This is a genomic window from Nocardia araoensis NBRC 100135 (assembly GCF_000308435.1).
GTDB classification, from domain to species: Bacteria; Actinomycetota; Actinomycetes; order Mycobacteriales; family Mycobacteriaceae; genus Nocardia; species Nocardia araoensis.
This window is the reverse complement of sequence record NZ_BAFR01000033.1, coordinates 1-57,671: the sequence shown is the minus strand read 5'-3', so window position 1 is coordinate 57,671 and position 57,671 is coordinate 1. Positions and strand designations below refer to the sequence as shown.

Below are 57,671 nucleotides of genomic sequence, written 5' to 3'. Positions count from 1 at the left end.
CGGCGAACCGGTCCGCCAGATCGCCCGCCACCCGGTCGATGTCGTCGTGGACGCGCCGCAGCTGCGCGTCGACGTCGCCGAGCGGGTCGATGCCAGGCTGCCGCTGGACCAGCCGCGCGACGACGTCCACCACCTCGCGCGCCCGGGTTTCCCGCTCGGCGCGCCGATGCCGGTCCAGGCCGTCGGCGATCCGGTCGAGATCGGTGTCGTCGGCTAGGAACCGCTCGTATTCCCCGTCGGCCCAGTCCTGGACCCGCTGCCAGGCGGCGATGTCGCGGTCCCACTCGCGCTGCAGGCCCTCCGGGATGTCGACCCGGTCGCCCGGCGGCACATGGTCGGCCGTATTCCACGGCCGGTGCATCGGCTGGATGTTGCGCTGCGGCGGGGCGAACCATTCGTAGTTGCGGAACACCGTGCCGAACGGCGGCACATGCCGCAGCCACGGCCGCGCCTGCACCCATTCGCCGATCTCCGGATGGCGCTGGATCCAGGCCTTCACCGCCGGATGCTTCGGCACCTGCGCCGCCATCAGCAGCAGGCGCACCACGTTGTACGAATCGCCGCCCCAGTGCTGGGTGAACACGTCGTTCTCGTCGACGCCCGAGGTGTCGTACCGCGAAGGCGCCTGCGGCATGTGCACCGGGAGGGTGCTCTCCGGGATCATGCCGGGCGGGACGTCGTCGGTCGGCAGGGTGATGTCGTTGACGACGTCCTCCATCGCCCACCCGCTGACGCCGTCCGGCAGTTCCTTCGGCGAGTACTTCTTCGGCAGTTCGCTACGGTCGCGCCCGAATTCCCAGTCCGGACGGGTCGGATCGACGCGGTGCCAGACGCCCTCGTCGTCGCGCCACGAGGTGATGTCCAGGCGGCGGCCGCCGATCCATCCGGTACTCAACCGTTCGATCTCCGGCGGATCCATGTCCTGGGTCCGCACGTTGTCCTCGCGGTCGGCGAGCACGTGACGGTAGTCCACGGTGGTCTCCGGACGCACGATCGCCTGTGCCACTTCGGAACTGCGGCGCAGGGCGTCGGCCAGAGCGGCGTCGTGTTCGGCGCGCGGCGCGGCCGGATCGGGCCGGGGACCGAGCACGATGATGCGCGGCCGCTCGCCTTCGATGATGCCGACCCGGTCGGTCACCATCCGGCCGCCCATGCGCTCGACGATGTCTCGGTACGCGCCCGCCACCCTGGCCATGTCGTCCTGGATGCGGCCGATCGCGTTGTGCGCGTCGTTCACCTCGCGCGCGACGGCGTCGAGCGCGTCGACGTCCCGGCGGCGAGCGGCGGCCTCCTCGTCGGAGAGCGTGCCGTCCGCGAGCCCGTCCCGGACCGCCGCGCGCAGGACGGCCACGGTCCGGTCCAGCCGCTCCGGTTCACAGGCCGCCTGATCGACTCGTCCGTCCCGGTCCAACAGGCCCAGACGGGCGGCAAGGTCGTCGCGCTCGTGCCGCAGCGGCTGCACCTCGTGCAGCGCGTCGGCCCGCTGCTGGGCCAGCCGCTCCAGCGCGTCGATCACGTCCTGCGGCCGGGACCGTTCCGCGCCAACGCCGGCCGCGCGCAACTGATCGAGCCGCTGGTCCACCTGCTGGATCTGCTCGTCGAGCTGGTTGACCTGCTCGGCGGCCGCGGCGAGCTTTTCGATCGTCCGCCTGCGATGCTCGAGTTCCAGCGGCTCGGGCGCGACCCGATCGGTGTGCGGCGCTTCGTCGGGGCCGCCGATATCGTCGATCGTGCGGACGTTCGCGGCCTCGTACAGCCGCAGCACGGTGGTCTCCAGCTGATCCCCGCGCAACGCCGACTCGTCCAGGACGACGTTCCCGTTCCACGACTCGCAGCGCGCGACCCGGCCGTCACGTTTGGCCCGCCAGAACTCGCGTTCGCGGGTCAGCGCCTGGCGCTGCTGGACGAGCCGGTCGTATTCGCCAACCGGGGTGGTGGACAGTTCGAGGTCCGCGAGTTCCGCTTCGAGGCGAGCGGTTTCCGCATCGGCGTCGGCGAAATCGCGTGCTATCTGTTCCAGCTCATCGATCCGGGCGAGACGTTCGGGCATCTCGCCGACCGGCATGGTCCGCCCACGCAGGCCCTCCAGCGTGCGGTCCAGGCCGTCGGGGCCGGGGCGCAGGGCCGCCCAGTCGTCGGCGTCGTCGATCGGCAGCCGTCCCGCCAGTTCGTCGCGCCGCGAGCGCAGTTCGTCCCGCCGGGCTCGTGCCTGTTCCAGTTCGGCTGTGCGCCGGTCGTATTCCGCCCGGGTCTCGGGTGACATCCGGGCGCGCGGATCGTCATCGGCTCCACCGGTGTGCGATTCATCCGCGCCGGGCGAAGGTGTGCCCGCCTCCGGAGCGGCGGCGGACGGTGTCGCGGGGTCGGGCCGTGCCGAGGACCCTGGGTCCGGTGTACCCGCATCGACGTGTTGCTCGGTCCCGATCGGCGCGTAGAGCCTGCGCAACCACTGCGCCCGGTCCTCGGCCATCCTGGCGTTCCACTCCGCCTGTTGCGCACGGAGTTCCGCCCATGGATCGTCCGGATCGGCGTCGGCCGTGCGCCGCAACCGGTCCGCTTCCAGGCCCGCGGTCCAGGTCTCGTTCTCCGCCTGCGCCAAGCGCAGCCACGCCGCGCGATCGGCGGCCATGCGGGCGTTCCATTCCGCCTGCTCGGCGCGCAAGCGCGCCCACCGGTCGTCCGGGTTCGCGTCGGCCAGCTCGCGCAGCCAAGCGGCGTGGTCGGCGGCCATGTCCGCTTCCCAGTCGGCCTGCTCGATCCGCATCCGGAAGTACCAGTCCGATGGCGGGCCGGGCTCGTCGCCGGGGTCGTCCGCGAACGGCGGCGCGGTGGGCGGCTTTTCGGCACCGCCATCGCCCGCCGAGGGCTGCGAGGTTTCGGCGTCGTCGCCAAGGCCCGGCTCCGCGCTGACGGCGTTGTCGCCGGGACCGGGCTTTCCGGTTTCGGCTTCGGCCTGTTGCGACTCCCCGCCTGCGGTCGCGTCCACACGCGGGGCGATCGGCACGACCCGGATGGCGCCGTCCGGGTCGACCCGCAGTTCGCGCGGCCGCGCGCCTTGCGCGAGCGCGTCGGCCACCTCCGGATACCGTGCGGCGACATCGGCCAGCACACGAGTGGGCTCCGTCCCGCCGAGGTTCACCACCAGCACCATCGGCGGCTCGCCCGCGAGAATGCCGACCCGATCGGTGACCGGCCGGGCATCGGCGCGCAACAACGCGTCACGTTCCAAGGCGGTCGCCATCGCGCGGTCCAGCCGCTCGACGCGTTCCTCGGCCCTGGCGAGCCGCTCGGGATCGTCCGCCGCGCGGGCGGCATCGCGTTCGCGCACCGCGGCGTGGTTCTGCGCGGCCAGCCGGTCCAGCACCGCCTGCCGCCGGTCGGCCTCGGCGCGGCGGCCCTCGTCGGGGTCGGGGGTGCGCGCCCGGTCGAATTGCGGCGGGTTGTGCTCGGTCTCGCCCGCATCGATCGCGCGCGGGGCATCGTCGCGCGGCCCGAAGGACAGCCGATCGGCCATGCGCCGCAACGCACCGCGGGGTTCGCGCCGGACCAGATCGGACCCGCCGTCGTCGAGCAACCGGGTGATCCGCTTGACCAGCTTCTTCACGGTGCTGTCGGACATGCCGCGGAAGAGCCTGCCGAAGGCGTCGTCCAAACCGCCGCCGCCGGTCGGGGCGGGCACGCGCCACCCGCCATTGCCGTCGGCCTCCAGCACTATGCCGAACGAGTAATCGGCGATCCGGATGGTGCCTATCGTGGTCCGCGGCCACGACACACCCGGTCCGCTGCCCGGCTCGGGCAGCGGCACCTGCCTGGTGGCCAGCCGGTGGGCCACCACCGCCGGATGGGGCTCGCCGACCTCCGGTTCCGTACGGAAGTTCGTCAGGGCGTCGCTGCGCAGCGAACCTTGGTTCTGGCGGCCCTCGTAGGCCTCGTGCGCGTCCGCCTGCCGCTGATCCTGCTTCGTGTAGAACATCTCGGGACCGAGCTGGCGCAGCCACGCTTCGAAGCCGAGACCGGTTCGCCCCGCCTCGCGATAGCGCAGGTAGTGCGCCAGGAACTGTTGCATCGTCTCGTAGCGGTCGGGCGCGCGGTATGGTCCCTCCGCCACCCCCGCAGGCAGCCAGCGGGTGCCACCGTCGTCCGGCGAGACCGCGAGGTAGTCGAGGCGATGCGTTCCGCTCCACAGCACGTCGGCGTATGCCGAATTCCGCACGGCCAATTCGCGCAACGCGTCGACGTGCCCGCCCGGCTCGGCCGCGATGACGAGCCGATGCACACCTCGCTCGTCCGTGAACAGCGCGATGCGTTCGGTCAGGCGGACGCCGGCGGGATCTCGGTCGAGCATGGCGTCGACCGCGCGCCGCGCCGCCACCAGGTCGTCGGCCTCGACGGGCGCGCTCCGGGCGAGCGCCGCCGGATCCTCGGCCATCGGCCACGGCTGATAGCGGCCATGGTTGTCCGCGGCGGAGCGGGCGACTTCCATCGCGATCTCGGCCTCGGGCAGACCCACCTTGTCGACGTACTTGCGCAGCGCCGCCAGCCCGGCGTCCATCGCACGACGCTCGGGCGGCACGCCGTCGTCGGCGTGCGAGGCCTTCCGATAGGCCCGGTCGTAGGCCTGGGTGTAGGCGGTCTCGGCCGGGCCGACGGGCACGAAGCGTCCCGATTCCCGCAGTACGCGCAGGGTTTCGATCTCGAACGCGAAGTCAGCGGTGCGCATCCGCCGCAGCTCCGGCGAGTCCGCCTTGTGCGGGTTGGGGGCGTGGTCGAGGTCGGCGGCGGTGAATCCGTTGGCCCGGTCCCATTCCGCGGCGTAGTGGGTGGCGTAGTCGACACCGTCGATCAGCGGCCCGCGCTCGACCAGCGCGGCGCGCACCTCGCGCACCGCCGCACGGTAGGCCGCGGCGTCGAGCATCGAAGGCCGGATCGACGAGTTGCCGCGATACGCGCGCGCGGCGATCTTGCGTGCCTTCTTGCGTGCCTCATCGAAGGTCTCCCGCAGTCGGTCGTCGTGCTCGACGGCGCGCGGCTCGTCGGCGGTGCGATCCCGCTCGCTCTGATACGTCGCGCGTTCCTCGCGCACCCGGGTGAACTCGAAGGCCCTGGCGTGCGCCTCGGCCTGGCGGTCGAGCATCGCGCTGACGTACTCGTCACGCGACAGCGTGAGCCGTTCCAGCGGCCCCTCGCCCGCCCGTATCTGCTCGGCCATGGCGGCGGCGTGGACCCACGCTTCGGCGAGCTCCAGCGCCGACGAATTCAAGTGCAGCACAATGCTATCGGCGGACGGGACGTAGCCGGTGTCGGACCGCAGCTGCTGCCTGCCGTCGCGTGCGGCCGGTGGGTCGTCGAAGGTGAAGCGGATATCGACGCCGAGCCGGTCGACAGTGCTCATCGCCCACCGGCCGACGGAATTGCCGTCGCCGCGCACCCGCTCGCCGAGCATGTTCACGTAGACGCGCAGGTTGTCGCCGTCCAGCTCGCGCATGACGCGGTCGAGCCGGTCGGCCAGGTGGTCGTCCGGTACCGGCTCCTCGGAGGCGGAGCGCTCCGGTCGAGCGACGGCGTCGGACGGACTCGAAGTCCGTTCGCGCATCCAGTGGCCGTCGTCCTCGGACCAGACCGCGGAAGGACCGGTCTGTTCGTGCCGCAACCGCACGGTGCCCGAGTCGTCGACGTCGACCCAGACTCGATCGGCGACAACATCCTCCACCGCCAGGGTGTGGCGCAGTGACGTGTCGGGCGCCTCGTCGCCGGTCACCCGGGTGAAGCGGTCACCGGTCTCCGCGACGAACACCTTCGGCGGCCGTCCGGGCAGCCACGCCACCCGGTCGGTGAGCCAGCTGCCACCGGCCTCGCGGACCTGCCGGTCCATCAGGTCGTGCCCGACCCGCGCCGCGAGCTCGACGGCGACCTCGTCCCGCGCCGCCACCGCGCGCCCGCGATCGGCGGCCAGTTCGCTCAGGATGCGCACCTGAGCGTCGAACGTGGCCAGCTGATCGTCGCCGAGTTCGCGCCGAGTGCGGGCGAGGTCGCGCAGGTGGGCCAGCACATCCGTCCGATCCTGCGCCTGCGCCCTGCGGTCGAGGGCGTTGTGTTCGGGATCGAATCCCTCGAGTTTGCCGACCAGTTCATCCCACACCGCGTCGATGCGGCCGATCTCCCTGGTGTGGGCCGCGTGCCTGCGCACGAGTTCCTGCGTCTCGCGCGCGGCCTCCGCGGTCGCCGGGCGGTATTCGTCCGCGGAGCGCTCGTATTGCTGGGCGGCGTCCCAGTCCCGGCCGTGCGTGCTGCGCGCGCTGGTGCTCTCCTCCTCCGACCACGGCGGGTCGAACAGGTCCCCGGCGAGCAGCGCGTCGACACCCGCCGCCCGTCCCAGCTCGCGCAGCCGCTCGGCGTCGAGAGCCTGGTCGTGCGCCCTGGCCACAGCCGCGTCGTAGGCGTCGAGGTACTGCTCACGCACCGCGCGCTGATAGTTCACCTCCACCGGCGCCAGCGCGGTCGGCCGACCGGGGTATCCCGCGTTCTCCAGCTCACGCAGGAATTCCGCCTGCCTGCCGGTGGCCACGGCATCGGCGCGCAATTGCGCCGCGACGTAGTCCGCGCGCGTCGTGCCCCGGATGCGGGACGGCGTGACCTCGACCTCCCCTGCCCGAATCGCTTCGGTCAGCGCGGCCACGCGCACGAGTTCGCTCGCCAGCTCCACCTGTCCGCGGTCATGGGTGTCGATCAGGATGTCCATGGTGCGGCGGTCGAAGGCGTCGGCCGCGCCGATCTCCTCGCCGATGTCGGCGAACCGCACCCGGGCGCCCTCCGCGCGGAGCAGTTCCGCCGCCTCCCGCCCGACGGCGGATTGTTCGAGCAGCTGCCACACTTCGGAGGTTTCGGTGTCGATCCGGGTCAGCTGCCACAGGTCTTCGCCGCGGGCCTCGGTATCGGCGGGCTCCGGCTCGTCGGCCGCTGGTTCCCGCTCGTTGTCGTCGGTCCGCTCGCGCGATCCGGTGTCGTCCGGCGTCGAGTGGGCGTCCGGCCCGGCGAACTCCGGCTCGGTGAAACGCACCGTCGGTGCGGGATCCCCTGGCTCGACGCGTACTTCGGTGAAGCCGTACTCGGCGGCCAGCTCGCCGAGGAGGGTGTCGCGCATCGCTTCCTCGGGCGTCCGGTAGAGGTCCGGGTCGGCTCCCGGGCCGCCTTCCCGGTGCCACTCGCCTCGGATCTCGGTCACCAAGTGCCCGAGTTCGGACATGGCGCTGCGGAAAAGGCCCGCGCCGTCGCGCGGTCTGGTGGCGGGCTGTATCCGGACGCGCAGCACGCCTTCACCGTCGACAGTGGCGTGGATGCCGCCTTCGCCGTCGGGGTAGAGCCAGGTGTTGCGTCTGTCGTATTCGCGGACCGCGGTGTGGTCGTCGCCGAGCGGAGTGGTGGCGTCGGGCGGCGGACCGGGGACGATGTCGCGCGCGTGCTCGCGTACCCGCGTCAGCCGTTCCATGGCCAGGTCGTGCCAGTCGGTGCGGCCGTAGCGCTCGAACCGGGGCCGCAGCGCGGCGACGCGTTCGATGAGGATGTCGACGGCCTCGCGGGTCAGCCCGTTGTCGCGATAGCGGACGCCGCCGTCGGCGTCGCGGGTGAGGAATCCTTCGGCGAACGGGCTCACCGCCTCGCGCGCCTCGACGCTGTTCTCGAAGGCGCGGCTGTGGTCGATGCCGACCGGCTGACGGTCCGGCCCGGCGAGCCAGCCGAAGCGATCCCGGTCCGGGGGCCGGACCATGGTGTCGAGCAGACCGAGGGCGCGGCCGGGAAGCGAATCGGCGTACCCGAGTCGGTGCGGATCCGCGAAGTCGCGGTGCCGGTTCCCGGCCGGTTCACCCGGCATCACCTGCTGGTAGACGACGGTGGGCTCGTGCAGCACCGACTCGGGCACCGGTGCGTCGACGGCCCGGCCGAGCACGCCGGTGAGCACCTCGGCGACGGCATGCCGCGGATTGACGACGATCTTGCGGATCAGTTCGGTGCCGTTGCCGAACCGGACCAGCTCGACGCGCCGGGCGCCGTGCGCCGAATCGCCCTCGCGCAGTACGGTCGCGCCGATCTCGCCGGAAGCCAGCGCCTCCGCCACGACCTGGTCGAACGAGCGCGCGCCGTGCGCGGCGTCCCAGGCGTCGCCGTAGAAATCGGCGTAGGTCTGATCCGGGCCGACCGGCTCGGCGTCCATCAGTGGGCGCAGCGCCTCGAACGCGGCCTCGCGGGCCTTGTCCTGGAGATCCTCGGGCCAGGCGTTCGGCTCCGCCGCCCTCGCGGCCGCGTGCGCGGCGTCGTACGCCTCGGTGTACACCCGCTCGAGTTCGGTCTCGGGGATGTCGTGCCGCGCCGCGCGCAGTTCGCCGACCGCGGCGAACTCCATGATGCGGGCCGCGGTCTCCAGGTCGAGCATCGCGCCGACGTACGCGCGGCGCGAGGACTGCGTCCGCATCCGGGCGGCGTCGGGCATGTCCGGCGCGTGGGCCAGATCGGCGAGGGTGCCGCCGCGCACCAGGGCGAGCAGCTGCTGGGTGTCGGTCAGGCCGGGATCGAGGACCAGTCGCCGCTGCGCCGGGTAGTAGCGATCCGGCGCACCCGATTCGTACTCCACCCGCACCTTGTGCTCGGTCAACGCCCGATCGATCTGCCTGCCGATCTCGGTCCTGGCCAGCTCCGCGCGCAGGCGGGCGGTCCGCTCGGCCGCCGCGGTCCCGGCCAGATCGCGCGGCGTGACCTCGCCGACGGGGTCGCTCGGCGCGGCCGGACCCGGCTCGTCCACGGAACGGACCCGCACGCGGCCGAAGTCATCGATCTCCACCTCGAGGAACCGGCGGGCGACGTCGTCGCGGCCGAGCAGCGCGGCGGCGAGCGGGTCGCGCTCGGCTTCCCGCATGACCCGCTCGTGGTCACCGGCTTCCGCCGCGATCACCAGCCGGTCCGGCTCGCCGGGCACATGAGCGACGTGATCGGTCAGCACCCGGGCGGCGTGCTCGCCGCGAACAGCCGCGCCGAGCACACCGCGCGCGGCCAGTGCGGCGAGCCTGTGCCGCTGTCCCTCGAGCCGGAAACCGGCCTGGTCGCGCCGATCCGCCGAATCGCTGAGGACACGCAGATCGTGCTGCCTGCGCAACAGATCGGGGTCGTGGTCGGATCGGGTGGCCGCGTCCTGCGCCTCGCGCAGCGCCCGCTCGATCTGCGACCGGGTGACGTCACGGGTGCCGAACACCGCCTCGGCCTGGTGGGCGAACTCGGCGGCGGCATCCTGCGCCCGCAGCCTGGCGTCCTGGCGGGTCAGCGCGCCCTGCCACAGTTCGTCCGCGGTCATCGGGGAGAACGGATGATGCCTGCCCGCCTCCGCCGCGCCGTCACGGCCGACATTGGCCTCGTCCCAGATGTTTCCGTAGTAGTCGGCGTAGTTGCGCCCGTTGTTCCACTCGGTCCGGCCGAGCGGCTCGCGCAGCGCCGCGACGCCGAGATCGTGGGCCTCGGCGCTGTTGTCCCAGCGGCGGCGTGCGAACTCCCGATCGAACGCTTCGCGATAGTGCTGCTCGAGCGGATGCTCCGGGATCTCGTAGCCGAGCGCACGCAGTTCCGCCGCGAGCCGGAAGTGCCTGCCGCTGGCGGCGGCTTCCTCGTCGACCATCGCGTCGACGAATTCCTCCCGCGACATCGCGCGGATGCGCTCCGGCGTGTTCGCCGTCGTGCGCTGGAGATGGCGTTGCGCGTGCAGCGATTCGTGCGCCAGCGCCAGCGCCTGCCGCACGTGCGAATTGCCCTCGGTGAAGGCCAGCGCCGACAATTCGCGACGCCGGAACTCGCCTGCGCGCCCGTCCGGCGCGCTGTCCTCGTAGTCGGTGCGGATCGGGCCGCTGTCCAGGCTCGCCAGGATCTGTTTGCCGTAGTCGGTCTGCCGCAGCAGGTCGCGGACCTGGTCGTCGTGGGTGTCGAGGACCAGGCGGTCGTTCTTCGGGGCATCGCCGGGGTGGCCGATCTCGCCCGGCTGCTGCGCGTAGTGCAGCAACAGATCGTGCAGCGCGCGTACGGGTTTACTCGCCGGACCCAGATCGCCGAAGTGATCGCGCAGGACGACTTCGGCGAACGCTTCGGCCACCGCCTCGTGGTCGTCGAGCAGACCGTCCTCGTCGAGGCTGTAGCCGCTGAGCTCGCGCAGCCACTGGCCGAAATCGCCGTCGGGGTCCGCGGCGGCCAGTTCGAGCAGATGACGCTCGGCCCGCATCCGCGCGGCGAGACCACCGGCGTGGTCGAGCACGTGACCGTACTCGTGCACCGCGACGGCGAAGACCGGCCGCCGCAGCGTTATCGGCTTCAGTTGGTCGTTGCCGACGGCGTTGTGCACCGCGGCACGGAAGGCCCGCGCGCTCGTCGCGTGCTCGTGGCTGAGGACGATCGCCCTGGTGAAGACCTTCCTGGTGACGTCATCGATCTGACCGTCGGCCCACCCGAGCTCGCCCCGCTTCAGCTCGCCGATGCCGACACCGCGCAGGTCGACGTTCGGGAACCGCTGGTGCAGTTCGACCATCGCCCTGGCGTATTCGCGCACCACCTCGGAATTCAGTCCGGGCCGATCGAAGCCGAACACCTCGAACCCCGGATTGCCCGTGGCCTCGCGCAGCCGGTCCTGCAACAGCTCGCCGACCTCGTGCGGATTCAGCTGCGACCACTCGTCCGCGGCCGGGGCGCCGAGCACCTCCGTATCGGGCAGGTCCGCGGCGATGTCCTCGGGCGGATGAGTTCCGCGCGGGGACTCGTCCGCCATCCGGTCCCGATCGACGTGCGGTTCCGTGCCCGCCTCGCGCTGCGGCTGTTCGCCTTCCGGTGTGCTCGTCCTGCCCGGCGTGATCCGATCGATGAACCGGCCGAACCTGCTGCGCGGCTTGCCGCGATCCGCCAGGTCGGTGGTACCGTCGCCGAGCAACTCGATGATCCTGGCGACCAGCTTCTTCCGATCGGGCGCGGCCAGACCCTGCAAATGCGTCGACAGGACGTCGGATTCCGATCGGTTCGACAGCGGAGCGGGCACCCGCCAGCCGCCGTTGCCGTCGGGCTCCAAGTGGATGCTCAACATCGTCGAGCCGACCCGGAAGATCTCCAGCTGGTGATGCGACGGGCGCGGGATGCCCGGGTCGCTCGGCAGCGGGATCCGGCGGGTGTACAACCGGTGCGCGACCTCGGCCGGATGCGGCGGCGTCAACGGCGGGTCGGCGGCTGCCGCGGTGCGGTATCCCGCCTCGTGAAAGCCCTCGGTCAGCCTGCCGGGCACGTGGAAACCTTGGCGGCGGGTACCACGCGCCTGTTCGGCGTCTTCAGCGGTGTAGAACGCCTCGGGGCCGAGTTGTTTCAGCCACTCCTCGAACCCGAGGCGGGTCCGGCCCTCGGCCCGGTAGCGCAGATAGTGCGCCAGCATCTGGGTGAGCGCTTCGCTCCTGGTGGGGTGCCGGTACGGCCCCTCCGCCGCCGTGACCGTGATGTGGTGCATGGTCGGCAGGCCGCCCGCCCCGCGCACCGCCTCGCGGTAGTCGAGATAGTGCGAACGGTCCCAGAGCACGTCGGCGAGTTCCGGATGGCTCGCCGCGAGTTCGCGCAGGGCGTCGAGGTGCTGCCCGGGCTCGGCGACGACCACCAGACGCGGCCGCCTCCCCGGCTCGGAATCGGCCGGGTAGCGCACGACGCGGTCGGTGAGCCGTTCGGGATGCGGCTCGCTGTCGAATTCCTGATCGAGAACGCGCCGGGCGAGGTCGGCGTCGCCGTCGGGCCCGATCTCGCGGGGCGCGGGGTCGTCGAAATGCTGGGTGATCCCGTCCTCGCGCGCCTTCGGATGACCCCAGCGCGACTCGTCCTCGTTACCCGCGGCGCGGACGACATCGAGGGCGATCTCGGCCCGGTCCAAACCGACCCGATCGAGATAGCGCCGTACCGCCTCGCGACCCGCCCGGTAGGCGGCCTCCTCCGGCGGCGGGGCCTCGGGGTTGCGGCGATGCGCCTTCTCCGCCTTGGGATACGCCTTGTCGTAGGCCTCGGTGTACGCGCGTTCGGCCGGGCTGACCGGGACGTAATCGCCCAGATCGCGCAGCATGCGCAGGCTTTCGATCTCCAGCGCGACATGCGTGGCGCGCTCGGCGACCCTGGCGGCGGTGTCGCGCGCCGGCGCGCCGGTATCGGCGACGCGATCGGTCGGTGCGATGCCGTGCGCCCGGTCCCACGCCGCGCCGAAGTGGTCACCGTAGTTGCGCCAGCCGACCTGCGGCCCGAGGTGGTTCAGGTGCTCGCGCACCGCGCGCACACCGGCGCGGAAGGCGGCCCGGTGGTAGAGCGGGAAGGACCGGACGACGCCGGACTTCCAGTACGTCTTCTCGGCGTACTTCAGCGCGTCGTCGTATGCCTTGGCGTAGGCGCGTTCCAGGTCGTCGACACCGATCCGGTTCAGATCGATCGCACCGGTCTCGTCGGCGTTGCCCGCGTACATCAGGGCGTACGCCTCGGCCATCCGGTCCAGCATCAGGTCGACGTACTCGTCACGGGAAAGGGCCAGCCGCGCCAGGGGTTCGCCCGCGGACTCGTGCACCTGCTCGGACAGCCGCGCCGCGCGCACCAACTCCGCGGCGTGCCGCTCGGCCCCGGAACCGGAATCCAGCACGACGGTATCTGTCACCGGGTCGTATCCCGCTGCCGGGCGCAGGTTGTATCGCCCGCTGTCGAGACGGATGATGTTCGCGTCGGATTCGGTGCTGAAGCGGATGTCCACGCCGAGCCGCTCGAGCATGGTCGCGGCCCATCTGCCCTGCGGGCTGCCGCTGAGTTCGACCAGCACCCGGTTCAGCAGTGTGCCCGCGTGCTCGGTGATCGTCGGCTGGTGCATCCCCTCGCCGACACGGTTGCGGGGCGGATCGGTCGGCGTGTTCGTCGCAGGGGCGTCGGTGTCTCGAAGAACACGCAGGTCACCGGATTCGTCGAGGTGGACCCGGATGTCGGTGGGCAGCGGGTCGTCGGCGCGGCCAGCGCGAGCGGACAGGTCCCGCCGCACGAGGTCGGTGATCTCGCCCAGCAAGCGGGCCCGGTCCGCGGTCACCCGAGTGTGCTGTGCGGTCAAATCCGCGAGGAGCCGCACGTAGCTGGGGCCGTTCCAGATGTCGATGCGCTCGGACCGTTCCCGGAGCAGGTCGAAGATCTCCTGCCGGGTGGCCGGAATCTCGTCGTCCGGAAGGTTGAATCCGTCCTTCAGCCGCCGGAACGCGCGATCCCAGTCGGATTCGATGCGCGCCAACTCGCGCCTGGCCGCCGCCTCCGCCCGCTGGAGCCGCTCCAGTTCGCGGGCCGTCGCGAGATCGGAGGGAGCGTATTCCGCCGTCCCCTCGGGTGCGCGCGAGCGATGCGCGGCGTCCCACTCCTCGCCCGCCTCATGCCTGCCGCTGACTCCCTTGCGTGGATCCTCGGGGTCGTCGAACCGCGAATCAGCCAGCAACCTGTCCACGGCGGCGGCGCGCCGTCGTGCCGGATCCGCGCTCGAATCCGGTCGCCGCTCAGGGGAGTCCAGATCGAGCACATGACGCAGGTCCGCGTCGGAACGGGCCAGCACCTCCTCCAGATCGATGACCCGCAGTGCCGCCCGCTCCAGCTCCGACAACCGGTCCCGCCATGCGCTCGCCTGGTCGATCCGGACCGTCCGGCCGTGCAACCGCTCCATGGTGTCGGCCAGCGCGGCGCGAGTGCTCAATTCCCCGTCGCCCGCCAGGCCGCGCGCCGCCTCCGCACGCTGAACACGCGCCGCGTCCACCGCCGCGGCCACGGCGTCACGCCGTGCGGTCAGCCGAGCCGCTTCGGCGTCCCGGATCGCCCGGTGCACCGGGTTGTCCAGCGAAGAACGATCCGGCGCGTCGAAGGCATCCAGGTAGGCCGATTCCAGCGTGCCGCGCTGCGCGGCATCGACCACATCGCGCACCGGGCCGCCGTACGGGTCGTAACCGGCCGCGCGCATCTCCCGGTGGAATTCGGCTTGGCGGCCGAGCGCCTCGGCCTCCACCCGCACCCGCGCGGCGATGTGATCGGCCCGGTTCAGCTCGCGGATGCGGGCCGGGCTCACCTCGAGCCTGCCCTCGGCGACCGCACCGGCCAGCTCCGCCGCCCGCACGACCGCCGCCGCCTGCGCCAGCTGGTCGCGGCCACGGGTGCCGATGAAGACTTCCATCGTCCGCCCGTCGAAACCGTCCGGCTGCCCGGGACCGTCGCCGGGTTCCTCGAACCGGATGGCGGCCCCGAGATCGCGCAGCCGGATGAGCGCTTGCCTGCCGACCTCGCTGCGCGCCAGCACTTCTCGCACTTCCGCCGCGGCCACGTCGATCGGGCGGTGGTGCCAGCCGGACGGTTGCCCGTCGTCCGGGCGGACCAGCTCACGCGTGCCGATCTCGTCGCCACCGGCGGCGAGCGGCTCGGTGAGATCGGTGGACGGCAGCGCGGTTTCGCGTCGCGGCTCGTCCCCGGGCTCCGCTACCCGAACCGCGTGCCGCTGAGTATTCTCCGGTGCTTCGACGGACTCGCGGTCGATCCCGCCCGATTCGTTGCGGGAGATGAACCGCTCCAGCCGCAGCCCGTCCAGGAACCGGCCGAGCCACCCACGACGGCCACCGCGGTCGACCGCTTCACGCAGCAGGCCGTAGGCCACGCGCGCGGGTTCGCCGGCCCGGGAGTAGCCCCGTGACTGCACTTCGGCGAACGCCTCGGCCAGCGCCTCCGCCGGATCGAGCAGTCCGGACTTGTCGAAGCTGTACCCGCTGAGGTCGGCCTTCAGCCACGCCAGATAACCCTCGGTGGTCGGTTCGCCCAGCTGCTTCGACAGGTAGTGGTTCAGCAGTGCGGCGTCGAGCTTGCGCCGGGCGTAGCCGCTGCTGCCGATGTCGAGGATGTGGCCGAACTCGTGTACCGCCATCGCATGAACGGGCCTGCGCGTGGCGCTCGAATGCAACCATCCGGATTCGACGCTCTGCTCGACGGCCTTCCGGAATTCCGTCGCGCTGGCGGCATAGCGTTCGTTGATCACCAGGTCGTCCGCGTACACCCGCCGGGTGCCATGGTCGATCAGCTGCCCGGTTTCGGCGAAGACGCCGCGCGGCAGGTCGCCGATGACGATTCGGCGCAGCTTCGCCTGCGGGTTCCGCTCGAACATCTCGACCATCGACCGGGCGTATTCCCGCAGCACCTCGCCGTTGAGGCCGGGCCGGTCGAAACCGGAAACCTCGAATTCGGCATCGCCGGTGATCCGTCGCAGCGTGTCGCGCAGCTTCTCCCCGACCTCCGCCGGACCCAGCTGCGACCACTCGTCGTCGAACGGAGCGCCGAGCAGCTTCGCATCCCCCTCGACCGCCTCGATCAACCGGTCGTAGAGCATCCGGACCGGCTCGGGCACATTGTCTCGACCGTGGGCCACCACCCGGACCAACGATTCGGCCAGCGCCTCCGACGAGTCGATGCCCCGAGACGTCAGGCTGTAGCCGCTGAGGTTCTCGCGCAACCACTCCATGAAGCCATCCATCGTCCGGTTGTCCGGATGGTTCTCCATGTAGTGGTAGAGCAGCTGGTCCTCGGCTCCGCTCCGCGCTGCGTCGTTGCCCGCGTCCTCCAGCGCGTGCCCGAACTCGTGGACGGCGATCGAATACGCGGGTCGCCGCAGGACAGCCGAGTCGTACAGCCCGTCGCCGACCCGGTTGATCATCGTCTGCCGCAGATCCCGTGCGCTCGCGAGGTATTTCGAGCTCACCGTGATCGACTTGGTATAGGAGTGCCCGTCCTCGTACCCGGAATCCGCCGCCGCGATCGCCTTGCCCGGCAGGTCGCCGATCCCGATGCGGCGGATGTCGACCTGCGGGAAGCGGGAGTGCAGGTCGACCATCGCGCGGGCGATCTCGCGCACCGCCTCCGGGTCGAGCCCGTCACGGTCGAAGCCGAAGACTTCGAACTCGGGATTGTCCGTCTCTCGGCGCAAGTGCTCTTGCAATCGTTCACCGACCTCGGCGGGGCTCAGCCGCGACCACTCGTCGCCGGTGGGTGCGCCGAGCAGTTCGGCGTCGGGAACATGTGCCGCGGGCTCCCCGTCCGGCGTGCGCGGCGGCTTGGCGTCGCCCGCCGATTGCTCCGAGATCTCCCTGACGCCGTGCTCGGGATGCGCGTCCGCGGCGACGAACCTGGTCGCGCGCGCGTCGGACAGCGTCCCCTGGATGAGGACCTGGGAGAACCCGTCCGGCAGATCGTAGACCGGCTTGAACTTCCAGGACGCGTCCTCCGGCGGCAGCCCGGTGCGCCATTCCAGGATCACTCCGTCACCCTTGGTGAACGCTTCGGCCGCACTGCGTGTGCGCGACCACGACGTGGTGTCGCTCTCGGCGGCACGACGCTGGGAGATGTGCTCCTCGACGGACAGGTCCACGGTTCCGCGCGGCACCGCGCGACCCGAAACCGCTTCGTGATACGCGGGATTCACCGATCCGTCGGGCAGCAGCCGAGGGATGCCGCGATACAGCGGCGTCCCGTCCTCCGGCAGATTGCCCTCGAACAGCACGTCCCCATGGCGGCCGAGCGAGTCGTCGGGAGCACGCGCCCGCGAACCATCGTCCGGAAGGTCGATGTGGTCGGCCTCGAGCGAGAGCGGCGCGTCGCTGTTCTCCGGCGGCTCGGCGGCCAACCGGGTCAGCAGGTCGTGCAGCGCTCGGGCGGGAGCGCCGGCCGGGTCGTCGTCGCCACGCAGCACGTGATCGGCGAACGCCTCGGGCAGCGCCTCTTCCGGCCGCAGGTTGCCGTCGCGGTCGAAGCTGTGGCCGCTGAGCTGGCGCAGCCAATCCTCGAAAGCGAGCCGCGGATCGCGGGTGTCGTCGTCGAGATAACGCTCGTACAGGTGTTCCTCGGCCCGATGCCGCGCGTTCTGTTGACCGGCGTAGTCGAGCGCGTGCCCGTATTCGTGCGCCACGACGGCCCGGACCGGACGACGCAGCACTTCCGGGGAGAACCGGCCGTTGTCGACACCGATCCGCATCCGATCCCGGAACGTCTGCGCCCCGGTCGCATGGTCGTAGCTGAGGACGATCGATTCGGTGAACATGTGGCCGGAAGCGTCCAGCCGTGGCTGCGCCATGCCGATCACCTCGGACGGCAGCCCGCCGATACCGATGCTGCGCAGGTCGACGGCGGGGAACCGATCGACCAGATCGACCATCGCCCTGGCGTACTCGCGCACCACCTCGGGATTCAAACCGTCCAGGTCGAACCCGAAGACTCCGAAGTCGGGGTTGGCCATCGCGCCGCGCAGGTGCTCCCGCAGCCGCTCGCCGACCTCCTCCGGCGTCAGGTGCGACCATTCGTCCTCGCCCGGAACGCCGAGCAACTCCGCGTCGCGGGCGGCCGCCGCGTCGCTGTCGTGGTCCTGCGGCGGGAGTGACGAATCCTCGGCGTCCCGCGCCGGAATGTGGGCGTCCCACGCCGGAGTGCCTGCGTCGTGCGTTGGAGCGTCGGCATCACGTACCGAGGCGTCAGCGGGCGATGCTCGGTCCGGCGTCCGCGTCAGCGCGGGCGATTCGATGCCGCCGATGACATCGACCCGCACCAGCACGCCGTCCCGATGGAGATCGAACTCACGCGAGGTGACGACGCCGTTCTTGGTGGCGTGCACCAGGTGGTACTCGACCTCGAGCGTTCCATCCCGATGCGCCTTCAGCAGTTGCTCGCGCGCCCGCGCCAGCGCGCGCCCTTCGGCACTGTCCGGCTTGACGCCCCGCGCCGCCATCTCCTCGGGCGTCTCGGTCAGAATCCGCCGCAGGTTCTTGTCGATCGCGGCCGTGCGGCGCAGATATTCCGGCGAACCCTGTTGCGCTTCGGCGACTTTGGAACCACCGAGGTCCCAGTGGACACCCTTGGCCTCGATCACCACCAGCTTCGGCGGCCCCCCGTCGATACCGGGGACCAGCACAGCTATGTCGACGGTATCGGCGCCATCGATCGCGCCTTCGAACGGCGACAGCAGCACCGCACCGGGCCGCTTGTCCGCGTCCAGCGCGAACGCCCGGCCACCCAGTTCGCCGAGCGTCTTCGATGCCTGCACCAGCGGTGGGCCCAGCCGGTTGAACTCCTCGGCGCTGCGCTCCATCTCGCCCAGGCGATCCAGCTTCGCCTGCTTCTCGTCGTCGGAGAGGTCGGACTCCAGGATCTCGATCTCGAGTTTCGCCACGCGCCCGGCGAGCTTCTCCTCGGCCAGATCGCTGATCTTCTCGATCCCGAACTCCGCCATGTGCCGCTTGACCCCGTCATTGGCCGTGTCGCGCTGCGCCTCCAAGGTCGCCCGCTCGGTGACCGCTTTCGCGATCTGGCCCGCGATCGTCTCGTCGACCACGGTGTACGGCTGCTTGTCGCCGGGATCGGCCAGGTACCGATAGGGCCGGTTCGTCAGCGGATCGCGTAGATATTCCTTGGTCAGCGCGTCGTGCAAGCGGAAACTGTCGTCGCGGTAGGTGCCCGGGTCGTCGTCCTGGTGATGCCACGTTCCGTCCGGATCGCGGTAGGAGTCGGGGCGGTCACCGAACTTGTGCAACAGCCCGTCGGCGTCGCGGTACATGCCGGTGGGGACATCGTCGTCGCCGTGTTCCCCCCGGTGCTCCGCGTCGTCGGATTCACCGAGGAAGTCGGGCGTCTCGTCGAGCGCCTGGGTGCGGTCGCGTGCGGGCCGCGTGTCGTCGCCCTCCGCCGCCGGGGCGCGGTCGAGTGCAGGCCTCGCGCCCTCCGCATCGCCGCGGTCCAGCGGCGCCACCTTCCGGTCCCCCGGTTCCGGCACCTCATCGGCGTCGCGTGGCCGGGCCGCCGGATCTGATGGCCGATTCGCTTCATCCACAGCGCCCGCGTCACGGTCACCCGGCGGAACACGCGCAGGCTCCGGTGAATCCGAGTCATCGTGGACGCGCGCCGGTTCCGAATCGCCGCCGTCCAGCGGCGCCGCCTTCCGGTCCCCCGGTTCCGACACCTCATCGCCGTCGCGCGGCCGCGCCGCCGGATCGAATCGCCGATTCACATCGTCCCCTGCGCCCGGGTCACGGCCACCCGGCGGAACACGCGCAGGCTCCGGTGAATCCGAGTCACCCGGCGGAACACGCGCAGGCTCCGGTGAATCCGGGTCGTTGCGCGAGCGCACCGGGTCCGGAGCCGGGTCCGACGACGAATGCGGCGGTACCGGGGCATCGTCCGCGGGACGCCCACCGGCGACCCGCCACCAGGTGTCGGCGTTCTTGCGGAACTCGCGGGCATGCCATTCGGCTTGTCCCGCCTTGATCCGCAGCGAGCGTTTCGTCACCCCTTCCGGCAGATCCGCCTCATCGATGCGGTCCACCAGGTCACGCAGCCGCCGCGCCTGCTCGGCGGCCCGCCTCGAGTGCATGTCCGCCATCTCCGCCCGCAGCCGCGCGCGGAACTGCTTCGGCGTCTCGTCGTCGCGCCGACCGGCGATCTCACCGTCGGGACCGTAGATCGGGCGTTCGTCGGCCGGTCGCACGCGTGGGTCGGATCCGCTCGGCGACACCGCCTTTCCCGCACCATCGAACAGGACCGCCGACACCGAGCGCAGATCCGCGGGCACGTCCGGCGGGAACCCCTTGCGGCTCTCCGCCCCCGGATCGGATACCTCGATGCGGAACTCGCCGGTGTCCGGATGCATGCGCACGGTCAAGGTGTAGGCGTGGGCGCCGACCCCGTGCTCGTCGACCGGGCCGGTGTATTCGTCCACCACGAGGGCGCGCGGTCCACGGCCCTCGGCGACATCGCGCGGGTCCATCCCCGCCGCCATCCGCAGCAATTCGTCGGCGATACCTTGGTGGCGAGACTGCTCCGGTCCGCCGTCGGGATAGTCCCACAGGCGGCCGCCCGCTGCCTGCTCGATTTCGCGCAGGGACATGCCGCGCTCGCCGACCGGCTCGTCCGGCGGCCGGATGGTATCGCTCCCGGTGGCCTCTCGGAGCTCCGCTAGCGAAAGCCGGGCGCACTCCCCGCGATTCTTCGGATGATCCTGTTGCGCCGCGTCGGATTCCGGGTCGTCCCGCGTGGTCTCGTCCGTGTCCCGCCGAGCCGGGTCCTCGGAGTCCGTATCCCGGCGACGGGACTCGCCATCGGTATCCCTGCCCGGGCGGCGAGTCCTGGCTTCCGTATCTCCGCCCGCGTTGCGCACCGGCCTGGCCTCGCCCGCGTCACCGGCGAGCGGCAGCACGACCGGCTCCGCGGTGTCGCGCCGCCCGTCTCCGGATTCCGAGGTATCGCGGGATCGCGACGCCTCGCCGTCCGGGCGGTCCGCACCCGCCTGGCGCGTCTCTCCGGCTGGACGCGTTTCTCCGGTTGGACGCGCCTCGCCGACCTGGCGGGTCGCACCGGTCTCCCGCCTCGATTCGGCGCGCGGCGCCTCGGCGTCGGTCTTACCCGCCCGCACTCCGGGCTCGTCGCGGCCGGGACCAGCGGCGCGATCGGCCACACCGGCGCGGCCCCGGTCGGCGGTCGCCCTGCCGTCGGGTGTGCCGGTCTGGGTGCGGGAATCGGCGGACGGCGCGGGCCGTGCGTCGCTCGGTCCCGGCGAAGCAGGCGACGAGTGTGTCGGGCCCGGTGCGGCACCGGAGGACGGTGGCGCGCCCGCGGTGGCAGGCCCGGCGGGCGGCGTGACCGCGGGACCGGTCAGCGGGGCGCCCGCGACCGGTGTCGCACCCGTCGGGGGCATGTCCGACAGCGACCGCGTCTCCGGGTTCTGCACACCGTCGACGGCGCCGCGCTGCGCGACCCCAGGGTCGCCAGCCCTGTCATGCTGGCCCGCAGCTATATTCGGCTCGTCGGACCGGCTGGCTCCGGTTCCGCGGTCTTGCCTTCCTTCGTCGGCGAGCCCTGCTCCGGTGTCGGAGGTCGACCGCTCGCCGGACGTGGCCCGTTCCCCTGACGCGGAATGCTCACCCGTCGAAGACTGCTCACCCGATGTCGTCCGCTCACCCGACGACGACTGCTCACCCGACGACGACTGCTCACCCGATGTCGTCCGCTCACCCGACGACGACTGCTCGCCCGACGAAGACTGCTCACCCGACGACGCGCGCTCACCGGACGAGCCCTGCTCCCCGGTCTGCGCCCGAGCGCCGGACTCGCCGTTACGCCCGGCCTCGTTCCCATCCGACCTCGCCCCATCGGAGGCCGCGCTCGAAACCCGATCTCCCCCGGACGCACCGGAGGTGCGCGACGTGTCCGTGCCGCCGTTCCCGGCCGCCGGCATTCCGGCGCGCGGAGCCCCCGCACCGTTGGACGCCCCGGGCGTGTTCGACGCGCCGGAAGTGTTCCCGGCGCCGGGAGCCAGACTGCCGTCGCCCGCGCCGGGCGTCCCCGCACCATCGGGCCGGTAGCCCACCCGCGGCCCGCTCGCGTCGGCGAAGAGGTTGTTCAGGCGGGTGCCCAGATCGGGACGGCTCATCGTGGTCGGCATCACCTTGTTCCACATCTGCGCGGAACCGACCTTGGCGACACTGGTCATCGCACCGTTCGAGGCGCCCGCGGTGAACATCCGCCAGTCGACCGGCGTGTTCCCCAGGTTCTGCAGCGCCTGGTCCAACCCGTCCGTCGCCACGTCGAAGCCGAACTGCGTCGCGGTCGCGCCGGCGAAACCCGCGCCCGCGCCGACCAATCCCGCCGTCGTACCGGTGATCATGCCGTGCAGGAACGGATTGAACTCCGGGCCGAACTTCCGGGTCAGCGCATGGCCGAGCTTCTCGCCCAGCGGCCCCGCCGCTGCGCCGCCCGCCGCGGAGCTGACGGCGGTCACGACGACCTGCTCGACGTTGATGTTCTTGCGGTGCCCCTGCTCGACCTGGTAGGCCTGCACGCCGAGTTCCTGCATGGTGCCGAGGATCGTGTCGATCGCGACGTGCCGGAGCAGGAAGCTCACGAACCGGTTCGCGACGATCCGCCCCACCCGCTGGATCACCGCCTGCACCAACCGCTGGCCGATGATGCGGACCGCGATCCGGGTGGCCGCGATCGCCGCCGCGTCCACCGCGGGCTTGAACGGTCCGGACGCGAACGACGCCGCCAGCTCCGCCGCCAGCAACGCCAGCGACGACCAGTACATCAGCTTGCCGTACTCGATCTCGGTACCGACGTCGTAAGCGGAGTCGCCGATCTCCTTGAAGTAGTCGGCCAGCTTCGACAGCGTCTGGTCGTCCTGCGGGTTGCCGCCGCTGAACGTCAGGAAGCTGTCGAAGGCCTTGACCATCTCCTCGTAGCCGTCGCCCGAGGGATAGGCGGTCATCGACGCGCTCTTGGCCGCCACGATGTCGGGGATGACCGAACGCAACTCCTCCGCGGCGGTCCGCCAGTCCCCGCCCAGACCCCACATCTGGTCCTCGTTGCCCTCGGGCCATTCCATGCCGACGATCGGCTCGAGGTACTTCAGTGCGGAAGGCAGCTCGATAGCCATGGGCAGCTACCTCGACGGCCCGGTGCGGCGACCGAGCTCACCAGCCGGAATCGGTGACCGATCCACCACGATCGCGTTCTACGGTCTCGGTATCGGTGAAGCGCATGCCGCTGCCGTCCGAGAACTCCCTGCGCTCCCTGGCGTTGGGCGGAGCCGTCGGGGCCGGGACCGGTTCCGGCGCACGCAGGTCGGGCATGCCCTCGACCAGGTCGGACAGCTTCGGCATCCGTGCCCGATGAGTGTCCAAGGGCGCCATCAGGTCCCGCGTCTTGCGGGCCACATCCGCGCTGGCCTGCTGCGCCGCCTCGGTGACCGCCTTGGCGATCTCGGCATGGCTGAGATCCTCGATATTGGGACCGAACTGGGTGTCGATCACCGTGTTGTCGGCGTTCACGACCACCGTCACCCGCTTGCCGCGCACCGTCGCGCGACCGGTCAGTTCGGCGCGCTCCTGCTGCAACCGTGCGATGATCCGCATCTGTTCTTGGACGCCATCGAGAATGTCGGCCAAGTCCGCCTTGGCTTGCTCGTTCGTCATCGGTCGGTGAACCCCGGGGTCAGCGGATGCCGTCGCGGTTGCCGTGCTCCATGTCGCGCAGCAGATTCGCGGTCTTCGTCTGTCCTTGACTGAAGTTCTCGAAGGTGCCGGCCACGTTGCGGGCGCCCTTGATCAGGTTGTCCCTGGTCGTGGTGTAACCGCCCGAGCCATCGGGTCCGTTGGCGAAGTTGCGGCCGATACTGTCGTTGCCCCAGCAGTTTCCCCGCGCGGCGATCGACGCGCTCAATCTGTCGATGATGCCGGTGATCCGGTCCTCGACATGCCCCGTCTTCTGGGCCGCCTTGCGGAACAGATGCTCGTCGAATTCGACATTGTCCGCCATCGCGTCCGCTCCTCCACCCTCGATTTCTTCCCACCCACGGTAACACCGGATGACTAATCACCAGTGACGCCAATGTGAACGGCAAATTCCTCGATGTTTGCGGGCAGACTCCGCGCCCAGGTCCAGCACGTGCCGAGTCGTCAGATCCCTTCAGCGCCCCAAATTTTCGGGGCAGGACGGCAGCTCACAGCTCCACCAAGAGGGTGACCGGACCGTCGTTCACCAACTCGACCTGCATGTGCGCACCGAACCGCCCGGTGGCCACGGTTGCGCCGAGTTCGCGCAATGCCTGCGCGAAGTGCTCGACGAGCGGTTCGGCCACGGCGCCGGGCGCGGCAGCCGACCAGGACGGGCGCCTGCCCTTCTTCGTGTCCGCGTACAGCGTGAACTGGCTGACCACCAGAATCGGCGCGCCCAGATCCGCGGCCGAGCGCTCCCCGTCGAGGACGCGCAACCGCCACACCTTGTCGGCCAGCGCCCGCGCGCTCGCCTCGGTGTCGGAATGCGTCACGCCGACCAGGGCGACCAGGCCGTGCGGGAGGCCGTCGGCCACCGGATCGATCCGGCCGACGACCTGCTCGTCGACGATGACCCGCGCCGAACTCACGCGCTGCAGAAGGGCTCGCACAACCCTCGATCATGCCTTCTGTCACGGCGACGGCCGCCGCGCGGGTCGTCGACCGCCGAACGGCCCGGCCTGCCTGGCAAGATACAGGTGCGCGCGGACCGCAAGCGTGTCAAACTCGGTGCGCAGAAGATTGTGTTGCGCGGTTGCCGCGCGTTGGCGGAGGATCATGCTGGAAACGAGGAGCGCGATGGATCTGGACGCGATGGAGCGTCAGATCGCGGCGGATCGGTATGCGGCCCTCGACCGGACGGTCGAATCCGAATTGCGCTTGGCCACCTCCCTCGGCGAACTCGCCAAAGGGCTGATCGCCACCAAGGGCAACGGCTCGACGCGCGACCGCACCAGGGAAGCGCTGGCGCCCGCCGAAGAAGCGGTGGCGATCCGCCTGCGCCTGCTGTCCAGGGGCCAAGTGCTCACCGCCCGCCTGGCCGGCGAGTTGAACGACGCGCTGCGCTCCTTCGAGCAAGCGGCACGGCACAGCGGCCGCAGGGAACTGGCCACCACGACGATCCGGCGTGCCTGCGATGTCTACCGGCAGGTGGCGCGGGAGCATCCCGAAGTCGCGGGCCCGTGCGCCGACGGCCTGTCCAAGTGCGGTGTCTGGCTGGGCAGGCTGGACCAGGACGCCGCCGTGGCCGCGACCGAGGAGGCGGCCCGCATCCGCGCCTCCCTCGCCGCGGCGAACCCGGAGCTGTCCGGCAAGTACCTCGCCAGCCTGAGCACGCTGCTGCGCACCCTCATGGTCGGCCGGTCGCGCAAGCAGGCCATCGCCATGTACCGGGAGCGGTACGCCGCGTTCACCTCCACCACCATGTCGATCCGCTTGCGCGCCTGCGGCATCCAAGATCTGGACCTCACCCCGAAGTCGCACCGGGCGTTGGTCGAACTGGGTTGCCGCACCCTGGAGGCAGCCGGACGACTCACCCAGCAGCAGATCATGTTCAAATCCTCCGGCGATCTGTCGACCGTCGAGGAGATCAACTGGAAGCTGGCCCTGGTCGGCCTGCGACCGCTCGCGCCCGGCACCGAGCAGGATCAGCCGTCCACACCCGTGCAGATCGGCTCCACCTTCGGCGCACTCAGCGTGTACGTGCCGGAACGGGACGCGATCGCCCAGGTGCGCGCCGCGATCATCGCGGCCTACGCCGTCGACGACGCCTATCCCCTCGACCGCGAGAGTTATCTCGGTACGCACGATTCGAAGTGGAAGATCCGCGAGCCGAAGCTGAACACTTCCCCCACCCTGGGCGACGACATCGTGCTGATCGACCAGCCCTACGGCGGCTGGGTGACTGTCATGAGCCTGAACTGGGAACTCACCCCGGTGGCGAAAAACCCACTGGCACTGCGCCTCTCCCAGGACTGGCCCGTCGCGGCGATCACGGTCACGGAGGACGTGGCATACGAGTTGTGCTGGTACGAGCGCGGCGCGGCCACCCAGTACGCCGCACTCGGCCGTCCGGCCGGGCAGGCTCCCCTCGACAAGCCGCTGGCGCCATTGAATTTCGAGACGCTGGCCCTGTACAACCCAGACCGAGCGACGGAGAGCAAGCTGCGCGCGGCCTTCGGCAATACGAAGGTGTTCGCCAACCTGACCTACCTGCCGGACTGCGGCCTGCGCCAGATCAGCGTCGACACGCCGTTGTCCGAGCACGGCGATCGCGTCCTGTTCTTCCGCACGACACCCTGAGGCCCGCTGCCGCGGTAACGATTTGCGGCAAGGTAACGCACACATCAGCGGCGGCGGTGAACAAAATATCCGGCGTTGCGGCCCCGCATCTGCGCAGGTCATTTGACCAGGAAATACGTACGCCGAGCTGAACACTGGGCTGCATCGCGTCCCCTGCCGGTTACCGCACCCGCCGGTAACCCGCAGGCAAACGAATTTCTCGAGAACTAATTGAACGGAATGTTTGATCCGCTCCATGGAGTGCTCTACTGAGACAACGCCCGCACGATGTACCGGATCGCAGCATTGATGCCGCAGCGCCGTCCGGGCGGCTTGGAAAAAGTCACACGAAGCTACCCGAGGGCTCTATGGACCAACTGGCGTTGGCGGATACCCCGACCGCCCGATGCGCCTACTATCGACACACCTGCGACTTGCCCGCCGGAGTTCATCCGGAGATAGGCCGGATCGTCCTGCGCGCCGGATTCGTCGGCGCGATCACGATGCCCGCCGCATTGGGGCAGAAGGTTCGCGAGGATCTCATCCATCGCCGAAACGCGTTGGGTCCGATCATTTCTCACGTCCGGTCCAAACGGTGGACCTTCCTCACCCGGCCCGACTTACCCGACGACGTTCGGCTGTTCGCAGAGCTGTTCCGCCTGAACGTCTCCATCGTGCCCTCCGGCGGCGAGATCGCCCTGCCGTCGCCCGCCGCGACCGATGCCGACTACCGGCACTGGATCGTGGCTCCCGAGAACGGTTTCCGCCCCTCCGGCTCGTCCATCGTCGACACCGTACGGTTCTGCACGAGAACGGTCGGGCGATGACCACCGGGGCGGTCCTTCCGGCCAAACATCAAGTGCTGCAAGCCTGCCGAGGCGAGCTGCACGAGAGCAACCCGCTGCTGCGCTGCGCGCACGAGCTCACCACGTTGCACGAACGCAGGCTCAGCGCGGGACACGAATCGCTCGATGAGATAGACGCGTTGCGCGCGAGCCTGGTTCGCGACATCGACCGCTGGATCACCGTGCAGTTGCCTCCCGCCCATGGCGCGGCGCACGTGCACACCGAGACCGTCGGCGCCGTGATCGATCGCCTGGCCCAGTTCACCGCGAACGCGTATGCGGCGCTGGCCAGCGCCTCGGAATGGGATCTGTGGGACGCCTGGCAGCGCTTGGCCGAACTGGCCGTCGGCTACGACGACCTGGCCGCCGAGGTCTGCGCCGGCGTACGGAGACTCCCTGGCGCATCATAGGTTCCGTCGCGGCTCCCCATCCGTAAAGTTGAACGGATGGGGAGTCCGGACCACCACGAAGAGAAGCTCGCCCTGCACACCAGGCGGGCGAGTTCGTTCGGCGCGCAGGCCGCCGCGTACGCCGAGCACCGTCCCGATTATCCGGCCGCGGCCATTCGCTGGGCGCTGGCCTCCGTCGCCCACCGGCGACCGCCGACCGTTCTCGATCTCGGCGCCGGCACGGGCAAGCTGACCCAGGGTCTGCTCGAAGCAGGCGCCATCGTGATCGCCGTCGAACCCGACGAGCACATGCGCGGCGAGCTGAGCCGCCGATTCCCGGATGTCGCCGCCCACGCCGGTTCGGCCGAAGCCATTCCCCTCCCGGCTGATTCGGTGGACGCGATTGTCGTCGGACAGGCTTTCCATTGGTTCGACTTGGACCGTGCCTATCCGGAATTCCTCAGAGTGCTGCGACCCGGTGGCGTTCTCGCAGCCCTGTGGAACACCGACGACGATTCCGTGGCGTGGGTCGCCGGGCTGAGAGAAGTCGCCGGATCCAGCGTGTCCCCACCCCAGCCGCCGAGCGGGCACGTCGTTCTACCCGCCCACCCGATCTTCCGCGAGCACCGGTTCGAACGGTCGACCTTCCCGCACCGGTATCGGCGTACGGCCGAGTCCCTGACCGCGACCATCGGCACCCAATCCCACACGCTGGTGATCTCGCCCGAGGAGCGGGCCGAGGTGCTCGGCCGGACAATGGCCTATCTGCGCGAGCGGCCGGAGACGGCCCAGGGCGAATTCGATCTGCCCATAATCACTTTGGCGCTGCGCACAACCCTGCGCCCCGCGGGCTGAAGCGGCTACTTACGCACACGGAACAGCCAGGCCACAGCATTGCCCGCACCGTCGCCGCGCCTGCGGGGCGGGCAGGATCACGTCGAACTGCGGCGTGCGCCAAGCCGATTCGAGTAGCGGTCTACTCAGGTCAACGCCTATTGCCCGGCCATACGCTGACGGCATCGTTCAGAACAGTCCCGACCCACAAGGAGAGATAACCGTTCCACCCCGCACGGGCACCGACCGGGCCCACCGCTTCGGCTCGACGCGAAGGACGCGGGCGCAAGGAATGACGTCACCGATCCAGCGAACGCTGGGTATCGCCCGGTGGCGTGTCGGCGCATGGTGTCGGCACGCGGAGAACGGCGAGATCGACCAGGGCATCCTGGCGTCGGTGCGCCTCGTTTCCTCGCCGCGCAGTGTCATCGAACCGGGGCAGCCCCACGGCCGTGCCCTACTCCGGACGCAATGTCAGGATCCGTGGTCCGTCCTCCGTGACGGCGACCGTGTGCTCCCAATGTGCCGCACGACTGCCGTCCACGGTGACCACGGTCCAGTCGTCGTCGAGCACCTTCGTCTGGGTGGTGCCGAGCGTGAGCATCGGCTCGATCGCGAGCACCGAGCCCACCACGAGTTTCGGGCCCTTGCCCGGCTCGCCTTCGTTGGCCAGAAACGGATCGAGGTGCATCTCGCGCCCGATGGCGTGCCCGCCGTAACCGTCGACGATGCCGTAGGCGCGCCCGTGCTCCTTCTCGGCCGCCCGGGTGCCCAACTCGATGGCGTGCGAGACGTCCGTCAGCCGGTTACCGGGCAGCATCGCCGCGATACCGGCCTCCATCGACGACTTGGTCGCCTCGCTGAGCAACCGATCGGCCTCGATGATCGTGCCGACGCCGAAGGTCCAGGCCGAATCGCCGTGCCAGCCGTCGAGAATGGCGCCGCAGTCGATGGAGACCAGGTCACCTTCGGCCAGAATCTCCGCCGCCGTCGGAATCCCGTGCACCACACGGTCGTTCACCGAGGCGCAGATGGACGCGGGGAAGCCGTGGTAGCCCTTGAAGGACGGCACTGCGCCCGCGTCCCGGATCACCTGCTCGGCGACCTCGTCCAGTTCCAAGGTGGACACGCCGGGCTTGGCGGCCGCGCGCACGGCCACCAAAGCGCGGCCGACGATCGCGCCTGCCGCCGCCATGGCGTCCAGTTCGCCCGCCGTCCGGAACGGCACGACCTTCTTCTTGCGGTTGAAGACCATTCGGGCCTCAGCGCTCCATCGCGAGCCGGCTCAGTGGCCCAGCGCGCGCAATGCCCGCGCGTTGACGTCGTCGACCTCGCCGACGCCGTCCACCGAGACGACCAGGCCGTCGTAGTGGTCCAGCAGCGGCTCGGTCTCCTCGCGGTACACCCGGAGCCGGTTACGGATCACGCTCTCGTTGTCGTCGGCACGGCCGCGCGCGAGCATCCGCTCGACCACGGTGTCCTCCGGCACGACGAAGCGCAGCACCGCGTCGAGCTTGGCGTTCATGTCCTTGAGGATCTTCTCCAGCGCGTCTGCCTGGTCGACCGTGCGCGGGTATCCGTCGAGGACGAAGCCGTTGGCGGCGTCGGGCTCGTTGACCCGCGCCTCCACCATGCGATTGGTCACGTCGCTGGGCACCAGGTCGCCCGCGTCCATGTACTTCTGCGCCTCGCGGCCCAGCGGAGTCTGCTGGCCGATATTCGCGCGGAACAGGTCCCCGGTGGAGATGTGCGGAACGCCCAGCTTCTCCGACAGCAGGACGGCCTGGGTGCCTTTACCGGCGCCCGGCGGACCGAGCAGTACAACTCTCACTTGAGGAACCCTTCGTAATTTCGATTCATCAGCTGGCTCTCGATCTGCTTCACGGTGTCCAAACCGACGCTCACCATGATCAGCACCGCGGTACCGCCGAACGGAAGGTTCTGGGTACCGCCGGAGGCGCCGATGTCGAGGAACAGGTTCGGCAGCACCGCTACCAGACCGAGATAGATCGAGCCGGGGAGGGTGATACGGCTCAGGACGAAGTTGAGGTAGTCGGCGGTCGGCTTACCGGGACGGTAGCCCGGGATGAAGCCACCGAACTTCTTCATCTCGTCGGCGCGCTCCTCCGGGTTGAAGGTGATCGCGACGTAGAAGTAGGTGAAGAACACGATCAGACTGAAGTAGATCGCGATGTACACCGGGTTGCCGGGATTCACCAGGTATTTCTGGATGATCTCCTGCCACCAGCTCGGATTCTGGTTGTTCTGCGATCCGGTCAGCTGCGCGATCAGGTTCGGCAGGTACAGCAGCGACGAGGCGAAGATGACCGGGATGACACCCGCCTGGTTCACCTTCAGCGGCAGGTAGGTCGAGGAGCCGCCGTACATCTTCCGGCCCACCACGCGCTTGGCGTATTGGACCGGGATCCGGCGTTGGCCCTGCTCGACGAAGATCACGGCGGTGATGATCGCCAGCGCGGCGACGCACACCAGACCGAAGACCAGGCCGCCTCGGTTGTCCAGGATCGCCTTGCCCTCGCTCGGGATGCGGGCGGCGATGCCGGAGAAGATCAACAGGGACATGCCGTTGCCGATGCCGCGCTCGGTGATCTGCTCGCCGAACCACATCACCAGTGCCGCGCCCGCGGTCATCACGAGCACGATGATGATCATGCCGAAGATGCTGGTGTCGGCCAGGATGTCCTTCTGGCAGCCCTGCAGGAGCTGGCCACGAGCCGCCAGCGCGACCAGGCCGGTGGCCTGGAGAATCGCCAAGGCGATCGACAGGTATCTGGTGTACTGCGTCATCTTGGTCTGGCCGGATTGGCCTTCCTTGCGCAGTTCCTCGAACCGCGGGATGACGACGGTGAGCAGCTGGATGATGATGCTCGCGGTGATGTAGGGCATGATGCCGATCGCGAAGACCGACAGCTGCAGCAGCGCACCACCGGAGAACAGGTTGATCAGCTGGTAGATGCCGCCGGACGAACCGCCCGAGACCAGGTCGATGCACTCCTGGACCGACTTGTAGTCGACGCCGGGGGACGGCAGCGAGGCACCCAGCCGGTACAACGCGATCAACCCCAGCGTGAAGAGAATCTTCCGCCGTAAGTCCGGAGTCCGGAAGGCCGATACGAAGGCGGAAAGCACTGATCCTCCTGGCGAACGACATGGTCATGACATGGATGTTCAGCGATGTCCCTGCTCGACACAGAAGGGACGCCGAAAACCACGACGAGGCTTGGCAGACAACAATTGAACTCTAACAGTGGCACCGGACGAGCTGTTCACTCGTCCGGCGCCGCTGTCATGCAGAGTACCGTCAGCCCAGCTCGGTGACGGTGCCACCGGCGGCGGTGATCTTCTCCTTCGCCGCGCCGGTGACCTTGTCCGCGGTCACCTGGACCGCGACGCCGATCTCACCATCGCCGAGAACCTTGACCAGCTGGTTCTTGCGAACCGCGCCGGCCGCCACGAGCTCGGCCTTGCCGACCTCGCCGCCCTCGGGGAACAGCTTCGCGATCTTGCCGACGTTCACGACCTGGTATTCCGTGCGGAACGGGTTCGTGAAGCCCTTGAGCTTGGGCAGCCGCATGTGGATCGGCATCTGCCCGCCCTCGAAGGCGGCCGGGACGTTCTTGCGCGCCTTGGTGCCCTTGGTACCACGGCCCGCGGTCTTGCCCTTGGAGCCCTCACCGCGACCCACACGGATCTTCTCGGTCTTGGCGCCGGGAGCCGGACGCAGGTGATGCAACTTGATGGTCATGTCAGACCTCCTCAACGGTCACGAGGTGGCGCACGACGTTGATCAGCCCGCGGTTCTGGGCGTTGTCCTCGCGGACCACGGTCTTGCGGATTCCGCGCAGACCGAGGGTGCGAAGGCTGTCCCGCTGATTCTTCTTGGCGCCGATCGAACTCTTGATCTGGGTCACCTTGAGATCTGCCATTACTTGACACCTCCGGCAGCCTGGGCGCGCGCACGCAGCATGCCGGCAGGGGCGACGTCCTCGAGCGGCAGGCCACGGCGGGCCGCGACCTCTTCCGGACGCTGCAACTGCTTGAGGGCAGTGACAGTCGCGTGCACGACGTTGATGGCGTTGTCGCTACCGAGCGACTTCGCCAGAATGTCGTGGATACCGGCGCATTCCAGCACGGCACGGGCCGCGCCGCCGGCGATCACACCGGTACCGGGCGAGGCCGGGCGCAGCATGACCACACCGGCCGCCGCCTCACCCTGAACCGGGTGGGTGATGGTGGAGCCGATCATCGGGACGCGGAAGAAGTTCTTGCGAGCCTCTTCGACGCCCTTCTGGATGGCCGCGGGAACTTCCTTGGCCTTGCCGTAGCCGACGCCGACCAGACCGTTGCCGTCACCGACGATCACCAGGGCGGTGAAGCTGAAGCGCCGACCACCCTTCACGACCTTGGAGACGCGGTTGATCGCGACGACCCGCTCGAGCTGGTTCTTCTCCGCGGCGTTGTCGCGACGGTCGCCACCGCCCCGACGGTCGCCGCCACCGCGACGGTCGCCGCGGCCGCCCTCGGGGGCGCTGCCATTCTGTCCGGCGGGTCCGCTTCCGCCGTCACGCCTCTGACGTCCCGGCATCAGACGTTCCTTCCGTTCTTGTTATCGATCATCAGAATTTCAACCCACCTTCGCGAGCGGCATCGGCCAGTGCGGCGATCCGGCCGTGGTAGTCGTGCCCACCACGGTCGAACACGACGGCCTCGACACCGGCGGCCTTGGCACGCTCGGCCAGCAGGGCGCCGACCTTCTTGCTCTTGGCCGACTTGTCGCCGTCCAGCGCACGCACGTCGGCCTCGATGGTCGAGGCGGCGGCGATGGTCTTGCCGACCGAGTCGTCGACCAGCTGCGCGTGCAGGTGGCGCGAGGAGCGGTTGACCACCAGGCGCGGACGCTCGGTGGTACCCGCGACCTTCTTGCGCAGGCGGAAGTGACGGCGCGTCTTCGACAGACGGCGCTGCGTCGACACGTCCTTGCCCAGGGGGATGCGCTTGGCCTTCTGGTTTTCGGTTTGCGCCATGATCACTTACCCGTCTTTCCGACCTTGCGGCGAACGACCTCGCCTGCGTAGCGGATGCCCTTGCCCTTGTACGGGTCGGGCTTGCGCAGGCCGTGGATGACCGCCGAAATCTGGCCGACCTTCTGCTTGTCGATTCCGGACACGGAGAACTTGGTGGGCGACTCCACCGCGAACGTGATGCCCTCGGGCGCCTCGATCGGCACCGGGTGGCTGTAGCCGAGGGCGAACTCGAGGTTCTGGCCCTTCAGCGCGACACGGTAACCGACGCCGAAGATCTCCATCTTCTTCTCGTAGCCCTGGGTCACACCGACGATCATGTTCGACACGAGGGTGCGGGTCAGGCCGTGCAGTGCGCGGCTGCGGCGCTCGTCGTCCGGACGGGCGACCTCGAGCTGGCCGTCCTCGCCCTTGGCGACGGTGATCGGCTCGGCGACGGTGAGCGACAGGGTGCCCTTGGGCCCCTTCACCGCGATGTCCTGGCCGTCGATGGTGATGTCGACGCCAGCGGGGATTGCGATGGGCTTTTTACCAATACGCGACATTGTCCTGACCTCCCTTACCAGACGTAAGCGAGGACTTCGCCGCCCACGCCCTGCTTGGCCGCCTGCTTGTCGGTCAGCAGGCCGGAGGACGTGGAGATGATCGCCACGCCGAGGCCGCCGAGCACCTTGGGCAGGTTGGTGGATTTCGCGTACACGCGCAGACCGGGCTTGGAGACGCGGCGCACGCCGGCGAGGCTGCGCTCACGGCTCGGGCCGTACTTGAGGTCGACGATGAGCGTCTTGCCCACCTGTGCGTCCTCGGTCCGGTAGTCGGCGATGTAACCCTCGCGCTTGAGGATCTCGGCGATGTTCGCCTTGAGCTTCGAGTGCGGAGCCTTCACCTGATCGTGGTACGCCGAGTTGGCGTTGCGCAGACGTGTCAGGAAGTCTGCGATCGGATCAGTCATGGTCATGGTTCGACCTAGACACCTTTCTCGCCGCGGTTCCCATACAGCGCCGCCATGCACATCGGCATGCCCAGCGGTGGGCCTACGACAATTCGGATGGTCCGGCCGACCCTTGCCGACCGGAGGAGGTTCGATCGCCCGGGCGCACGCATGCGGGCATGGAGGTGCCCAGGCAACCGCTCTAGTGTAGGCAAGGGGTTCACCTGGGCAAAATCGGGGTCTGTGAGGTGCCCGCTTCGCTGGACCCATGACCAGCGGAAACAGCCCGTGACCGGGCTAACATGGGCCTATGTCGAGCTCAGGCGTCGAACGACCCGACCTCCCGGAGTCCATGACCTGGGAGGAGCTCGAGCAGCTACCCGAGGAGATCGCCGGACAGATCGAGCTGCGCAACGGGCGCGTCGTCTGGCGCCAGCGGGGACCTGCCGAACATCAAGCGTTCACGTTCGCGCTGACCAGCGCACTCAAGCGCTGCGCCCGCGATGGCATGGCCGAGCAGCCACAAAGCTGGTGGCGTGTCGACTTCGAAACCAACGTCTTCTTCGGCAAGATCGGCAAGTCGGACTTCGCCACCCCCGACGTGCTCGTCTACCGCCGCCTCGACACCCCCTACCAGGACATCCGAGCTGACGACGTGCTTCTTGTCGGCCACATCAGTTCTCCGGCGAACATCGCATTCGATCCGTACAAGGAGCAGCGACGGTACGCCGATGGGGGCATCCCCTGGTATTGGGAGGTGGCGCTCGCGCGTAAGAAGAGGGCCATCGCGACAGTCCGCGCGTACGCCCTGGAAACCGAACCCGGCGAGCTCCCACCCGGCGTACGCCCGCTCCATCCGACGAACTACTTGCTGATCGGCGAATGGTCACCGAACGATTCCGACGCCATCACCATCGACTTCCCGTTCCCGATCCACATCCCCTGGTCCGAGTTGGAATTCTGACGCGCAGGTCGGTCGAGAAGGGAGAGCTGTGATGCCCCACAGTCGATGGAAGACGGGTAGAGACCAGGGACTGACCGAGCCCGAGGCCGTCAGCGAAGTGCGTCATGAAATCCGACTGGCCATGGAGCTGGCCGCCGCCGTATACAACCCTCGCACGGAGCTCGGCCTCACCCAAGCCGAACTCGCCGACCGGGCGGGACTGACGCAGGCGAAGATCTCCCGGATCGAGGGATCCGACGCCGTCCCCACCCTTCCGCTACTGACAAAGCTGGCACGAGCCCTGGACGCTTCGCTGAACATCGCCATCGATGCCGACGACGCGCGCGTCAGTTTCACGCCGCACACCAGCGCGGCGTAGCGATCGCTGCGCCCGGCTTCCGGCGTTCGTCCCCTCGCACAGAGCCGAAATGAACCGCCTCCCATATGGCTCGCGACAGCTTCGCGCACACCTCTGCCACAGTGTGCATATGCCTCTCGAGCAAATCACGGTCCACGCTGATACTGCCGACTTGGCCGTCATCGAGGACGCGGCAATGCGGACGGGCATCAGCAGTGCGGATATCCTTCGCGACGCTATTCACCTGGCCGCGATGCGGGTCCGCCGATCGCGGCCTCTACGCCTGAACCGTTTCGCCAGCGGCGATCACACACTCGCCGCACGCGTCGACGACATCCTCGCCGGTGACCTCCATGACAATCCGGACCGCCGATGACACGCGGCGTCCGCGAGTGGCACACCACCGCGCCATCGGCCTAGTAAGCCTCTCGACGGTGTGCCACTCGCGGACCATCGCACGGGGTGATTGCGCCCGAGTCGAGAATTCGTCCGCGGCGTGTGGCGCGAGCGTCTTCACGGTTGCAAGTAGAGGCGCTCGCACGGCAAACGCGGCAGCCCGGCTGTATCGCCAGGAACAACGATGAGGTCGGCAGCAGCGCGCACCGCACGCCACTCCTTGATGAACCGCACGGCTGCGGTATGGCAAGCGGCGAAGTCGAGACTCAGGCCGCCGAGCAGGACGCGCAGGTGGACATCGGGCCCCTCTGGGCGGGGGGTGGTCACACCCTCTCCTGCGGTTCGGCAGCCGGAGACGCGGGCCGCGCCCTGTGCGGAACCTTCGGGCGCACTCGCCCGGCGGCTACCGCGTCCACCATGGCGTTGAACCCGTCCCAGTGCCTGACGTGGTGGAGCACCTGATCCTCGGTGATGCCGCCGGGTTGCCGTTCCTCTCGGCGGCAGCGCACGAAATCCGCGGTGAGCAGGCTGACCATCTCGCCGTAGGAGTAATGCATCTCCTCGGCGTCCGCAGCAGGCCGGTGACCCGCCGTTTCGAGCAGGTCTTCCACGTATCGGTCGATGGCCCAGATATGCAGGTCCATCAAATAGGCCAACCGCTGGCTCATCGGACGGCCGGGCTTGCGGGCCTCGTAATGCCGGACCCACACGCCGAGCAGCCCCACGGCCGACACCATCAGCGCGTCCACCGGCTCGATGCGGGCGTTGAAGACGTCGAAAAAAGCGCGGGTGCCCGGCAGGCGCGGCGCACGAACCTGGTTGGCGCTCTGAGGACTTCGGGGATGGGTTGTCACCGAACTCCCCTGGTCCGGGTCGAAACTTCGGAGATGCCGAGGGCGGACAGGTCGATCGCTCGCGGCGGAAGGAATCGGCTGATCGCCGCGACCACCACCATCGCCGAGGGCCGGAAACCGTCGCGAGGCGGCTCGACCCAATGCCGCACCGCAGGAGGCCGGTCGGCCGGCGACGGCAACGCGATCACCCGGCCGTGGGCGTAAACCGTGACACCAGCCCGATACAACTGGGCGAAAGCAGCGGTCGAGTCCGGAAGATCGGGACGCACGAGAAAGACCCAGCAACCCGGCCTCGGGTAGGACACGATCGGTCCGGTAGCGCTTTCCCGCCGCCGCAGTTCCTCGCGGACCTCATGGCCGAGATACGCCGCCATCCCCAATCCCCATACGCTGCCGGCCGGGACCGTGATGCGGCCGGTGTGCGGGTCCACACCTGCGGCGAGTCCGCCGAGACGGCGATAGAACGCGCACCTGGTGGTGGGAGTGTCTCGAAAGGAGCCTTCCTGCATGTGTTCCCCTGCCGTCGAATGAGTCGGAAGCGCGCCTATCGCGAATCGCTCGCCGCTTAGAACCGACAAAGCCCTGTTCAGCGGCCCGGCGCAGGCACAGCACACCAGCCGGGGACGGCCCACTTCGACCTGATTCGCGTATTCCCGACAACTTCACCGAAAGCCCTGGACTGCATCGAACTTCGGTGTATCAATGGATGCAGTTCAGACCGTGTGCTGGATTCATTCACCTGGGGGAAAGCCGATGGCCGAAGTCGAGTCGCCGACGCTGCTGCGCCGCCAGCTCGGCAGATTCCTGCGCGAGGCGCGTGAAGGCTGCGGCCTGACGATCGCCATCGCCGCGAAGGAAGTTCAACTCAGCTTCAACGGGTTACAACGCCTGGAAGCCGGACGAGCGGTGAAACCACGCCGCCAAGACGTGCGCGAACTGTGCATGCTCTACGAGGTGACCGCCGAGCAGACCGAACAGGCGGTGGGGCTGGCGTCGCGCGCGGCGACGGCGCGAGACGAGGACGGCATCACGCCGCTCGGCGGACTGTTCTCGGATGCTTTCAACATGTACGTCGGGATGGAGCGGTCGGCCCAGCGGCTCACGTCTTATGCGGTGCAGGTCCCTGGATTGCTGCAAACCGCCGACTATGTCCGCGCACTGATCGGCGCTTTTCTGCACGACGGTCCTCACGAGGAGATCGAGCAACGAGTGCGTCTTCGCCTCAACAGGCAAGTGGCGGTCACCCGCAAGACCCGCCCGGTGGACCTTCACGTGCTTCTCGATGAATCAGCGGTCTACCGGGTGGTCGGCGGGCCGAAGGTGATGGCCGCACAACATCGGTATCTAGCCGATGTCAGCACCCGGCCGAACGTCACTCTGCGAATCCACCCGTACTCGGCCGGATACACGCGCGGCATCTTGCACGGCTCGTTCGTGCTCCTGGACTTCGGCACGGACAGCAGAGGAAGACCGATCGAACCCCCGGTCGTCTACCTCGACGGCGGGATGAGCAGTGATTTCTACCTGGAAAGGCCCGAATTGGTACAGCGTTACACTGAAATGGCCGACGCCATCCGAGAGACGGCCCTGGACGAGAAGACTACGCGCGACCTGCTCCGCCGGGCAGCAAGGAGTTTTGACGGTGACCGCTGACCTATCCGGAGCGCGCTGGTTCAAGAGCAGCTTCAGCGAATCCAACGGCCAATGCGTAGAGATCGCCCACCTGAGCAACGGCACAGTCGGCATGCGCGACTCCAAAAACCCGACCGGCCCCACCCTGACCTTCACCCCCACCGCCTGGGACACCTTCCTCTCCGCAACCAAAGACGGCGAATTCACCTGCCGATAATTCCGTGCCTTGGATCGTTTCCCGAGCGCCAGACGATCAGTAGTCCAACAGCAGCCAACTCCCAGTCGAACGACGAGCCGTGCGTGATGACGCTGGCGTCCTGAGACGCTCGCGGACGCTCGAATCGGGAGAGCCGCCCTCGTCGGCCGCAGGTCAGCGGCCAGACTGCATCTTCCTCGACGGCACCGGCCGTGCTGGGTCCGATGTTCGAGTGTCGCCCTCCGGGCTCGCAAGACGTCGTTCCAAGGCGGTGAAAGCGCTGATCGCCTCAGGCGACTCGAAGGCCCTGTTTCGTCGACCGACGGTGAGCTGGCGCAGGATTCCGGCTTCGGCCAGACGCTGTACGGCCGCGTTCGCGGCTGGAAAGCTGCGCCCGGTCAGCGTCGCCGCTGTGGCGACGGTGAGGATGGGAGCTCCGACCAGCTTGCCGAGCAGCAGATCGAGCGCGGAGTTCGCCCGTATCGGTGCCACTCGATCTCGCCACGATCTCTGCAATTCAGCAGCTTTCATTTCGAAAGCGGTCGCATCCTGCGCCGCGCGAGTACAGGCGGCGGCGAAGCGCGCCACCCAGATGTTCAAGTCGTCGGTGGCCTGTTGGGAATCGGGCACACCGACGTACCGGAAGCGAGTCAGACCGTCGATATAACTGTCGCTCCACGTGGCGAGGATGAGCGAGACGGGCGCGACGACGCGTTCGGCCACGCCACGACGGCGCAGGATCAGATGGATCAATGCTCGACCGGTTCGGCCGTTGCCGTCGATGAAGGGGTGGATCGTCTCGAACTGTGCGTGGGCGATGGCGGCTTGCGCGACAGCGGGCAGATCGTCGCTATTACAAAACGCGATCAAGTCCTTCATCAGTTCGGGGACGAGCTCTGGGGGCGGCGGAACGAATGCGGCCGAGCAGGGATTGAAGGAGCTGCCGCCGATCCAGTTCTGCGCGTCTCGAAAACACCCGCCGTGCTGTGCGAGTCTGGTGCCGGTGAGCAGCCGCCGATGGATTTCGAGCAGGACATCCTCGGTGATCGGCTCACCACGGCCGACCGCACTGGTGGCCAGTGCCATAGCGTCGATATTCGCCAGAACCTCGGCGGCCGTCACGTCCGATGATTCGCCCTCGAGCTGGCGCGCCGCTTCCGCGCGCAATAGCCGACGTGCACCGACCACCAGCCCCTCGATCCGTGACGATGCGATGGCCTCGGCGCGCAGCAGCAACCGAGACAACGCTTCGGTCTCGACAAGCGCTACCGCCTCGGTATCGAGACGAGTGATCGCCACCTCCGCATCGACCACGTCGGCAGCAGTCTCGCTGGTCAAGACAATGCGGCGACCAGTCAGCGAATCGGGCAGGTACACCTCGTATGTGCCAGAGCCACGGTCCCGTCGAGACAGGCCGCCACCATCCAGGTTGCCGGCCCACCGCCGTCGCGCAAACTTTGCCATGCCACCTCCTTATTAAAGGTTAACAGATAACCTTTAATAAGACTGGCTCGACTTTAAGGTTCCCCGCGAGACGGCAGTGCGGGACTGCATCCGGGCGGGCACGCTCCGGCCAGATCGCCGGGAGCCTCTCCAATCGCCACATCGCAGACGCTGCGCACCGGATACGGCAAGCCTGGCGTCACCACGCGGGAAGCGGCACCAGGATCGAAAGCCCAGGCCCTATAAGGAGATCACGATCCCATTCCGAACGGCCGAGCCTTCCCCTTCAACAGCAAGGACTGCGAACAACGCCACCTCAACTGCGATGGCAAGGGCCTGGCCTTCTTACGCATGCAAGTAGGGATCGTCCGCCCAAGGATCACCATAGTTCTCGTACGGATCGCCCAGCTCCCGCAACCGCCGTCTGCCGCTTTCGGTTATCCGCGCCCTGAAGATCTCGCTGGAGCCGATCTCGCTATCGGCAATACTCAGATACCCCGGAACCCCGTTATAGCCATCCGAAATCCGCCTGATCGCTTCCTTTGTACCGACATTCCAGGGCTCCCACCCCCTGCCGCCTCCGGGGAAGGCGCCGAACTCGATATATCCCTCGTTCGCCAATTCTTCGACAACCCGCAGCACATACGTGCGCGAATATTCTTCCGCCGCAATTCTCTCGATCGTCCCGTCGAACTCGCCGATCGGAGCCCAATCGTCCGCTATGCTGTATAGAAGGAAGTTCTCCAGCTTCTCGATCATGGCAGATGCACCTTTACTGGCCTCTTACTTCCCGGATAAAGGATGTCGATAGTAACGCCACCCGATTCGCTTTTGTCTCTGATTCTTATCTCTGTACCGTCTTCCAAGCGAGCGCCCCTGCCGGGATAGCCACCGACATCCAGAGTATCAGCGCCCCTGGTCAAGTCCTCGTACAGCTGCCTGATTTCAGCATCGGAGTCCAATTGCCTATTCGGCTTATTTCTACCGGGCGTCGTTCTGGCATCGAGTTCGTTCCTTACTTCGTCCGCATTCTTGGGGCCCACCTTCGGTGGCGCCTTCTCGACGTTGTCAATCCTTTTCCGCAGTCGATCGCGCAGGTCGGTGACGACTTTCCTGGCCTTGACGGCGGCATCCTTCGCCTCCTGGCGGATCCCCGCGATCTGGAGGGCCTTGCGCGCACGCCAGGCGATGATGCCGTCTTTGATCTTCCCGGCCCATTTCCGCACCGAGTCCAGAGCCTTGGCGGCGGTGACCGCTCCCGCTCCGAAGCTGATCAGCGACAGGCCCACGGTGATCGCGGCGTCGATGGCGAGCTCTTGGACGAGAGAATCCAAGAAGCCCTTGATCTCATTGCGGAGTTCCGTCAGCGCGTCCTTGTATGCGAGGCAGGACTGGCTTATCTGCGTGCAGGCGGTCAGCAGTTGATCGATCGAACTCGCAAGGGATTTGAGGTCGTCTCGGATGTGGCCCGCGTCGTCGGCGGTGACGCTGTCGAACAGGCTCGCCGCGATCGTGATCTTGTCGCGGGCGTTCGTGTTCTGGTAAATCGTGCCGAGGCGATCCCAGGCGTCGGCGGCCTTGGCGAGTTTCCCGGTGTCACCGTCGGGAACGGGCATGCCGATGTGGCTGATGATATTGATGCCCTTGTCGACGATCCCTTGACCAGGGCCACCAGCCGAAGCCGGGACCGAGAACGGGCCGAACACAGGCATTCCCGGGTCCGTCGGCCGGTCCGGCTGCGGTGCGCCCTTCATGGTGGCGTCGGCTTGCGCGTGCGTGAAGCCGATGTCGTTGAGGGCGCTGCCGTACGCGTACAGCGTGGAGTGGACGTCCTGGAAGAATCCCACCGCTTCGTAGGCGCAGGTGTTGTACGAGCGTGCCCACTCCTGGCCGTTCTCGTCCACGCCCGCCATCGATCCACATTCGGCCAGCTCCGCGAAGATGTACAGAAAGCTGTCCCGCAGCGCGGACGCCGCGTCGAGGCAGTTGGTGGCCGCTTGGTAGTACGCCTTCGGATCGACAGCCAGAGCCGTCATACCCCGAGGATCCTCAATCCCTCGGCAACAGCGCCGGTATAGCCGTCGTGGGCGAGCTTCACGGCCTTCTCCAAAGCGGTGAGCCCTTCGGCGATGTCGGTGGCTCCCGCCAACCACTCGTCGTGCGCCTCACGGTAGGCCGCCATCGCCGCACCGGCCGACGTGGCGTCGACTTCCTTGACTTTCTGGTCGATCGCCGTCAGCTGATCGGACAGCAACCCCGCGAAGCCGCGAATTCGGGCGGCCAAGTTTTCGAGCTTGTCGAGATCGACCGAGAACGCCTGTTCATCGGACATACGGGCCCCCCTCAGGGCAGATCGAGCGAGCTGACGCCCGCCGCGAATAATTGATCGGCGCCGCGCACGGTGTCCGCGGTGATTCCCAGCTTCTCCGCCAACTCGAACAGCGCATCCCAGACCTGCACCGCCCCTTGATGGAACTCTTCCCATCCGGCCGCGAAAGCGCCGGCGTTGCTACCGGTCCAGCTCTCCAGCATGTCCCGGACATCGGTCTCCAAGGCCGAATACCCGTCCCGGCACTGAGTGGCGACATCGAATGCCAAGCGCCCCAGAGCTTTGACTGCATCGGCATCGACCGACAGCGATGGCTGCTCCCCGACCAACCCTCTGCCCCCTCTCCCACCGAACAGTCCCACCGACAAAGTACTCCGAGCATGGCAACGGGAAAAGCGTTGCCCGACAGGACTGAACGCGAGAACGGCCCCCACCCGGAAGCGGAACACCGAACAACCACTGCCCCGAACTCGAGCGAGGGCACGGGACTCGTAGGAGTCGGTGCCCTCGCTCCAGATTCAGGTATCGCACGACTCTTACCCGAGAGGTAATCGACTTCATTATCAGAGCCCGAGATGATGATGCGGTATCCGAGGATTGGAGAAAACGATGCCCTACTTCGAATCGCACGACGGCACCACCCTGCACTACCAGGACTGGGGTTCCGGACAGCCGGTGCTCTTCCTGGCCGGTGGCTGGTTGAGCAGCACTTCGTGGGAGCTGCAAATGCTGCCGCTGTCCAAGCAGGGCCTGCGGTGCCTGTCGTATGACCGGCGTGGGCACGGCAAGTCGGACTGGGTCGGGCACGGGTACGACTACGACACGCTGGCCGTGGATCTGGCCGCATTCCTGGACCATCTCGATCTGCGCGAAGTCACCGTGGTCGCGCATTCGATGGCGGGCGGTGAGATCGTCCGGTATCTGACCCGGTACGGCAGCGATCGGATCAGCCGGGTCGCGCTGGTATCGGTGACGATGCCGTATTTCGCACAGGCCGAGGACAATCCGAACGGCGTGCCGAAGGCGGTCTTCGATGCGGTGGGCGCGGCTCGCGCCGCGGATCGGCCGCTGTGGATGGAACAGAACGCGCAGGCATTCTTCGCGACGCATCTGGGCAACCAGGTGTCTTCGGCGCGGATCGCGTGGATGGTGCAGAAGTGCATGGACTGTTCACTTCTCGCCGCGGACGAGATCATGAATACGATCTACCACGCCGACTTCCGCGACGAGTTGCGCGCACTCACCGTGCCCACGCTGGTCATCCATGGTGACGCCGACGCCTCGGCTCCCATCGACCTCTGCGGTCGGGTGATCAAGGATCTGATTCCCAGCAACACCTACAAGGAATACCCGGCGACCGGACACGGCATCATGATCTCGCACGCCACGCAGCTCAATGCCGACATCCTCGATTTCATCAAGGCATGAGGCCGGTGCGACCCCTGACCGGTGCTTTCGGTGTCGGCGGGGTGGCCGAGCCAGCGACTACCGAACCAGGTCGGCGAAGCTGATGTCGCCGAGCACCACGTGCTCCAAGCGCTTCCGTCTCGACCAGCGCCACCGCCTCCGAATCGAGACAGGTGATCGCCACCTCTGCATCGACGACGTCGGAAGTCTTCACTCGGCTCTGCCGATCGAGAACGCGCTGGAGTCGGTCTCGAAGCGGCGGAACCGGTTCACGCTCCGAGACCGGTGGTGGCAGCGCGGAAATCAGTGGGGCGGATACCTCGAAGTCGCTTGAACGCCGCGCTGAAACCGAAAGCGTCCGCATAGCCGACGGCCTTCGCCACCTGCGCCACGGTGAGACTCCGGTCAGCCAGTAGTTCCTCCGCCTCATCCATCCGGCATTCGGTGAGGTACGCCAGGGGCGACTGGCCCATGACCTCGGAGAACCGCCGTGCGAACAGCGCCCGGGATACCCCCGCCTCGGCGGCCAGCGACGCGACCGTCCAACCGGCTGAGGGCTTTCCGTGCATGGCCTCCAACGCCGGCCCGACCACCGGATCGGCCGGCCCTCGATACCACCCCGGCGCGTCAGCGTCCAGTTCATCGAACCAGTCGCGCAGCGTGCAGACCAGCGCCCAGTCGAGCAGCCGGTCCATCATCGCCTGCGCTCCGGCCGGACGCCGGGCGGCATCGGCGGCGATCGACTCCATCCACGCGCACACCTCCACGTCGTCGGTCACCACCAGGACGGGCGGTAGAGCACGCAGCAGACGTTCGTGGCGTCGGCCGGAAGCCCGATAGGCGCCGACGATCAGAGCGGTCTCACCGGTGAGGTCGTTCTCCCAGCGACCGCGATCGAGCGCGGGATCGCATTTCGCGTCCGGCGCGAAGCAGGCGACCTCGTATTCCTCGTGCGGCAGGTCGACGGTGTCGGCGCGGTCGACGAGAACGAACGGTTGCGGGCCGCGCACGATCGCGGTGTCTCCCATGGTGATCCGGCGTTCGAGACCGCTCGGAAGCAGCAGTGTCCCAGCACCGCGCAGCACGGTGACCATGGTCAGCGGCGCCTCGTCGGCGAACCGGATGCTCCACGGTGCTTCCAGCACCGCGGTGGTGAGCACGGCGCCCTCGGCGCGTATACCGCCCAGCAGTTTGCTCAGAGGGTCCACACCATCGAGAGTAGACGAACTCCTATCAGACGTAGATCTTCACCCATAGATCGTCCACTGCTCGAGGTATGGAATGGAAACCGGACCGAACAACCGATCGTCCGAAACTCCGGACCAACAGTGGAGGCCACCTTGCCGCACAACCCGACCGTGGACACCGCGATCACCCGCACCGCGCTGGTCGTCGTCGCCCATCCCCGGCCCGATTCGCTGACCGCCCATATCGCCGAACTGGCCATCCGGCGGCTCACCGCGGCCGACTACCGGATCGATCTGCTCGACCTGCACGCCGAGAACTTCGATCCCCGGATGACCGCCGCCGACCTCCCGGAATGGGGCAACCGGGAGAAGACCTACTCCCCCGAGGTCGAGAGCCATATGCGGCGCATCCTCGGCGCCGATGTGATCGTCGCAGTGTTCCCGGTGTATTGGATGCAGGTCCCGGCGATTCTGAAGGGCTGGATCGATCGGGTGTGGAACTACGGATTCGCCTACGGCCGCAGCAAACCCCGGCTCGCGGGCAAGCGGATGCTGTGGCTGGGCCTGGCGGGCGTGGCAGACGACGACCCGCTCGTCGGACCGATGCAGGATGCGCTCAGCGCGCAACTCGACGACGGCATCGCCTACTACTGCGGGCTCGCGCAGTCATCGGTGGGATTGTTGCCCGGCGCGGAAGAGAAGCGGCAGCGCCTGGATGCCGCGGGCAACCTGCTACTCGACGAAGCCCTCACCGGCGCGGCGCGCGAAGCGCACTACGCGGAGTTGGAGAACCGGGCGCTGGGCTTCGTCGACGAATTCCTCGCCGCCGACCGGGTTTCGGCCTGACCACACAGTCGAGCGCGGCATCGAACCAGCTCGAACAGAACCGGCCGCAGCTACACGATTCGACGAACTGACCGTCCGTTATCCAGCCACAATCCACATCGCTGCCTCAGTCAATTGATTCCACACAGGTGAGGGCGGCACCAGCCCGCCCTCACCCGACTTACATGCACAACCTACGAGGCAGCAGACGCGCGGCAAGCGCGTCCACCCCAACTCCGACGTTTCACACTCCTTGGCTCAACGTTCGAATCGGAATCCGAACAGTCCGCCACCGCCGTAAGCGTCGGTCAATCGGGGCTGAATGATGAACGGCTCTGGATCGAAGCCGAGGTTCCGGGCCTTCGATAGATCGTCCTCATTGATCGTCGCAATGTATTGCATGCCCTCCGCTTCGGTGAGGTCGGCCGCGGCCTCGAGCGCTCTGCTGAGTTGCCGGTCGTCCACCCCGTCGAAGATGTGACTATCGTGCACCAGAAAGTCTGGCGCGCGGCCGTCACGGTGGGCGATCGCTGCCATGGTTAGGTCGAAGCAGAAGATCGACATCTTGTTGATCCCCTGGCTGTTATCACTATGGATTTTCGGCATGATCTTCAAGCTGCTTGGTCCGGCTTCGACCGAAAGATAGGCGGTCCTGTCACGACCGTAGAGCCTGCTGGCCAATTCGTGGAAGAGTTCAGTCGCCCGGTTGATCTGTTGTTGACGTTCTTCCAGGTCGACAGCGACTTCCTCCCGAAGCGCTACCCGAGACGCCTCGATCTCCCTGCTGCTTGCCTCCACTGTCTCGGCCGACTTCAGACGGTGCTGCAGCGCCCCGAGTTTTGCTTCTTCCTGAGCCAAGGCCTTCTGCAGCGTGGTGAGAACCTCTAAGGCACCGCCTTCGCTCAACTCCGCCAGGATCCTGCTCTGTTCCTCGTCCAGACGAGCACGTTCTGCCTTACGGGCCGCCAGCGCCTTTCGAGTTGCCGCTATCTCGCTTTCGAGATAAGTGCGCCGATTCCGGACAACTGCGGCATGGAAGGCTCGGACCTCGTCGAATCGGCGCAGCGCCTGGCCAGGCAGGGTGACGCCGAGCTCCTGGTAGACCTGTTCGAGGTAGCGAACTTCGGGATCTACCGATTCTTCGACAGCTTGTTCGAGGTGATCGAGGTTCCTCCGATCAATGACGTCCTGTGTGCCGAGGTCCCGGATGCGGCGCGTCAGTTCATCAGCGCGTTCCTTGAGCTCCTCGTACTGCGGCACCACCCGGAACGACTGCAAATGCCGTCGAAGATCACTGATCTTCTTATTCTGAACGGCGATTTCGCCGCGGAGATCGGCGGGCTTACCGACCACTTGTCCCCAAACCGGGTCGTTCACCGCTTTCCTCAATTGGTCACGGGTGGCCTTCTTTGCCGCGATGTCCTGGTAGCGCGCGGCGAGGGTGGAATCGAGCCCGAGGAGATACGCAAGATTGGGCGTGGCCTTGGCCTCGGGCTGACGCGAGAAGCTGCGTACCGCTTCGTTGAACCCGTGGTCGCCTACCCTGCGGATGAGAAACGCCAGCAATGCCCGTCCGCTGACACCCGGATGCTCGCCGCTGAGTCCGAACAGCTTCTGTTCAATGAGCGTCTGCCACTCAGCGAGCGACACCATCTGCTGCTCTGCGGTCTCGATCCGGGTCGGCGCAACCTGTTCGACGGAAAGCGGCAGCGCGAGTTCAGGTGATGCTGGAGTGTTTCCCGATTCGAGTGCAAGAGTCTGCGCGCGCAAAGCAGGAAAGAGTGTGACTTTCCCAGCGTCTCTACCGGTTCGACTGACTCGTAGCTGTTCCCTCATGTCCGGCCAGTCCAGGGCAAGGGTGAAAGTAGTTCGACGAAGTTCTCTTCGAGCGGCCAAGTGCTTATTGTCAGCACGTGCACCCAACAGGAAGTGCAGCAGCTCTATCATGCTGGACTTGCCTGCGCCGTTACGACTGTCGGTTGATCGTGAGGTCGCGGTCTTCTCCGCTACCAGCAGGTTGAGCCCCGCCTTGAAGACAACCGTCTTGAACCGCTCGTCGTCAGCGCTCAGCCTGCGCAGCATGGGCGGCCCTCCTCGTGATCAGGTCATCGTCCAGATCTATCGAGCCAAGTGCGTGCAGGACGTCCAATGCCAGGACGAACCAGCCAAACGACAGCGGAGCCGAATGACCGTTTTGTCGACGCCACTCGCGCAGCCGCAACCAGGTCTGGCTGACCGTGAGCGGCCGATCCAGTTGCATCGCGATCTGGGCGCCGACGGCGAGAAGAGCACGGTCAGGTGCAATGCCCTTGGTCGGTGTGATCATGCCATCCCTCCCTGCTTCACCTTGGTTGGCTGCCATCCAGGAGGCGGCACTTCGAAGATGTCGCATTCGTCAAAGAAGTAGGCAAGCACCGCCTTGGCCGCATCATCACGATCCCACCTGGGGGCGGCCTGCCCCAGAACATAACACTGCATTTCCCAAAAAATCTCGTCCGTGTCATCTCCGTGCTGGCGACGCATGCGCCGGTAATACTCACGGAAATCGGCTGCCACTTCGTCACGTTCCCTGAGGTCGAGCACGTTGCGGTAATACGCTTCGATGAGGTGCGCATAACGCCGGCCTGCCTGAAGCCTGTCCCGAGCAAAGACCGAGAGCCGGTTGTAATCGACCTTATATGTCGTTGGCAGGGGGATGGGCTCGACCGCAGCATGGTGATCCCGGTGTTCCGCCAGATGCTTGAGGAGCGGCTCGATCTCCGCCATTCCGATGCTGTAGACGACGTGCTCCACCGGTATGGGAGCACCGAGGAGATCCTCCAGTTCGACACGGGCGAGACGCATGGCCTCGTTCCAGAGTTTCCGCGGACCCATCTGCTCGAATACCTTGTCGGGGTGGTCATCCCCGACCGTCACGAGTTCTCCAGAAATCACCGGGTGGATGCCGCGTTGGTCGTTGTGGACGAACACGAAGGTCGTGAACTGCTCCGACCGTTTGGTGATCGCACTTTCGACGTCACCGCGAAACTTGCGCTGGACCCTGGACACCTCGAATATCTCCGGCGCATAGCATGCATAGAGCGTCCGGCTCTTCGTACGTAGACCGTCTCCGCCGAGGTCGCCGAGATTGCCATGAGTTCGAATCGGCACGTAGTCGCTGTACCGATACTCCATGAGCTGGTGGAACAGCTTCTCGAACTCGTTGCCCGAACTGGTCTCCACCATCGATCGGAACTTGCTGTGCGCGTATTGCAGTTGATGCGGCAGCAAGAGCTATCCCCCTAGGCAGTGCTGACTGTTGTTGAAACCTTAACGCCTCAACCATCTATGAGCACAGGGCCTTCCCAGACAACCTTGGAACCAACGGCTTTCGAGAGCTGACGGCAGGGCACGGCTCCAACGACGTTCAGACGCGATCGCCTTGGACGACTCGAAGCCCTTGTCAGGGCAGCCTACCGATGAAGTGGCACACGATTTCGGCTACGGTCGAGGCTTCACAGTGGCATTCGTCGCCTATGCCCGGCCGGCCCGATCAACGCTGCCGCAGTGGCGACGATAGAGATCAGTACCGCACCGATCAGCTTCGCGTCGGGATACGGCGAAGCCCGCGACTACCGAACCAAGTCGGCGAAGCTGATGTCGCCGAGCACCACATGCTCCAGGCGGACGAATCCGTCGCGGTGCAGCCGGTGCAGGCGGTACTCGGCGGCGTGGGCGTCGAGGCGAAATTCCCGCACTTCTTCGATGTCGAACTTGGTGTCCAGGACGACGACCAGGTAGAGCGGTATGCCTGCGCGGGCGTACTGAACCTTCTTGTCCAACAGGTCTTCGGCCGCGGTGGACGGTGAAGACACCTCTACGACGATCAGCGCGTCACCGGCTTCCGGCTTCGCTCCACGCTCGGGCAAGCAGCGATACACCGTCACATCCGGTCGGCGGAACGTGAACTTCGGTATCCGCCAGAGGACCACATCGATATCCGTCTCGACGCGGATGCACGGTTCGGTGCTCGGTAACTCCTCCATCGAGCCTGCCAAACGGCGTGCCACGCGATTGTGCTCAGGAACCGGTGGTTCACGAACGATCACATGCCCGTGCACCACTTCGATTTCGCGCGCGACACCCTCGGGCAGCCGGTGGTATTGCTCTTCGGTCAGATCGTGCGGCAAGTGGTCCGAAGCTCCGATCGTCACCACAGAACCCTATCCAGTTCGCCTTGACGACGATCATGAACGCGAGCGAGGGCACGGACTCGTAGGAGTCCGTGCCCTCGCTCAGTGTTCAGTTGGTGACGCGCAGAGCGTCAGCTCACCAGGAGCTCTTGTGCACGCCCGGCAGCTCGCCACGGTGGGCCATCTCGCGCAGGCACACGCGGCACAGGCCGAACTTGCGGTAGACCGCGTGGGGGCGGCCGCAGCGCTGGCAGCGGGTGTAGGCGCGGACAGCGAACTTCGGCTTGGCGTTGGCCTTGTTGACCAGTGCTTTCTTAGCCATGTGCTCAGTTCTCCTTGAACGGGAAGCCGAGGTGCTTGAGCAGGGCACGGCCTTCTTCGTTGTTGGTCGCGGTGGTCACCACGGTGATGTCCATACCACGCGGACGGTCGATCCGGTCCACGTCGATCTCGTGGAACATCGACTGCTCGCTCAGGCCGAACGTGTAGTTGCCGTTGCCGTCGAACTGCTTCGGCGACAGGCCGCGGAAGTCGCGGATACGCGGCAGCGCGATGGAGACCAGGCGGTCGAGGAACTCCCACATCCGGTCGCCGCGCAGGGTGACCTTGGCGCCGATCGGCATGCCCTCACGCAGCTTGAACTGCGCGATGGACTTGGTCGCCTTGCGGATCTGCGGCTTCTGACCGGTGATCAGGGCCAGGTCCTCGACGGCGCCGTTGATCAGCTTCGCGTCGCGGGCGGCGTCGCCGACACCCATGTTGACGACGACCTTCACCACGCCCGGGATCTGCATCACGTTGGCGTAGTTGAATTCCTTGTTCAGCGCGTCCTTGATCTCTTCGCGGTAGCGCTGCTTCAGCCGGGGCTGCACTTTTTCCGTCGTGGTCATGTCAGATGTCCTTCCCGTTCTTACGGGAGATCCGGACCCGCTTGCCGCTCTCCTCGTCGGTCCGGTAGCCGACGCGGGCCGGCTTGCCGTCGGAGTCGACGACCATCACGTTCGAGACGTGGATGGGGGCTTCCTGGGTCACGATGCCGCCCGAGGAGGCGCCGCGCTGGTTGGCGGAGTTCGCGACGTGCTTCTTGATCCGGTTCACGCCCTCGACGAGAACCCGGTTCTCCTTCGGGTAGGCCTGGATGACCTTGCCCTTGGCGCCCTTGTCCTTGCCCGAGATGACGAGCACGGTGTCACCCTTGTGCACCTTCATGTCAGAGCACCTCCGGGGCCAGCGACACGATCTTCATGAACTTCTTGTCGCGCAGTTCGCGGCCCACCGGGCCGAAGATGCGGGTGCCGCGCGGGTCGTTGTCCGCCTTGATGAGCACGGCCGCGTTCTCGTCGAACTTGATGTAGGAACCGTCCGGACGACGACGCTCCTTGGTGGTGCGCACGACGACGGCCTTGACGACGTCACCCCGCTTCACGTTGCCGCCGGGGATGGCGTCCTTCACGGTAGCGACGATGATGTCGCCGATACCGGCATAGCGACGCGACGAACCGCCGAGAACGCGGATGCAAAGGATCTCCTTCGCGCCCGTGTTGTCGGCGACGCGCAGTCGCGACTCCTGCTGAATCACTTCAGCGTCCTCCTTGACCTGGACGTATGTGCACGCCGGATTGCCGACCCGACGGGCATGGTCGGTTGCCCTCCGGACGCGCGCCTGCCAGCGGTTTTCTCGGTTCGAGCCAGAATCGCGCTGGGGGTTCACTGCCGGATTGCGGGCACAGCTCCCGCAGGCAACCGGTCTAGTGTATGGGAAACCGCAGGTCGTTCCCAAATCGAGGGTGGTCGCCCGGTCATCCGACCGCGCCCGTTCCCAATCCGGGCCGGACCGGCGCCGCGCCGGTAGCCTCGTGTCCTGCAAGCCTGCCTTCGTACACCAGCGGCACCGCCGCGTCGGGGAGAGGATTCTCGTGACATCTACCGGTCGGCCAGCGAAGCTGGATCGTCGTGCCTTCCTGATCGCCCTCGGAGCCGTTCCGGCCGCCGCCGCGCTCGTCGCCTGCTCGGACGACACCGAACCGGCGAGCCGGACGCTCACCGGCGTCGATCTCACCGGAGCGGACGAGACGATCCGGCCCCAGGACGACTTGTACCGGCACGTCAACGGGAAGTGGCTGCGGGAGTACCAGCTGCCGCCGGACAAGGTCAGCTACGGCTCGGGCAGCGAGGCGGGCGAGCGCACCGAGCAGCAGTTGCGGGAGATCATCGACGGGATCAAAGACCCGAAGCCCGGCTCGGAAGAACAGCAGATCCGGGATCTCTACGACGCCAGGGTGGACTGGGACGAGATCGAACGGCTCGGCATGACGCCGCTGGCGCCGCTGCTGGCGAAGATCGATGGGGCCGCCACCAAGCCGGAGCTGGCCAAGGTGATGGCCCAGCTGCCGATCGGCGGGTTGATCGGGCTCGGTATCGGCGTCGATCGGAAGAATTCCAACGCCTACATCCCCTCGGTCGGGCAGTCCGGACTCGGGCTCGGGGAGCAGTACTACCGGAAGCCGGAGTACGCCGAGGTGCTCGGGCAGTACCGCACCTTTCTCGAGCGCATCGTCGCGGGCGCGGGATGGCCCGACCCGGCCGGTTTCGCGCAGCGGGTCTTCGACCTGGAGAAGCGCATCGCGCCCGCGCATTGGGACAACGTGCGCAATCGCGACACCGACGCCACGTACAACGTCTACAGCTGGGCCGACCTGACCGCGCTCGCCCCCGGCTTCGACTGGGATCCGTGGCTGGCGGGAAACACCGACCGCCCGCGCGAGCTGTTCGCCACGATGGTGGTCAACCAGCCGTCCTTCATCACGGCGGCGGGTCAGCTGTGGACCGAGGTGGACATCGCCACCTGGCGGGACTACTTGAAACTGTCCGTGCTGCGTGAGTTCGCGCCGTACCTGCCCAAGGCCGTCAACGACGCGAATTTCGACTTCAAGGGCAGAGTCCTCAACGGACAGGACGAGCGCCCGGAACGCTGGAAGTACGGCGTGAGCATCGTCGACGACAAGCTCGGCGAACAGCTCGGGAAACTCTATGTGGCCAAGCATTTCCCGCCGGATGCCAAGGAGCGCGCCAAGGAAATGCTCGCCGACGTGATCGCGGCCTACCGGGAGAACTTCACCAATTCGACGTGGATGTCGCCTGCCACCAGGGCGGCATCGCTTGCGAAGCTGGACAAGATCGATCCCAAGATCGGTTATCCGGACAAGTGGGTCGACTACTCGAAGCTGAAGATCACCAAGGGCAAACTGATCGAGTCGTTGCTCGCCATCAACGAGTTCGAGGTCAAGCGTACGTTCGCACGCTTGGGCACCCCCGTGGACAAGACCGAATGGGGCATGTCGCCGCAAACGGTGAATGCCTACTATTCGGCGACCTCCAACCAGATCGTCTTCCCGGCCGCCTATCTTCAGCCGCCCTTCTTCGACAAGGACGCGCTGCCCGCGGTCAATTTCGGCGCGGTCGGGTCCACCATCGGGCACGAGATCGGCCACGGCTTCGACGACCAGGGCTCCAAGTACGACGGCGACGGCAATCGCCGCGACTGGTGGACGCCGGAGGATCGCGCCGCGTTCGACGCCAAGGCCAAGCAGCTGATCGACCAGTACAACGCGCTCGTCCCCGAGGGTCTCGCACCGAGCCAGCACGTCAACGGCGAACTCACCGTGGGCGAGAACCTCGCCGATCTGCGCGGATTGCAGATCACCTTGGCCGCATTCCGCATCGCCGAAAAGCGGCGGGGCATCGAGGATCCCGACTACCGCACCATGTTCCTGTCCTGGGCCCGCAGCTGGCGGGAGAAGCAGACGAAGGAACTGACCGTCCGCTACCTCAGCACAGATACGCACTCCCCCAACGAATTCCGCTGCAATCAGGTGGTGCGCAATCTCGAGGAGTTCTACAAGACCTTCGAAGTGAAAGAAGGCGACAAGCTGTATATGCCGCCTGATCAGCGCGTCACATTCTGAGCTGAGTATTCGAGCCCGCCCGTTGTGGCGGGCTCGAATGCTGTGCGGGGCGAGCACCGCCCGGGCGATCTGCCGGCCGTCGTGCGGCTCCGCTATCGGGATAGCGCGGCGGCAGTGGGCATCCGCGCCGTATCGGGCCGATTGCGGACGGCAGCGACAGCTTCCGGCCACGCTCTGGCCAATTCGAGCAGGAACCGTAATTCCGCCGCTCGATCGCGGGCCTCGCCCGGCGGCGCGCTCGCAGCGGTGGAGCCGGGAGCCGGTGCGCCACCGTCGCGCTTGGCCCGCACTGCCAGCGCGACCTGGAGGGCGGAGCGGCGCACGTCATCGAGCTCGGCCGGCGAGCCCGGCCCGGGTGCGTACGGCTTCAGATGCAGCAGCGCGTCCCAGATCTCGACGGTCATCCGGTAGAGCCGGGACGCGGCTTCCCTCGGTACGGAAACGTCCTCCGCCAGAACCACTTCCGGCACCACGGCGGTGAGATCTCGCCACAGCGGCCGCAGCCGGCGGCAGGCCCGGCCGGTCCGATCCCAACCCGCCCACGCCAGCAGCGCCGTGACCAAGGGGATCATCGTCAACAGGGTGATGGCGGAGAAGGTGAGGACGGCCGCGACAGCCCACACCTTGCCGGGCTCGCTCGGCGGCGTACCGGCCAGCGCGCGAACGACCATGATCGCCATCGAGACCAACCAGTAGGTCGCGAACGCCAGCAACACCGCGAAAGTCAGCTTCTCTCTGGTCGAAACGCCTCTGGCGCGCAGCTCGCGAACGCAGGCGCGAGCGAAAAGCAACCCACAGACACCGCCGGGAAGCGCCGATAGTGTCCACACCACTTCGACATAGTCGATCCGCCACAGCGAGCGCAGGATCGGTGTCGCGACAAACAGCGAAACGGCGACAACCACGGCCGTCGCATCGTATCGCCGCTGACGCAGATGGGCGGTTGCCACATCGGCACCGTCGACCAGCCTGGCCAGCCCACTGAAACTGGCGAGCGCCAGGAGACCGCCGCCGAGGTACAGGCGGGGCCCGAGGTCGGGACGGCCCACCGCCACGGCCACCTCGTAGAGCAGCAGACCTACCAGGTTCCAGCTGAACGTACGGTTGATCAGCCGGTCGGTGGCCGTCTCGTCGACGAGCAGCCACCGCCCCGCGGTCATCAGCGCCACGAAGACGACGACCGACAGCACCACCGGGGTCGGAACAGCATTCATCGTGAAAGACCGTATGCCGTCGCGCGGCTGCGGGCCAGCCCGCGCGTGCAACCGCCGCGGCGGTTCAGCGGACGGGCACCGCCGCGGGCACGTCCTCGGCGATCCGATCGGCTTCGGCGAGCTCGGCGGCCTCATCGTAGACGTACTTCTCGCCGATGAACCACGACGCCACGGCCGCCAGGAGCATCATCACGGCCGCCGAGACGAACACCACCACCAAGCCCGAGTGGAAGGGTCCGGTGAGCAGATTCGGGAAGAACTCTTGACCCGTGAGGGTTTCGGCGTCGACGCCCCGCTTGCCGAGCTCGCCCGACGGTCCGAGCAGCTCCTGGATCGGGTTGTAACCGAGGAACGCGGCGAACATGCTGGCCACCGGCGGCATCCCGGCGAGTTCCGCGGCGGCTCCGGCGGAGACGCCCTGTGCGCGCAGACCGGAGTCCAGCGCCGATGGCAGGCTCGCCGCCAGCCCGACGACCATGAGGGAGAAGAAGATTCCCATCGACAGCGCGTTGCCGCCGTTGAAGAGGGTGCCGCGCATGCCGGAGGCCGCGCCGCGCTGGGCGGCGGGCACGCTGGACATGATGGCGGCGGTGTTGGGCGAGAAGAACAGGCCGCTGCCGATACCGTTGAGCAAGGTGATCGACGCGAACAGCCAGTAGTCGAAGTCCACCGGAATGACGAGCAGCAGGATGAACGTCGCGCCGGTCAGCAGCGCGCCTCCGGTGGTGAACAGCCGAGGTCCGTAGCGATCGGACAGCCAGCCGGAGACGGGCCCGGCGGCGAGGAAGCCGATGGTCAGCGGCAACAGGTGGATACCCGCCCACAGCGGGGTGGACTCGAAGTCGTAACCGTGCAGGGGCAGCCAGATGCCCTGCAACCAGATGATGAGCATGAACTGCATACCGCCGCGGCCGATCGAGACCATCAGGTTGGCGAAGTTGCCGAGCCCGAAGGCGTGGTGGCGGAACAGACCCAGGTGGAACATCGGATCGGAGACCCTGGTCTCCACCACGCAGAACACGACCAGCAGGAGAAGGCCGCCGAGCACCGCCGACAGCACCCATGGGCTCGTCCAGCCGGTCGCGTGGCCGCCGTAGGGCTGGATGCCGTAGGTGATGCCGGTGAGCAGCGCCGTGAGACCGAGACCGAACGTGATGGTGCCCGCCCAGTCCAGCTTGCCCGCGGTCCGGATGCCGACCTCGTGCAGCGACCGATAGGACCAGACCGCGCCGAGCACGGCGATCGGCACGCTGACCCAGAACACCGCTCGCCAATCCCATTCCGACAGCACGCCGCCGATGAGCAGGCCGAAGAACGAACCGGCCACCGCAGCGACCATGTTGATGCCGAGCGCCGTGCCGCGCTGACCGGCGGGAAAGGCATCGGTGAGAATCGCCGAGGAGTTCGCCGTCAGCATCGCGCCGCCGACGCCCTGGACGACGCGCCAGACGATGATCCACAGCGCACCGGCGCCACCGTGCCACGGGTCGAAGGACAGGGCGACCGCCGAGAGCGCGAAGATCGTGAAGCCGAGGTTGTAGACCCGCACGCGGCCGAAGATGTCACCGAGTCTGCCGAACATCACCACCAGCACGGCCGTGGCCAGCAGGTAACCCATCAGCATCCACAGCAGGTAGCCGACATTGCCCGCCTCGAGCGGATCGAGCCCGACGCCGCGGAAGATCGCGGGCAGCGAGATCAGCACGATCGAGGAGTTGATCGCCGTGAGCAGCACGCCGAGGGTGGTGTTGGTCAGAACGATCCACTTGTAGCGCGGATGGTCCCGGTCGTAGCGCAACCGGCGCCGGATGGTTCGGACATCCCCCGGATCGACTTCGATGGATGGATTCGTCACGACAGCCCCTCACCAGATAGTTACCACGGCAAACTATATAGTTAGCGGATGTAACCATCAACCGGAGTCGCCCTCGCCGCACCCGATGCCGACACAAAGCAACATAGGTTAGCCTTGGCTATCTTGCTTGGAAGGAAGGTGTGGCAGATGAAGTCTGTTCGGACGCGCGGCCGTTGGGCGCGGGCGGCGCTGACGGTGCTGGCGGGAGTCCTCGTCCTCGGCTCGGCCGCGTGCGGAGCGGCGGAGGACGACTCGGCCTCCGGCGGCGAGAAGGTGACCATCACCCACGCCCGCGGCGAGACGACCATCGAAGGCACACCGGAGAAGATCGTCGCCCTCGGCAACCAGTGGCTGGACAGCACGCTCGCGCTCGGCGTCGTCCCCGTCGGCTACCTCGACAATGTCGCGGTTGCCTCCAAGAGCACGCCGCCGTGGGAGCCGAAGAGCCTGGAGTCGGCGAAGGCGCTCACCACCACGGGCAACCTCGCCGAACAGGTCGCCACACTGGAACCGGACCTGATCCTGGTCGATCCGTTCCTCGCCGACCAGAAGACCTACGACGAGCTCTCCCGCGTCGCGCCGACCCTGCCCGCCCTGAGCAAGGAGGCCGTGGCGCCCTGGCAGGACCAGGTCACCACCCTCGGCAAGGTGCTGCGCAAGCCGGACGAGGCGAGCAAGGCGATCGCGAAGGTGGATGACAAGATCGCCGCCATCGCCGCCGCGCACCCCGGATTGCGAGGCAAGACGATCGCGAGCACCTGGCTGGCCGGACCGGCACAGCTCATGGTGCTGACCGACCCCGACGACGGATCGTCGAAGGTGTTCGCCCAACTGGGTCTGAGCATTCCGAAGAATCTCACCGACCTGCCCGCCAATCAGGGCAGGCTCGCCCTGTCCCCGGAACGGGTGGACGAACTGACCGCCGATGTGCTGCTGGCCGGTTATGCCCCCGGCTTGGACGAGAAGTACCGGCAGCTACCGGGATACGCCGACCTGCCCGCGGTGAAGACGGGCTCGGTCGTATTCCTCACCACCCAGGAGATCAGCGCCGTGAACACGCCGACGGCGCTGTCGGTGCCCTACATCCTGGAGAAGCTGGAGCCCGCCTTCGCCGCCGCGGCGAAGTAGGCGGCGCGGCCGTCACCTACCTCGCCGGGCCGACGTTCTACGTCTGAGCGAGG

45 protein-coding genes (1 of these 45 running past the window's edge) are annotated in these 57,671 nt (G+C 67.6%); 13 read left to right on the top strand and 32 right to left on the bottom strand.

Annotated features, from left to right (window positions below; genetic code table 11):
* From ON21_RS04325 to dtd, 4 genes are all read right to left on the bottom strand, one after another.
* On the bottom strand, positions 1–22,495 hold part of the coding region annotated (locus ON21_RS04325; protein WP_039795580.1) for a WXG100-like domain-containing protein (this coding region is incomplete at its 3' end). The annotated region extends 5,513 nt beyond the left edge of the window; 22,495 of 28,008 annotated nt are visible.
* 37 nt (positions 22,496–22,532) lie between these two features.
* Positions 22,533–23,033 carry a YbaB/EbfC family nucleoid-associated protein gene (locus ON21_RS04320; protein ID WP_039795578.1) on the bottom strand — a complete coding sequence of 167 codons (501 nt, stop codon included), beginning with the start codon at positions 23,031–23,033 and terminating at the stop codon, positions 22,533–22,535.
* 19 nt (positions 23,034–23,052) lie between these two features.
* A complete protein-coding gene (locus tag ON21_RS04315) occupies positions 23,053–23,376 on the bottom strand; it encodes a hypothetical protein (RefSeq protein ID WP_039795576.1) in 324 nt (107 codons plus the stop codon).
* A 184-nt stretch (positions 23,377–23,560) separates the two neighbouring features.
* Positions 23,561–24,004, bottom strand: a complete 444-nt coding sequence (gene dtd, locus ON21_RS04310) for a D-aminoacyl-tRNA deacylase (RefSeq protein WP_039795574.1) — start codon at positions 24,002–24,004, stop codon at positions 23,561–23,563.
* A 166-nt stretch (positions 24,005–24,170) separates the two neighbouring features.
* Between dtd and ON21_RS04305 the strand changes: the two genes are divergently transcribed.
* From ON21_RS04305 to ON21_RS04290, 4 genes are all read left to right on the top strand, one after another.
* Positions 24,171–25,694: a hypothetical protein gene (locus ON21_RS04305; RefSeq protein ID WP_245562460.1), complete on the top strand. Its 1,524-nt coding sequence runs from the start codon at positions 24,171–24,173 to the stop codon at positions 25,692–25,694.
* 413 nt (positions 25,695–26,107) lie between these two features.
* Positions 26,108–26,500: a DNA-directed RNA polymerase subunit beta gene (locus tag ON21_RS04300; RefSeq protein WP_245562459.1), complete on the top strand. Its 393-nt coding sequence runs from the start codon at positions 26,108–26,110 to the stop codon at positions 26,498–26,500.
* Complete coding sequence (locus ON21_RS04295; RefSeq protein WP_039795568.1) at positions 26,497–26,928, top strand: DUF4254 domain-containing protein; 432 nt, start codon at positions 26,497–26,499, stop codon at positions 26,926–26,928. The genes ON21_RS04300 and ON21_RS04295 overlap by 4 nt, the downstream gene beginning before the upstream one ends.
* A 36-nt stretch (positions 26,929–26,964) precedes the next feature.
* Positions 26,965–27,762, top strand: coding sequence for a class I SAM-dependent methyltransferase (locus ON21_RS04290; protein ID WP_051020331.1), 798 nt, complete (start codon positions 26,965–26,967; stop codon positions 27,760–27,762).
* A gap of 436 nt (positions 27,763–28,198) precedes the next feature.
* On the opposite strand, the gene map is transcribed toward ON21_RS04290, so the two are convergent.
* The 9 genes from map to rpsH all read right to left on the bottom strand — a co-directional run bounded on the left by map (position 28,199) and on the right by rpsH (position 33,741).
* Positions 28,199–28,996: a type I methionyl aminopeptidase gene (gene map, locus ON21_RS04285; protein WP_039795566.1), complete on the bottom strand. Its 798-nt coding sequence runs from the start codon at positions 28,994–28,996 to the stop codon at positions 28,199–28,201.
* Positions 28,997–29,026: 30 nt separating this feature from the next.
* The gene (locus tag ON21_RS04280; protein ID WP_039795564.1) at positions 29,027–29,572 is read right to left on the bottom strand and encodes an adenylate kinase; all 546 of its coding nucleotides are present in this window, start codon (positions 29,570–29,572) and stop codon (positions 29,027–29,029) included.
* Positions 29,569–30,891 (bottom strand): preprotein translocase subunit SecY, encoded by a 1,323-nt coding sequence (secY, locus tag ON21_RS04275; protein ID WP_039795562.1) that lies wholly within the window; start codon positions 30,889–30,891, stop codon positions 29,569–29,571. Before secY ends, ON21_RS04280 begins: the two co-directional genes overlap by 4 nt.
* A gap of 172 nt (positions 30,892–31,063) precedes the next feature.
* Entirely contained in the window at positions 31,064–31,507 is a 444-nt protein-coding gene (gene rplO / locus ON21_RS04270) for a 50S ribosomal protein L15 (protein ID WP_039795561.1), read from the bottom strand.
* 1 nt (position 31,508) lies between these two features.
* Positions 31,509–31,688 carry a 50S ribosomal protein L30 gene (gene rpmD / locus ON21_RS04265; RefSeq protein WP_039795559.1) on the bottom strand — a complete coding sequence of 60 codons (180 nt, stop codon included), beginning with the start codon at positions 31,686–31,688 and terminating at the stop codon, positions 31,509–31,511.
* Entirely contained in the window at positions 31,688–32,347 is a 660-nt protein-coding gene (gene rpsE / locus ON21_RS04260; RefSeq protein WP_039795557.1) for a 30S ribosomal protein S5, read from the bottom strand. The genes rpmD and rpsE overlap by 1 nt, the downstream gene beginning before the upstream one ends.
* Before the next feature lie 31 nt (positions 32,348–32,378).
* A complete protein-coding gene (rplR, locus tag ON21_RS04255) occupies positions 32,379–32,786 on the bottom strand; it encodes a 50S ribosomal protein L18 (RefSeq protein ID WP_039795555.1) in 408 nt (135 codons plus the stop codon).
* Positions 32,787–32,788: 2 nt separating this feature from the next.
* A complete protein-coding gene (gene rplF, locus ON21_RS04250) occupies positions 32,789–33,328 on the bottom strand; it encodes a 50S ribosomal protein L6 (protein WP_039795552.1) in 540 nt (179 codons plus the stop codon).
* A 14-nt stretch (positions 33,329–33,342) separates the two neighbouring features.
* On the bottom strand, positions 33,343–33,741 hold the full coding sequence (rpsH, locus tag ON21_RS04245; protein ID WP_039795549.1) for a 30S ribosomal protein S8: 399 nt from the start codon (positions 33,739–33,741) through the stop codon (positions 33,343–33,345).
* Between the two features lie 283 nt (positions 33,742–34,024).
* On the opposite strand from rpsH, the gene ON21_RS04240 reads away from it, so the two are divergent.
* The 3 genes from ON21_RS04240 to ON21_RS04230 all read left to right on the top strand — a co-directional run bounded on the left by ON21_RS04240 (position 34,025) and on the right by ON21_RS04230 (position 35,391).
* Positions 34,025–34,678, top strand: a complete 654-nt coding sequence (locus ON21_RS04240) for a Uma2 family endonuclease (protein ID WP_039795547.1) — start codon at positions 34,025–34,027, stop codon at positions 34,676–34,678.
* A 31-nt stretch (positions 34,679–34,709) separates the two neighbouring features.
* On the top strand, positions 34,710–35,036 hold the full coding sequence (locus ON21_RS04235) for a helix-turn-helix domain-containing protein (RefSeq protein WP_039795546.1): 327 nt from the start codon (positions 34,710–34,712) through the stop codon (positions 35,034–35,036).
* Positions 35,037–35,187: 151 nt separating this feature from the next.
* Positions 35,188–35,391: a hypothetical protein gene (locus tag ON21_RS04230; protein WP_157170700.1), complete on the top strand. Its 204-nt coding sequence runs from the start codon at positions 35,188–35,190 to the stop codon at positions 35,389–35,391.
* 137 nt (positions 35,392–35,528) lie between these two features.
* On the opposite strand, the gene ON21_RS04225 is transcribed toward ON21_RS04230, so the two are convergent.
* Genes ON21_RS04225 through ON21_RS04215 form a run of 3 tightly spaced genes read right to left on the bottom strand, consistent with a single transcriptional unit; the run spans position 35,529 to position 36,774 of the window.
* Positions 35,529–35,738, bottom strand: a complete 210-nt coding sequence (locus ON21_RS04225; RefSeq protein ID WP_039795541.1) for a hypothetical protein — start codon at positions 35,736–35,738, stop codon at positions 35,529–35,531.
* Positions 35,735–36,265, bottom strand: coding sequence for a hypothetical protein (locus ON21_RS04220; RefSeq protein WP_039795539.1), 531 nt, complete (start codon positions 36,263–36,265; stop codon positions 35,735–35,737). Before ON21_RS04220 ends, ON21_RS04225 begins: the two co-directional genes overlap by 4 nt.
* Positions 36,262–36,774 (bottom strand): hypothetical protein, encoded by a 513-nt coding sequence (locus tag ON21_RS04215; protein WP_063821014.1) that lies wholly within the window; start codon positions 36,772–36,774, stop codon positions 36,262–36,264. Before ON21_RS04215 ends, ON21_RS04220 begins: the two co-directional genes overlap by 4 nt.
* A gap of 244 nt (positions 36,775–37,018) precedes the next feature.
* Here ON21_RS04215 and ON21_RS04210 point away from each other — a divergent pair, with 244 nt between their 5' ends.
* Together ON21_RS04210 and ON21_RS04205 are read left to right on the top strand one after the other, a co-directional pair.
* Positions 37,019–37,918, top strand: a complete 900-nt coding sequence (locus tag ON21_RS04210) for a helix-turn-helix domain-containing protein (RefSeq protein ID WP_039795536.1) — start codon at positions 37,019–37,021, stop codon at positions 37,916–37,918.
* Positions 37,908–38,114, top strand: a complete 207-nt coding sequence (locus tag ON21_RS04205; RefSeq protein ID WP_039795533.1) for a DUF397 domain-containing protein — start codon at positions 37,908–37,910, stop codon at positions 38,112–38,114. The genes ON21_RS04210 and ON21_RS04205 overlap by 11 nt, the downstream gene beginning before the upstream one ends.
* A 153-nt stretch (positions 38,115–38,267) precedes the next feature.
* Here the strand turns inward: ON21_RS04205 and ON21_RS04200 are convergent, their stop codons facing one another.
* The 5 genes from ON21_RS04200 to ON21_RS38085 all read right to left on the bottom strand — a co-directional run bounded on the left by ON21_RS04200 (position 38,268) and on the right by ON21_RS38085 (position 42,194).
* Entirely contained in the window at positions 38,268–39,557 is a 1,290-nt protein-coding gene (locus tag ON21_RS04200; RefSeq protein WP_039795531.1) for a Fic family protein, read from the bottom strand.
* Between the two features lie 324 nt (positions 39,558–39,881).
* Positions 39,882–40,295, bottom strand: a complete 414-nt coding sequence (locus tag ON21_RS04195; protein WP_039795530.1) for a hypothetical protein — start codon at positions 40,293–40,295, stop codon at positions 39,882–39,884.
* Entirely contained in the window at positions 40,292–41,572 is a 1,281-nt protein-coding gene (locus ON21_RS04190) for a WXG100-like domain-containing protein (RefSeq protein ID WP_039795528.1), read from the bottom strand. Before ON21_RS04190 ends, ON21_RS04195 begins: the two co-directional genes overlap by 4 nt.
* Positions 41,569–41,868: a WXG100 family type VII secretion target gene (locus ON21_RS04185; RefSeq protein WP_039795526.1), complete on the bottom strand. Its 300-nt coding sequence runs from the start codon at positions 41,866–41,868 to the stop codon at positions 41,569–41,571. The genes ON21_RS04190 and ON21_RS04185 overlap by 4 nt, the downstream gene beginning before the upstream one ends.
* A gap of 11 nt (positions 41,869–41,879) precedes the next feature.
* Positions 41,880–42,194: a WXG100 family type VII secretion target gene (locus ON21_RS38085; protein ID WP_039795523.1), complete on the bottom strand. Its 315-nt coding sequence runs from the start codon at positions 42,192–42,194 to the stop codon at positions 41,880–41,882.
* A gap of 280 nt (positions 42,195–42,474) precedes the next feature.
* Between ON21_RS38085 and ON21_RS04175 the strand changes: the two genes are divergently transcribed.
* Positions 42,475–43,293 (top strand): alpha/beta fold hydrolase, encoded by an 819-nt coding sequence (locus ON21_RS04175; RefSeq protein ID WP_039795521.1) that lies wholly within the window; start codon positions 42,475–42,477, stop codon positions 43,291–43,293.
* 248 nt (positions 43,294–43,541) lie between these two features.
* Here ON21_RS04175 and ON21_RS04170 read toward each other — a convergent pair whose 3' ends face one another.
* Positions 43,542–44,480, bottom strand: coding sequence for an AraC family transcriptional regulator (locus tag ON21_RS04170; protein WP_039795519.1), 939 nt, complete (start codon positions 44,478–44,480; stop codon positions 43,542–43,544).
* Positions 44,481–44,612: 132 nt separating this feature from the next.
* Between ON21_RS04170 and ON21_RS04165 the strand changes: the two genes are divergently transcribed.
* Positions 44,613–45,305 (top strand): NAD(P)H oxidoreductase, encoded by a 693-nt coding sequence (locus ON21_RS04165; protein WP_169332669.1) that lies wholly within the window; start codon positions 44,613–44,615, stop codon positions 45,303–45,305.
* Positions 45,306–45,542: 237 nt separating this feature from the next.
* Here the strand turns inward: ON21_RS04165 and ON21_RS04160 are convergent, their stop codons facing one another.
* From ON21_RS04160 to rplN, 8 genes are all read right to left on the bottom strand, one after another.
* Positions 45,543–47,366 (bottom strand): ABC-three component system protein, encoded by a 1,824-nt coding sequence (locus ON21_RS04160; protein ID WP_039795517.1) that lies wholly within the window; start codon positions 47,364–47,366, stop codon positions 45,543–45,545.
* Positions 47,344–47,610, bottom strand: a complete 267-nt coding sequence (locus ON21_RS04155) for an ABC-three component system middle component 6 (protein WP_039795515.1) — start codon at positions 47,608–47,610, stop codon at positions 47,344–47,346. The genes ON21_RS04160 and ON21_RS04155 overlap by 23 nt, the downstream gene beginning before the upstream one ends.
* Positions 47,607–48,509 carry an ABC-three component system protein gene (locus tag ON21_RS04150; protein ID WP_039795513.1) on the bottom strand — a complete coding sequence of 301 codons (903 nt, stop codon included), beginning with the start codon at positions 48,507–48,509 and terminating at the stop codon, positions 47,607–47,609. The genes ON21_RS04155 and ON21_RS04150 overlap by 4 nt, the downstream gene beginning before the upstream one ends.
* A gap of 386 nt (positions 48,510–48,895) precedes the next feature.
* Positions 48,896–49,477 (bottom strand): Uma2 family endonuclease, encoded by a 582-nt coding sequence (locus tag ON21_RS04145; protein WP_051020328.1) that lies wholly within the window; start codon positions 49,475–49,477, stop codon positions 48,896–48,898.
* Between the two features lie 115 nt (positions 49,478–49,592).
* Entirely contained in the window at positions 49,593–49,778 is a 186-nt protein-coding gene (locus ON21_RS04140; RefSeq protein ID WP_014981705.1) for a type Z 30S ribosomal protein S14, read from the bottom strand.
* 4 nt (positions 49,779–49,782) lie between these two features.
* Complete coding sequence (rplE, locus tag ON21_RS04135) at positions 49,783–50,346, bottom strand: 50S ribosomal protein L5 (RefSeq protein ID WP_039795509.1); 564 nt, start codon at positions 50,344–50,346, stop codon at positions 49,783–49,785.
* A 1-nt stretch (position 50,347) separates the two neighbouring features.
* On the bottom strand, positions 50,348–50,665 hold the full coding sequence (gene rplX / locus ON21_RS04130; protein ID WP_039795507.1) for a 50S ribosomal protein L24: 318 nt from the start codon (positions 50,663–50,665) through the stop codon (positions 50,348–50,350).
* Between the two features lies 1 nt (position 50,666).
* Positions 50,667–51,035 carry a 50S ribosomal protein L14 gene (gene rplN, locus ON21_RS04125; RefSeq protein ID WP_039795505.1) on the bottom strand — a complete coding sequence of 123 codons (369 nt, stop codon included), beginning with the start codon at positions 51,033–51,035 and terminating at the stop codon, positions 50,667–50,669.
* A 337-nt stretch (positions 51,036–51,372) separates the two neighbouring features.
* On the opposite strand from rplN, the gene ON21_RS04120 reads away from it, so the two are divergent.
* Positions 51,373–53,421 (top strand): M13 family metallopeptidase, encoded by a 2,049-nt coding sequence (locus tag ON21_RS04120; RefSeq protein WP_245562458.1) that lies wholly within the window; start codon positions 51,373–51,375, stop codon positions 53,419–53,421.
* 92 nt (positions 53,422–53,513) lie between these two features.
* Here the strand turns inward: ON21_RS04120 and ON21_RS35585 are convergent, their stop codons facing one another.
* Together ON21_RS35585 and ON21_RS04110 are read right to left on the bottom strand one after the other, a co-directional pair.
* The gene (locus ON21_RS35585) at positions 53,514–54,635 is read right to left on the bottom strand and encodes an MAB_1171c family putative transporter (protein ID WP_157170699.1); all 1,122 of its coding nucleotides are present in this window, start codon (positions 54,633–54,635) and stop codon (positions 53,514–53,516) included.
* A gap of 64 nt (positions 54,636–54,699) precedes the next feature.
* Positions 54,700–56,490: an MFS transporter gene (locus ON21_RS04110; protein ID WP_086006355.1), complete on the bottom strand. Its 1,791-nt coding sequence runs from the start codon at positions 56,488–56,490 to the stop codon at positions 54,700–54,702.
* A gap of 147 nt (positions 56,491–56,637) precedes the next feature.
* On the opposite strand from ON21_RS04110, the gene ON21_RS04105 reads away from it, so the two are divergent.
* Positions 56,638–57,618: an ABC transporter substrate-binding protein gene (locus tag ON21_RS04105; protein WP_051020325.1), complete on the top strand. Its 981-nt coding sequence runs from the start codon at positions 56,638–56,640 to the stop codon at positions 57,616–57,618.
* Positions 57,619–57,671: the final 53 nt, after the last annotated feature.

Bases quoted from the DNA above. Each gene is read 5' to 3' on its own strand.
- ON21_RS04320 (WP_039795578.1), bottom strand. From the start codon at position 23,033: ATGACGAACGAGCAAGCCAAGGCGGACTTGGCCGACATTCTCGATGGC.
- ON21_RS04315 (WP_039795576.1), bottom strand. From the start codon at position 23,376: ATGGCGGACAATGTCGAATTCGACGAGCATCTGTTCCGCAAGGCGGCC.
- ON21_RS04305 (WP_245562460.1), top strand. From the start codon at position 24,171: ATGCTGGAAACGAGGAGCGCGATGGATCTGGACGCGATGGAGCGTCAG.
- ON21_RS04295 (WP_039795568.1), top strand. From the start codon at position 26,497: ATGACCACCGGGGCGGTCCTTCCGGCCAAACATCAAGTGCTGCAAGCC.
- ON21_RS04290 (WP_051020331.1), top strand. From the start codon at position 26,965: ATGGGGAGTCCGGACCACCACGAAGAGAAGCTCGCCCTGCACACCAGG.
- map (WP_039795566.1), bottom strand. From the start codon at position 28,996: ATGGTCTTCAACCGCAAGAAGAAGGTCGTGCCGTTCCGGACGGCGGGC.
- rplO (WP_039795561.1), bottom strand. From the start codon at position 31,507: ATGACCATCAAGTTGCATCACCTGCGTCCGGCTCCCGGCGCCAAGACC.
- rpmD (WP_039795559.1), bottom strand. From the start codon at position 31,688: ATGGCAGATCTCAAGGTGACCCAGATCAAGAGTTCGATCGGCGCCAAG.
- rpsE (WP_039795557.1), bottom strand. From the start codon at position 32,347: ATGCCGGGACGTCAGAGGCGTGACGGCGGAAGCGGACCCGCCGGACAG.
- rplR (WP_039795555.1), bottom strand. From the start codon at position 32,786: ATGGCGCAAACCGAAAACCAGAAGGCCAAGCGCATCCCCCTGGGCAAG.
- rplF (WP_039795552.1), bottom strand. From the start codon at position 33,328: ATGTCGCGTATTGGTAAAAAGCCCATCGCAATCCCCGCTGGCGTCGAC.
- rpsH (WP_039795549.1), bottom strand. From the start codon at position 33,741: ATGACCATGACTGATCCGATCGCAGACTTCCTGACACGTCTGCGCAAC.
- ON21_RS04240 (WP_039795547.1), top strand. From the start codon at position 34,025: ATGTCGAGCTCAGGCGTCGAACGACCCGACCTCCCGGAGTCCATGACC.
- ON21_RS04235 (WP_039795546.1), top strand. From the start codon at position 34,710: ATGCCCCACAGTCGATGGAAGACGGGTAGAGACCAGGGACTGACCGAG.
- ON21_RS04215 (WP_063821014.1), bottom strand. From the start codon at position 36,774: ATGCAGGAAGGCTCCTTTCGAGACACTCCCACCACCAGGTGCGCGTTC.
- ON21_RS04210 (WP_039795536.1), top strand. From the start codon at position 37,019: ATGGCCGAAGTCGAGTCGCCGACGCTGCTGCGCCGCCAGCTCGGCAGA.
- ON21_RS04200 (WP_039795531.1), bottom strand. From the start codon at position 39,557: ATGGCAAAGTTTGCGCGACGGCGGTGGGCCGGCAACCTGGATGGTGGC.
- ON21_RS04195 (WP_039795530.1), bottom strand. From the start codon at position 40,295: ATGATCGAGAAGCTGGAGAACTTCCTTCTATACAGCATAGCGGACGAT.
- ON21_RS04190 (WP_039795528.1), bottom strand. From the start codon at position 41,572: ATGACGGCTCTGGCTGTCGATCCGAAGGCGTACTACCAAGCGGCCACC.
- ON21_RS04185 (WP_039795526.1), bottom strand. From the start codon at position 41,868: ATGTCCGATGAACAGGCGTTCTCGGTCGATCTCGACAAGCTCGAAAAC.
- ON21_RS04175 (WP_039795521.1), top strand. From the start codon at position 42,475: ATGCCCTACTTCGAATCGCACGACGGCACCACCCTGCACTACCAGGAC.
- ON21_RS04160 (WP_039795517.1), bottom strand. From the start codon at position 47,366: ATGCTGCGCAGGCTGAGCGCTGACGACGAGCGGTTCAAGACGGTTGTC.
- ON21_RS04155 (WP_039795515.1), bottom strand. From the start codon at position 47,610: ATGATCACACCGACCAAGGGCATTGCACCTGACCGTGCTCTTCTCGCC.
- ON21_RS04150 (WP_039795513.1), bottom strand. From the start codon at position 48,509: ATGGTGGAGACCAGTTCGGGCAACGAGTTCGAGAAGCTGTTCCACCAG.
- ON21_RS04140 (WP_014981705.1), bottom strand. From the start codon at position 49,778: ATGGCTAAGAAAGCACTGGTCAACAAGGCCAACGCCAAGCCGAAGTTC.
- rplE (WP_039795509.1), bottom strand. From the start codon at position 50,346: ATGACCACGACGGAAAAAGTGCAGCCCCGGCTGAAGCAGCGCTACCGC.
- rplX (WP_039795507.1), bottom strand. From the start codon at position 50,665: ATGAAGGTGCACAAGGGTGACACCGTGCTCGTCATCTCGGGCAAGGAC.
- ON21_RS35585 (WP_157170699.1), bottom strand. From the start codon at position 54,635: ATGAATGCTGTTCCGACCCCGGTGGTGCTGTCGGTCGTCGTCTTCGTG.
- ON21_RS04105 (WP_051020325.1), top strand. From the start codon at position 56,638: ATGAAGTCTGTTCGGACGCGCGGCCGTTGGGCGCGGGCGGCGCTGACG.